The organism is Streptomyces sp. NPDC091209 (genome assembly GCF_044757755.1).
Classification (GTDB): Bacteria; Actinomycetota; Actinomycetes; order Streptomycetales; family Streptomycetaceae; genus Streptomyces.
On the sequence record NZ_JBIVVR010000006.1, the window covers coordinates 182,477 to 239,093 of the forward strand.

49 protein-coding genes are annotated in these 56,617 nt (G+C 70.9%); 23 read left to right on the forward strand and 26 right to left on the reverse strand.

Going from position 1 to position 56,617, the window contains the following annotated elements:
- Window positions 1-285: 285 nt before the first annotated feature.
- Window positions 286-2,451: a restriction endonuclease gene (locus ACIQRL_RS19100; protein WP_401332674.1), complete on the forward strand. Its 2,166-nt coding sequence runs from the start codon at window positions 286-288 to the stop codon at window positions 2,449-2,451.
- 147 nt (window positions 2,452-2,598) lie between these two features.
- On the opposite strand, the gene ACIQRL_RS19105 is transcribed toward ACIQRL_RS19100, so the two are convergent.
- Window positions 2,599-3,828, reverse strand: coding sequence for a serine hydrolase domain-containing protein (locus ACIQRL_RS19105; RefSeq protein ID WP_401332676.1), 1,230 nt, complete (start codon window positions 3,826-3,828; stop codon window positions 2,599-2,601).
- 159 nt (window positions 3,829-3,987) lie between these two features.
- Between ACIQRL_RS19105 and ACIQRL_RS19110 the strand changes: the two genes are divergently transcribed.
- The gene (locus ACIQRL_RS19110; protein WP_401332677.1) at window positions 3,988-4,518 is read left to right on the forward strand and encodes a hypothetical protein; all 531 of its coding nucleotides are present in this window, start codon (window positions 3,988-3,990) and stop codon (window positions 4,516-4,518) included.
- A 55-nt stretch (window positions 4,519-4,573) separates the two neighbouring features.
- Here the strand turns inward: ACIQRL_RS19110 and ACIQRL_RS19115 are convergent, their stop codons facing one another.
- The 4 genes from ACIQRL_RS19115 to ACIQRL_RS19130 all read right to left on the reverse strand — a co-directional run bounded on the left by ACIQRL_RS19115 (window position 4,574) and on the right by ACIQRL_RS19130 (window position 10,165).
- Window positions 4,574-6,994 carry a SpoIIE family protein phosphatase gene (locus ACIQRL_RS19115; protein WP_401332679.1) on the reverse strand — a complete coding sequence of 807 codons (2,421 nt, stop codon included), beginning with the start codon at window positions 6,992-6,994 and terminating at the stop codon, window positions 4,574-4,576.
- 337 nt (window positions 6,995-7,331) lie between these two features.
- Window positions 7,332-8,024 (reverse strand): response regulator, encoded by a 693-nt coding sequence (locus ACIQRL_RS19120; protein WP_401332681.1) that lies wholly within the window; start codon window positions 8,022-8,024, stop codon window positions 7,332-7,334.
- A 4-nt stretch (window positions 8,025-8,028) separates the two neighbouring features.
- Entirely contained in the window at window positions 8,029-9,258 is a 1,230-nt protein-coding gene (locus tag ACIQRL_RS19125; protein WP_401333355.1) for a sensor histidine kinase, read from the reverse strand.
- A 28-nt stretch (window positions 9,259-9,286) separates the two neighbouring features.
- The gene (locus tag ACIQRL_RS19130; protein WP_401332682.1) at window positions 9,287-10,165 is read right to left on the reverse strand and encodes a lysostaphin resistance A-like protein; all 879 of its coding nucleotides are present in this window, start codon (window positions 10,163-10,165) and stop codon (window positions 9,287-9,289) included.
- Between ACIQRL_RS19130 and ACIQRL_RS19135 the strand changes: the two genes are divergently transcribed.
- Complete coding sequence (locus ACIQRL_RS19135) at window positions 10,139-10,756, forward strand: DUF4291 family protein (RefSeq protein WP_401332684.1); 618 nt, start codon at window positions 10,139-10,141, stop codon at window positions 10,754-10,756. The two genes, ACIQRL_RS19130 and ACIQRL_RS19135, sit on opposite strands and share 27 nt — an antisense overlap.
- A gap of 336 nt (window positions 10,757-11,092) precedes the next feature.
- Complete coding sequence (locus tag ACIQRL_RS19140) at window positions 11,093-11,362, forward strand: hypothetical protein (RefSeq protein ID WP_401332686.1); 270 nt, start codon at window positions 11,093-11,095, stop codon at window positions 11,360-11,362.
- A 391-nt stretch (window positions 11,363-11,753) separates the two neighbouring features.
- Here the strand turns inward: ACIQRL_RS19140 and ACIQRL_RS19145 are convergent, their stop codons facing one another.
- The 3 genes from ACIQRL_RS19145 to ACIQRL_RS19155 are packed head-to-tail and all read right to left on the reverse strand — an operon-like array spanning window position 11,754 to window position 13,336.
- Complete coding sequence (locus tag ACIQRL_RS19145; RefSeq protein WP_401332688.1) at window positions 11,754-12,164, reverse strand: arsenate reductase ArsC; 411 nt, start codon at window positions 12,162-12,164, stop codon at window positions 11,754-11,756.
- A 57-nt stretch (window positions 12,165-12,221) separates the two neighbouring features.
- Window positions 12,222-12,962: an MIP/aquaporin family protein gene (locus tag ACIQRL_RS19150; protein WP_401332690.1), complete on the reverse strand. Its 741-nt coding sequence runs from the start codon at window positions 12,960-12,962 to the stop codon at window positions 12,222-12,224.
- Window positions 12,959-13,336 carry an ArsR/SmtB family transcription factor gene (locus tag ACIQRL_RS19155; protein ID WP_401332692.1) on the reverse strand — a complete coding sequence of 126 codons (378 nt, stop codon included), beginning with the start codon at window positions 13,334-13,336 and terminating at the stop codon, window positions 12,959-12,961. The genes ACIQRL_RS19150 and ACIQRL_RS19155 overlap by 4 nt, the downstream gene beginning before the upstream one ends.
- A gap of 104 nt (window positions 13,337-13,440) precedes the next feature.
- On the opposite strand from ACIQRL_RS19155, the gene arsM reads away from it, so the two are divergent.
- A complete protein-coding gene (arsM, locus tag ACIQRL_RS19160; RefSeq protein ID WP_401332694.1) occupies window positions 13,441-14,334 on the forward strand; it encodes an arsenite methyltransferase in 894 nt (297 codons plus the stop codon).
- 192 nt (window positions 14,335-14,526) lie between these two features.
- On the opposite strand, the gene ACIQRL_RS19165 is transcribed toward arsM, so the two are convergent.
- Both ACIQRL_RS19165 and ACIQRL_RS19170 read right to left on the reverse strand, forming a co-directional pair.
- Window positions 14,527-15,633, reverse strand: coding sequence for a serine hydrolase domain-containing protein (locus ACIQRL_RS19165; protein ID WP_401332696.1), 1,107 nt, complete (start codon window positions 15,631-15,633; stop codon window positions 14,527-14,529).
- A gap of 143 nt (window positions 15,634-15,776) precedes the next feature.
- Window positions 15,777-16,895, reverse strand: coding sequence for a hypothetical protein (locus tag ACIQRL_RS19170; RefSeq protein WP_401332698.1), 1,119 nt, complete (start codon window positions 16,893-16,895; stop codon window positions 15,777-15,779).
- 201 nt (window positions 16,896-17,096) lie between these two features.
- Between ACIQRL_RS19170 and ACIQRL_RS19175 the strand changes: the two genes are divergently transcribed.
- Window positions 17,097-18,251 carry a cystathionine gamma-synthase gene (locus ACIQRL_RS19175; protein ID WP_401332700.1) on the forward strand — a complete coding sequence of 385 codons (1,155 nt, stop codon included), beginning with the start codon at window positions 17,097-17,099 and terminating at the stop codon, window positions 18,249-18,251.
- A 56-nt stretch (window positions 18,252-18,307) separates the two neighbouring features.
- Here the strand turns inward: ACIQRL_RS19175 and ACIQRL_RS19180 are convergent, their stop codons facing one another.
- The 3 genes from ACIQRL_RS19180 to ACIQRL_RS19190 form a co-directional block, all read right to left on the reverse strand.
- Window positions 18,308-18,559, reverse strand: coding sequence for a hypothetical protein (locus ACIQRL_RS19180; protein ID WP_401332702.1), 252 nt, complete (start codon window positions 18,557-18,559; stop codon window positions 18,308-18,310).
- Window positions 18,556-19,053, reverse strand: a complete 498-nt coding sequence (locus tag ACIQRL_RS19185) for a sigma factor-like helix-turn-helix DNA-binding protein (protein ID WP_401333358.1) — start codon at window positions 19,051-19,053, stop codon at window positions 18,556-18,558. The genes ACIQRL_RS19180 and ACIQRL_RS19185 overlap by 4 nt, the downstream gene beginning before the upstream one ends.
- Window positions 19,054-19,251: 198 nt before the next feature.
- Complete coding sequence (locus ACIQRL_RS19190) at window positions 19,252-19,758, reverse strand: MarR family winged helix-turn-helix transcriptional regulator (RefSeq protein ID WP_401333360.1); 507 nt, start codon at window positions 19,756-19,758, stop codon at window positions 19,252-19,254.
- Between the two features lie 165 nt (window positions 19,759-19,923).
- Between ACIQRL_RS19190 and ilvA the strand changes: the two genes are divergently transcribed.
- From ilvA to ACIQRL_RS19205, 3 genes are all read left to right on the forward strand, one after another.
- Complete coding sequence (gene ilvA / locus ACIQRL_RS19195; RefSeq protein WP_401332704.1) at window positions 19,924-21,153, forward strand: threonine ammonia-lyase; 1,230 nt, start codon at window positions 19,924-19,926, stop codon at window positions 21,151-21,153.
- 186 nt (window positions 21,154-21,339) lie between these two features.
- Window positions 21,340-22,374: an ATP-binding cassette domain-containing protein gene (locus tag ACIQRL_RS19200; RefSeq protein WP_401332705.1), complete on the forward strand. Its 1,035-nt coding sequence runs from the start codon at window positions 21,340-21,342 to the stop codon at window positions 22,372-22,374.
- The gene (locus ACIQRL_RS19205) at window positions 22,371-23,228 is read left to right on the forward strand and encodes an ABC transporter permease (RefSeq protein WP_401332707.1); all 858 of its coding nucleotides are present in this window, start codon (window positions 22,371-22,373) and stop codon (window positions 23,226-23,228) included. The genes ACIQRL_RS19200 and ACIQRL_RS19205 overlap by 4 nt, the downstream gene beginning before the upstream one ends.
- Window positions 23,229-23,377: 149 nt before the next feature.
- On the opposite strand, the gene greA is transcribed toward ACIQRL_RS19205, so the two are convergent.
- Both greA and ACIQRL_RS19215 read right to left on the reverse strand, forming a co-directional pair.
- Window positions 23,378-23,875 (reverse strand): transcription elongation factor GreA, encoded by a 498-nt coding sequence (greA, locus tag ACIQRL_RS19210; protein ID WP_401332709.1) that lies wholly within the window; start codon window positions 23,873-23,875, stop codon window positions 23,378-23,380.
- Between the two features lie 210 nt (window positions 23,876-24,085).
- Window positions 24,086-24,487, reverse strand: coding sequence for a DUF4307 domain-containing protein (locus ACIQRL_RS19215; RefSeq protein ID WP_401332710.1), 402 nt, complete (start codon window positions 24,485-24,487; stop codon window positions 24,086-24,088).
- Between the two features lie 151 nt (window positions 24,488-24,638).
- On the opposite strand from ACIQRL_RS19215, the gene mca reads away from it, so the two are divergent.
- Both mca and ACIQRL_RS19225 read left to right on the forward strand, forming a co-directional pair.
- Window positions 24,639-25,520 (forward strand): mycothiol conjugate amidase Mca, encoded by an 882-nt coding sequence (mca, locus tag ACIQRL_RS19220; protein WP_401332712.1) that lies wholly within the window; start codon window positions 24,639-24,641, stop codon window positions 25,518-25,520.
- Window positions 25,513-25,791: a hypothetical protein gene (locus ACIQRL_RS19225; protein ID WP_401332714.1), complete on the forward strand. Its 279-nt coding sequence runs from the start codon at window positions 25,513-25,515 to the stop codon at window positions 25,789-25,791. The genes mca and ACIQRL_RS19225 overlap by 8 nt, the downstream gene beginning before the upstream one ends.
- A 225-nt stretch (window positions 25,792-26,016) precedes the next feature.
- Here ACIQRL_RS19225 and ACIQRL_RS19230 read toward each other — a convergent pair whose 3' ends face one another.
- Window positions 26,017-29,211, reverse strand: coding sequence for a tetratricopeptide repeat protein (locus ACIQRL_RS19230; protein ID WP_401332716.1), 3,195 nt, complete (start codon window positions 29,209-29,211; stop codon window positions 26,017-26,019).
- Between the two features lie 250 nt (window positions 29,212-29,461).
- Between ACIQRL_RS19230 and ACIQRL_RS19235 the strand changes: the two genes are divergently transcribed.
- From ACIQRL_RS19235 to ACIQRL_RS19255, 5 genes are all read left to right on the forward strand, one after another.
- Complete coding sequence (locus tag ACIQRL_RS19235; protein WP_401332718.1) at window positions 29,462-31,498, forward strand: thioredoxin domain-containing protein; 2,037 nt, start codon at window positions 29,462-29,464, stop codon at window positions 31,496-31,498.
- Window positions 31,499-31,682: 184 nt separating this feature from the next.
- Window positions 31,683-32,945 carry a glycosyltransferase gene (locus ACIQRL_RS19240; RefSeq protein ID WP_401332720.1) on the forward strand — a complete coding sequence of 421 codons (1,263 nt, stop codon included), beginning with the start codon at window positions 31,683-31,685 and terminating at the stop codon, window positions 32,943-32,945.
- Entirely contained in the window at window positions 32,942-34,627 is a 1,686-nt protein-coding gene (locus tag ACIQRL_RS19245; protein ID WP_401332721.1) for an ArnT family glycosyltransferase, read from the forward strand. Before ACIQRL_RS19240 ends, ACIQRL_RS19245 begins: the two co-directional genes overlap by 4 nt.
- Window positions 34,624-35,829, forward strand: coding sequence for a glycosyltransferase (locus tag ACIQRL_RS19250; protein WP_401332723.1), 1,206 nt, complete (start codon window positions 34,624-34,626; stop codon window positions 35,827-35,829). The genes ACIQRL_RS19245 and ACIQRL_RS19250 overlap by 4 nt, the downstream gene beginning before the upstream one ends.
- A gap of 143 nt (window positions 35,830-35,972) precedes the next feature.
- Entirely contained in the window at window positions 35,973-38,237 is a 2,265-nt protein-coding gene (locus tag ACIQRL_RS19255) for a galactose oxidase-like domain-containing protein (protein WP_401333362.1), read from the forward strand.
- An 89-nt stretch (window positions 38,238-38,326) separates the two neighbouring features.
- Here ACIQRL_RS19255 and ACIQRL_RS19260 read toward each other — a convergent pair whose 3' ends face one another.
- From ACIQRL_RS19260 to ACIQRL_RS19275, 4 genes are all read right to left on the reverse strand, one after another.
- Window positions 38,327-39,052, reverse strand: coding sequence for a Mut7-C RNAse domain-containing protein (locus tag ACIQRL_RS19260; RefSeq protein ID WP_401332725.1), 726 nt, complete (start codon window positions 39,050-39,052; stop codon window positions 38,327-38,329).
- Window positions 39,053-39,056: 4 nt separating this feature from the next.
- Window positions 39,057-39,719: a TetR/AcrR family transcriptional regulator gene (locus tag ACIQRL_RS19265; protein ID WP_401332727.1), complete on the reverse strand. Its 663-nt coding sequence runs from the start codon at window positions 39,717-39,719 to the stop codon at window positions 39,057-39,059.
- Between the two features lie 5 nt (window positions 39,720-39,724).
- Window positions 39,725-41,290, reverse strand: a complete 1,566-nt coding sequence (locus tag ACIQRL_RS19270; RefSeq protein ID WP_401332729.1) for an MFS transporter — start codon at window positions 41,288-41,290, stop codon at window positions 39,725-39,727.
- Window positions 41,291-41,492: 202 nt separating this feature from the next.
- Window positions 41,493-42,206, reverse strand: a complete 714-nt coding sequence (locus ACIQRL_RS19275) for a hemolysin III family protein (protein ID WP_401332731.1) — start codon at window positions 42,204-42,206, stop codon at window positions 41,493-41,495.
- A 322-nt stretch (window positions 42,207-42,528) separates the two neighbouring features.
- Here ACIQRL_RS19275 and ACIQRL_RS19280 point away from each other — a divergent pair, with 322 nt between their 5' ends.
- The 7 genes from ACIQRL_RS19280 to ACIQRL_RS19310 all read left to right on the forward strand — a co-directional run bounded on the left by ACIQRL_RS19280 (window position 42,529) and on the right by ACIQRL_RS19310 (window position 50,083).
- Window positions 42,529-44,346: a phosphoenolpyruvate carboxykinase (GTP) gene (locus tag ACIQRL_RS19280; RefSeq protein ID WP_401332732.1), complete on the forward strand. Its 1,818-nt coding sequence runs from the start codon at window positions 42,529-42,531 to the stop codon at window positions 44,344-44,346.
- Window positions 44,347-44,590: 244 nt separating this feature from the next.
- Window positions 44,591-45,553, forward strand: coding sequence for a serine/threonine-protein kinase (locus ACIQRL_RS19285; protein ID WP_401332734.1), 963 nt, complete (start codon window positions 44,591-44,593; stop codon window positions 45,551-45,553).
- On the forward strand, window positions 45,540-46,004 hold the full coding sequence (locus tag ACIQRL_RS19290; RefSeq protein WP_401332736.1) for a hypothetical protein: 465 nt from the start codon (window positions 45,540-45,542) through the stop codon (window positions 46,002-46,004). Before ACIQRL_RS19285 ends, ACIQRL_RS19290 begins: the two co-directional genes overlap by 14 nt.
- 115 nt (window positions 46,005-46,119) lie before the next feature.
- Window positions 46,120-47,313, forward strand: a complete 1,194-nt coding sequence (locus ACIQRL_RS19295; RefSeq protein ID WP_401332738.1) for a hypothetical protein — start codon at window positions 46,120-46,122, stop codon at window positions 47,311-47,313.
- Between the two features lie 17 nt (window positions 47,314-47,330).
- Window positions 47,331-48,092, forward strand: a complete 762-nt coding sequence (locus ACIQRL_RS19300; protein WP_401332740.1) for a hypothetical protein — start codon at window positions 47,331-47,333, stop codon at window positions 48,090-48,092.
- Between the two features lie 27 nt (window positions 48,093-48,119).
- Complete coding sequence (locus tag ACIQRL_RS19305) at window positions 48,120-48,926, forward strand: PP2C family serine/threonine-protein phosphatase (RefSeq protein ID WP_401332742.1); 807 nt, start codon at window positions 48,120-48,122, stop codon at window positions 48,924-48,926.
- Window positions 48,923-50,083, forward strand: a complete 1,161-nt coding sequence (locus ACIQRL_RS19310) for a hypothetical protein (protein WP_401332744.1) — start codon at window positions 48,923-48,925, stop codon at window positions 50,081-50,083. The genes ACIQRL_RS19305 and ACIQRL_RS19310 overlap by 4 nt, the downstream gene beginning before the upstream one ends.
- Window positions 50,084-50,158: 75 nt before the next feature.
- Here ACIQRL_RS19310 and ACIQRL_RS19315 read toward each other — a convergent pair whose 3' ends face one another.
- From ACIQRL_RS19315 to ACIQRL_RS19340, 6 genes are all read right to left on the reverse strand, one after another.
- Entirely contained in the window at window positions 50,159-50,767 is a 609-nt protein-coding gene (locus tag ACIQRL_RS19315) for a hypothetical protein (protein WP_401332745.1), read from the reverse strand.
- Window positions 50,754-52,298 carry a substrate-binding domain-containing protein gene (locus tag ACIQRL_RS19320; RefSeq protein WP_401332747.1) on the reverse strand — a complete coding sequence of 515 codons (1,545 nt, stop codon included), beginning with the start codon at window positions 52,296-52,298 and terminating at the stop codon, window positions 50,754-50,756. The genes ACIQRL_RS19315 and ACIQRL_RS19320 overlap by 14 nt, the downstream gene beginning before the upstream one ends.
- Window positions 52,295-53,467 (reverse strand): toxic anion resistance protein, encoded by a 1,173-nt coding sequence (locus ACIQRL_RS19325; RefSeq protein ID WP_401332749.1) that lies wholly within the window; start codon window positions 53,465-53,467, stop codon window positions 52,295-52,297. The genes ACIQRL_RS19320 and ACIQRL_RS19325 overlap by 4 nt, the downstream gene beginning before the upstream one ends.
- A gap of 12 nt (window positions 53,468-53,479) precedes the next feature.
- Window positions 53,480-54,553, reverse strand: a complete 1,074-nt coding sequence (locus ACIQRL_RS19330) for a hypothetical protein (protein WP_401332751.1) — start codon at window positions 54,551-54,553, stop codon at window positions 53,480-53,482.
- Between the two features lie 246 nt (window positions 54,554-54,799).
- Entirely contained in the window at window positions 54,800-55,222 is a 423-nt protein-coding gene (locus tag ACIQRL_RS19335; protein ID WP_401332753.1) for a hypothetical protein, read from the reverse strand.
- Window positions 55,223-55,345: 123 nt separating this feature from the next.
- A complete protein-coding gene (locus tag ACIQRL_RS19340) occupies window positions 55,346-56,557 on the reverse strand; it encodes a pyridoxal phosphate-dependent aminotransferase (protein ID WP_401332755.1) in 1,212 nt (403 codons plus the stop codon).
- Window positions 56,558-56,617 lie beyond the last annotated feature (60 nt).

Genomic DNA, 56,617 nt, shown 5'->3' on the forward strand with positions numbered 1-56,617 from the left:
GGGGGCTGGGGGGGGGGGGGGCGCCCCCCCCCCCCCCCCGCTTGTTTACCCCCCCCCCCCCCCAGCCCCGGGGGCCCCGGGGGGCCGTGGCGGGCCCCCCCCCCCCCCCCGCCGCCTTCGTGCTTCCGACAGGATGTGACCTGCGCGAATGCCCCGGGCGGACGACCCTCGCAGAGTGGATGTGCGGGACGGCGATTACTGGATAGAGTCACCCTTTTACACATGGTTGTGGGGACAGCCAAGGGGGCCTGCCGGCTGCCGACATCGGGGGAGGACCTGCAGCACATGAGTCGTCGCTCTACTGGTTTCGTCGGCGTCTGGGCCGAGGCGCAACGGCAGCAGCAGCGCCAGCTGGAGCTGGACGCCAGACGGCGGAGACAGGAAGAACAGCAGGCGCGGGCGCACCAGCGGCGAGCCGCCCAGGAGTACCGCGAGTACCGGCAGGCGGAGGCGCAACGCCGTACCGAGGAACTGGACGCGCAGGTCGCCTCGCTGCAGGGCCTTCTCTCCGAGGGCTGCCGGGCCCCCGCCTTCCGGGCCGCTTCGCTCCTGCGTTCCGAGCAGCTCCAGCCCTTCGCCCCGGGCCCGCTGGCGCAGCCGGTGGTCATGCCGGACATCGGCCGGTACCAGGCGCAGAGCGGCTGGACCGCGAACCGCCGGGCACAGGCGCAGGCCGAGGCGCAGGCGCGCTTCGAGCGGGACTGGCACGCGGCCCAGGCCGCCGAGGCGCACCGGCAGCGGCAACTGGCCTCGTACCAGCGGGAGTACCAGCAGTGGGCCGACGGCCTGCTGGCGGACGTACGCCGGCACAACGCCGGTGTCGCCGAGGTGTCCGAAGGGGTCCGCCGCAGGGATCCCGACTCCGTGATCGAGTACTTCTCCGCCGCTCTCTACTCCTCGTCGGCCTGGCCGGAGGGCTTCCCGCGCCAGATCGCCGCCGCCTATGACGCCGCGGCCGGGCAACTGGTGCTGGACTGGGAGCTGCCCGCGTACGGCGTCGTCCCCGAGGTGAAGTCCGTCCGGTATCTGTCCGGGGCCGATCAGGACAAGGAATCCCCCCGTCCGGTGACCCAGCGCCGGAGCCTGTACCGCGAGGTTCTCGCGCAGTGCGTGCTGCTCGTGCTGCACGAACTCTTCGGAGCCGATGAGCAGGGCGCACTGGAGTCGGTGGTCCTGAACGGCTTCGTGGACGGTCACGACCCCACGACGGGCCGGCCGGGCCACATCGTCCTCGCGACGGTGATGGCCTCCCGTTCCGCGTTCCTCGAACTGCACCTGGCGCAGGTGGACGCGGGAAGCTGCCTGGCCGACGGACTGCGCGGGCAGCTCTCGGCCCGGCCGGACCAACTCACTCCCGTACGGCCGGGCCGACGGCCGCAGGATGTCGGCAACCGCGTGGTCGCCCACGCCGGCGGCGAGGAACCCGATCTGTACGCCATGGATCCGATCGCGTTCGAGGAACTCGTGGCCGACCTCTTCCGGGCCATGGGGATGCAGGCGGTGACGACCCAGCGTTCGAACGACGGCGGCGTGGACGTCGACGCGCTGGACCCGACACCGATCCGGGGCGGCAAGATCGTCGTGCAGGTGAAGCGCTACCGCAACACGGTGCCGCCCACCGCCGTACGCGACCTGTACGGGACGGTCCAGGACGCGGGTGCCAACAAAGGCGTACTCGTGACGACATCGGGGTTCGGCCCCGGCTCGCACACCTTCGCCGACGGCAAGCCGCTGGAGCTCATCGCGGGCCCCGAGCTCGTGGACCTGCTGCATCGCCATGGACTGCGGGGAAGGCTGGGCGAGGGCGGCCGCCCGGCAACGGCCCAGCCGACCCGGCAGGCACCGTCGGCCCAGGCGTCACCCTCGTCGCGTACGGCACAGGCGTCAACGTCGGCGCGTACGGCACAAGCGGTACAGCCGGCGTCGGCGCCCTCGGTGGCGTCGGACCCGGAGCCCCGGCTGCCCGACGACCACAACGTCCTGGGCATGTCGTGGACCGGAAGCGTCGCCCTGGACGTCTGCGCGCTCGTCTGCCGGGGCGGCCGGGTCCTCAGCGACGATCACTTCGTCTTCTACAACAACCCGAGGACACCGGACGGCTCGGTGCGCGCGCTGCCCGCGACCGCGCCCGACAGGGCGGCGATCGGTGTCTCCTTCGACGGACTGCCGACGGAGGCCGACCGGTTCGTCCTCGTGGCCGCCATCGACCCCGAGGTCAACCCGGACGCCGACCTCTCCGGCTTCACGGACGCCGGCATCCAGCTGCGCGATCCGGGTCTCGCCGAACTGGACCGGCTCGACGTCTCCGACGGCCGGCCGGGCGAAACCGCCCTGGTGCTCGGCTCGTTCCGCCGAAGGGCCAACGGGGACTGGAAGTTCGTACTCGGCGGCAAGGGCTACACGGGCGGACTGGAGGAACTCGTAAGGGACTTCGGCATCGCGGTGGAGTAGGGCGGTGGGGTGGAGCGGTGGAGCGAACCGCGGGTGGTCCGGTCCCCACGCCGTAGGCAGGCGGGCCGACGGCGGTCCCCACGCCTGGTGCCGGCCGGGAGTTGCCCGGCAACGGACATGGGGACCGCCTCTCTGGCGGGACAGCCCTTAACCGGAGACCACCGCGCCGTCGTACACGTTGTTCGGCGTGACGATCTGTGTGATGGCCTTGGCGAGCAGTGTGGACGGTTCCTGGCCCTGGTAGGAGGCGTCGGTGTTGATCATGATGACCAGGGTGGCCTTCTTCGCGGGCAGGTACACGGTCACGGTCTCGTATCCCGGCAGGGAGCCGTTGTGCCCGATCCATCCGTTGGCGTCGAAGATGCCGAGCCCGTAGGTCGTTCCCGGGAAACCGGTCGGCAGGGTGTCGAGGCGCTGTGCCTGGCTCTCGGGGCTGAGTAGGGTGCCGGTGGCGACGATCTTGGCCCAGCGGCGCAGATCGTGCAGGTTGGAGATCATCGCCCCGGCGGCCCAGGCCCAACTGGGGTTCCAGTCGGTGGCGTTCGCGATCTCACCGCTCAACGTCTGGTCGGTGTAGCCCTGCGGGTGCGGCTCGGGGAACTCGTTCCCCTTCGGGAACAGGGTGTCGCGCAGATGGGACGGGCGCAGCACCCGACGGTCGATGAAGTCGCGGAGCCGGTGACCGCTGACCTTCTCGATGACCAGGCCGAGCAGGACGAGGTTGGAGTTGGAGTACTGGAACTGGGCGCCGGGCGCGAAGGTGTTCGGGTGCTTGAAGCCGTACGCGAGCAGTTCCCGCGGGGTGAAGGTGCGCTGCGGGTTGCTCAGCAGGTCGTGCTCGAAGTCCGCGTCGGACGTGTAGGGGAACAGGCCGCTGCGCATCTCGGCGAGCTGACGCAGGGTGATGTGGCGGCCGTTCGGAACGCCCTTGATGTAGCGGGAGATCGGGTCGTCCAGCCGGACCCGGCCGTCGTCGACGAGTTCGAGCAGCGCGGTGACGGTGAAGGTCTTGGTCTCGCTGCCGATCCGGACGTAGGAGTCGACGGACATCGGCTTGTGGGTGACGGTGTCGGCGACACCGGTCGCGCGGACGTAGTCCCCCTTGCCCGGCATCCAGAGTCCGACGACGACACCCGGGATGTGGGCCTGCGTGCGGACGTCCTCGATGGCCCTGTCCAGCCGGGCGCTCAGCTCGGGGCCGAGGCCGTGCTGCGGGGCGTCGTCCTCGCCGTATCCGTCGGCGCCGGCCGGGCGGACGCCTGCCGTGCGGGCGCTCGCCGCGTGGTCGGCCGCGGCGGGCGTCGCCGTCATCGGAGCCAGCACGGACGCCACGAGCAGTGCCGCGGCGAACGAACGGCGATAGGAGGTACGTCGCATGTCGGGGCGCCTCTTCCGGGTCAGGGGAACAGACGGCAACATCACCACCCAGACCCGTGCCATGCCCCGCCGTCCGATCCGCGTTCGACGGAGTCCACTCGTTCGGAGCCACGGGGCTGTCTCGGCGGAATCGTTTGGGGCTCGATGAGCGGGGGGCGTATGAACGGTTGGGATCGGATCCGGGGAGGAGCGCGGGCCGCCCGTCCGCTGCTTCTGATCGTCGCTCTGCTCGCCGCGGGCACCGTGGTGACCCGGCTCGCGGTGACCCGTCTCGCCTACGCCACCGGTGTGGCGGGCACGTCCGGCCACCTCCGGGTCGAGGCCTGCGCATGGAGCCACGCCGGAGGCCACCGCTATCCGCACTGCCACGGCACGTTCCGCTCCGACGACGGGACCGTGGTGGACCCCGACGCCACGATCGACACCAGCCTGCCCGTCGGCAGCACGGTCGCGCTGCGGCGAACGGCCTCCGCCGGATACGAGCAGACAGGCGTCGGCGCCTCCTTCGGATGGCTGGCGCTCTCCCTGCTCGGCCTGATGGTGCTGGTCCTGGGAACCCTGCTCGTACGCGGCAGGGCGGGCGCGCGCGGCAGCCCCCGCGCCCTGCGGGTACTGCTCGGCGTGCTGGGCGCTGTGATGCTGCTCAGCGCGTTCATCGGCGGAGTGGCGGGGATGGTCGGGGCGTTCTGAGGCGGCGGCTGTCGCGGTGGGCCGCGGTCGTGGAAGACGTGGGAGTCGTGGGTGGTCAGGAGGGCGGCAGGGGCTGCTCCGTCCAGACTGTCTTGCCGTCGTGGGTGTAGCGGGTGCCCCACCGCTCCGTGAGCTGCGCGACCAGGAAGAGCCCGCGTCCGCCCTCGTCCGTGCTGAGGGCCCTTCGGAGGTGAGGTGACGTGTGGCTGGCGTCGGACACCTCACAGATCAGACTGTGTGTTCGGATGAGGCGCAGGGTGACGGGGCCGTCCGCGTACCGGTAGGCGTTGGTGACGAGCTCGCTGGCGACCAGCTCGGTGGTGAAGGCCATCTCCGAAAGCCCCCATTCGGCCAGTTTCGCCGTGGTCAGCTCCCTGGCGCGGGCAGCGGCGGTCGCTTCCAGAGGCAGGTGCCAGGTGGCGAAGCTCTCCGGCGGCAGTACCCGGGTACGGGCCATGAGCAGCGCGATGTCGTCGGTGGGGCGGCGGTTCGTGGGCAGCAGTGCTTCGACCACCCCGTCGCACGTGCGCTCCAGGGCGTCGGCACTGTGGGCGAGACATTCCTCCAGGTTCTCCAGCGCGGCATCGATGTCGCCGTCGCGCGCCTCCAGGAGGCCGTCGGTGTAGAGCGTGAGCAGGCTGCCCTCAGGGAGGTCCAGGTCGTACATCTCGAACGGCAGTCCGCCCAGGCCGAGCGGTGGACCCGCGGGCAGGTCGAGCACGGTCACCTGGCCGTCCGGCGTGGACACCAAGGGTGCCGGGTGGCCGGCGCGTGCCAGGGAACAGCGACGGGAGACCGGATCGTAGACCGCGTAGACACAGGTGGCACCGATCATCTGTTCGACCGCCGACTGGTTGCCCTCGGCGTTGGTCTCCAGCTCGGCGGCCAGCAGACTGACCAGATCGTCCAGCCGGGCCACCACCTCGTCCGGTTCCAGGTCGAGGCTGGCCAGGGTGCGCACGGCGGCGCGCAGGCGCCCCATCGAGGCCGCGGCGTGGATTCCGTGGCCGACCACGTCTCCCACGACGAGGGCGACTCGGGCCCCTGACAACGGGATCACGTCGAACCAGTCACCACCGATGCCCGCTTCACCGCTCGCCGGCAGGTACCGGCAGGCCACCTCGACGGCCGGCAGGTCGGACACCGTGCCCGGCAGCAGACTGCGCTGAAGAGTCAGAGCGGCGCTCTGTTGCTGGGTGAAGCGGCGCGCGTTGTCGATACAGACGGCCGCACGCGAGGAGAACTCATGGGCCACCGCGGCATCGTCGTCCTCGAAAGGCTCCGAATGGCGCACTCGCCACAGACTCACCACGCCCAGTACCAGGCCGCGTGCCATCAGGGGCACCGCGATCAGGGAATGAACGCCGAGACCCAGGACGACCTCGATCCGCCGCCGGTCCATGGCGTACCACTCGGGGCGGAGGGACAGCACCCGTTCGAGAACCGGGCGACGCTCGGCCAGGCACCGCGCCTGCGGAGACTCCGGAAGGAGCGGGACCACGTCGCCCTCCTGGAACGGGACCCGTGGTTCCGGGGGCGAAAGGGCCACTCGTACCAGTGCGCCTGCCATGTCCGAGGGCAGTTCGTCACCGAGTGCCACCGGCTTCAGGAGGTCCACCGAGCAGTAGTCGGCCAGGCCGGAGACGGCCACCTCGGCCAGTTCCCGGGCCGTCTGCGTCACGTCCAGTGAGGTTCCGATCCGGGCGCTCGCCTCGTTCAGCAGAGTGAGCCTGCGGCGGGCCCGGTAGCGCTGGGTCACGTCCTCGATCGTCTCCGCCACGCCGAGAACCCGGCCCGAGGGGTCTTCCATCCGGAACGCGGAGACGGACACCATCCGTTCCTGGCCCGGAGCATGGCGTGTGCGCGCCGACTGCTCTGTGAAGATCAACGGCTCGCCGGTCTCCAGGACGTGGCGTACCCGCTCGTCGGCCGGACCCGCGTCCTCGTCGATCAGGAACTCACCGGAACGACGGCCCACCGGCGCCTCGGCCGTGATGCCGCTCGCCTTTTCGATCGCACGGTTGATCCGGATCACCTTCCGGTCCGGGCCGTGGATGGCCAGACCGATCGGGGACCGGTGGTACAGGCCGTCCAGGAGCGCACGGTCCCGCTGCCAGGCAACGATCTCCGCGGCGGGGGCACCGACCAGGAACCACTCCTGACGATCTCCGTCGCGGGTGATCGCGCGGGCCCGGAAACCCATCTCCACACGCCGTCCGTCGTGGTGCCGGACGGACAGGGATCCGAACCAGCCCCCCGCTCTCATGGCGTCCACGACGACGGACCGCGCGACAGGCAGGTCACGGGCGTCGACCAGGAGGTCACGCCACGCCCGTCCGATCACTTCCTTGGCGCGGTATCCCAGCAGCTCGTGCGCACGTGCGCTCCAGCCGACCACCGTGCCGTGATCGTCGAGCACGGCCGAAGCGGCATGCTCCAGGGCGAACGGATCTTCCGGACTCTCACTGAAATGCATCGAGGGCGTCCCCATCACCACCACTTCGTCTCCGTGATTCCGATGTTCCTCCAAACGGTCTCCGTCCGCGACTCTCCGGTTCCTCACGGCTCGGCGGTTCGACAGGAGTGCCGTGGCGGCGCTCAGCGTGTGCGGGCAAACGCCTGCGGGGACGGAGGCGGCCACGGCTCGCGACCACCATGGAAGGGCTGTGAACGTGGCTCGGTGATCCAGGTCGCCTACGGGGGACGGAGCCCGCCCCCGCTGCTCACCCGCAATGCTCGAATCTGTCCGGCCGGGCGCCGCCCGAGGGCGTCCGAGGCATGTCCCGGGCCAGGCGCAGCAGAGTCGCCCCCCGTCAGTCGGCCGCCGGGATCAGCCCGACCCGGTAGGCGAGGACGACCGCCTGGACCCGGTCGCGCAGGCCGAGTTTGGCCAGGATCCGCGAAACGTAGGTCTTGACCGTCTCGGGGGTGATGAACAGCGCCGTGGCGATCTCCGCGTTCGACAGCCCCTCGGCGATCTGCCGGAGCACGTCGAGCTCGCGGGGGGTCAGCGCGCGTACGAGGTCTTCCCTGGCCTGCCGGGAGGTGTCGGCCGGCCGCAGGTGTTCGGCGAAGTGACCTATGAGGTGGCGGGTGACGGCGGGCGCCAGCAGGGCCTCGCCCCGGGCGACCGTACGGATCCCGTTCACCAGCTCCGCGGGAGGCGCGTCCTTGAGGAGGAAGCCGCTGGCTCCGGCCCGCAGCGCGTCGTAGACGTAGGCATCGACGTTGAACGTGGTGACGACCAGCACCTTGGGCGGGAACTGGGCGTCGGGACCGGCCAGTTGCCGGGTCGCCTGGATGCCGTCGAGCAGCGGCATCCGAATGTCCATCACCACCACGTCGGGCCGCAGCCGCCGTGCGGCTTCCACCGCCGCGTGCCCGTTCTCGGCCTCCCCGACGACCTCGATGTCGGGCTGCGCGGAGAAGATGGTGACGTAGCCGGTCCGCACCAGTGCCTGGTCGTCGCAGACGAGTACACGGACGGTTTGCGGCGCATCGCTCACGGGGTCACTCCTGAACGGACTTGGACGGAATCGTCGCGCGGACCTCGAACCCGCCCTCGGGCCGGGGTCCGGCCTCCAGTTCACCATCGAGCATCAACACCCGTGCACGCAGCCCGGCCAGGCCTCGTCCGCCCGCCGGGCCAGGCTTCCGCGTGACGGGTACGGTCGCCGGGGAGGCGGCGGGTGCGTCGGTCGTCACCCTGATCTCGACGTGCTCCTCGCGGTGCCGGACCAGGACGTGTGCCGGCTGCCCGGACGCGTGCTTCATCGCGTTGGTGAGCGCTTCCTGCACCACGCGGTACGCGGCCAGCTCCACGTCCACGGACCGCGCCCGCCGCTCGCCCCGCTCGCTGAACTCGACCGGCTGCCCCGACCTGCGGGCCTGTTCGACCAGGTCCACCACCCGTCCCAGGGTCGGGGACCGGTCCGCACGCGCCGGGTCGGCGACCGCGGACTCACCGGTAGCCTCCAACACACCGAGCAGGTACCGCAGTTCCGTCAGCGCCCGACGGCCGGTGTCGCTGACGGCCGTCAGTCCCTCCCCGGCCCGTTCCGGCGCGGACGTGAGCAGGAACTGCGCCGCGTCGGACTGGACCACCATGGCCGTCACGTGATGGGTGACCACGTCGTGCAGTTCGCGGGCGATCCGTGCCCGCTCGGCGGCCGTGGCCACCTCGGCGGCCAGCCGCCGCCGCTCCACCTCTTCCCCTCGCCGCATGCGCACGGCACTCCCCACCAGCCAGATCGCGGCCAGAGTCAGAAAGAACGCGAGATAGTCCGGGATTTCCAACGGTGAGCCGAGGCGGTGCAGGACGACGGCCAGTACGGCGTAGGCCGCACTCGCCGCGACGGTCACGGCGCGGCGGAGGCCGACCTGATAGGCCCCGGCGGAGTACAGGGCGAGATACAGTCCCACACTCCCGAACGTCGTCGCGAAGCCCAGCGACTGGTGCATGGCGAACGCGCCCGCGACGACGGCCAGACAGGCTGCGGGCCACCGGCGGCGGGCTGCCAGCGGCAGGGTCTGAGCCAGGATCAGCCCGATGCCCAGCGCGTTCGCCGGCCGCTCGGGCAGATCGCCGATCTGCCCTCCGATGTTCGACAGGGTCGGCTCGAAGGCCAGCAGGGTGAGCACCAGAGCAAGGACGCCGTCCTTGACGGAGGCGTCCCGCTCGCTCCACCAGTCACGTGGTGCACGGAACAGCGGGGTGCTCCAGAGCGCCTGACGGGACATCACGTCCGTTTCCTCCAGTCGGCCTGGATCAGTGCCGGGCCCGCCGCCGGGGCAGCAGTCGGCCGTTCCGGTGGGCGAGTACGGCCATGGGGACGGTGATCAGTACGCCGAGGACGATGGGCACGATCGACGTCTCCAGGCCGAAGCCGTCGCCGGTCAACAGGGTGGAACCATGGACGTCGACGGTGTACAGACCCTCGGGGGTGTGCCCGGAGACCGGGACGCCGAGCAGTTGCTCGACAGTGTTCCAGGCGAAGTGCAGACCCACGACGAACCAGATGTTACGCCGCCACAGGAACGCGGCTCCGAGCATGACGCCCGCCTCGAGAGCGATCGCCACCAGGCTCCGCCCACTGGCTCCCGGAGCCCCCAGGTGGGCGACGCCGAAGAACAGCGCGGTGATCGCGATGGCGGCCCGGCTGCCCCACAACTGCTCCAGAGCCTGCAGGGCGAGACCGCGGAACAGCAGCTCCTCGGTGACCGAGGCGCCGATCTGCACCATGACCGCGGACCCCACGACCGACACGAAGCCGTTGCCCGCCCAGGAGAACGAGTAGCCCCCGAGAGCCGTGATCAGGAGTGCGGACACGAGGATGAAGCCCAGACCGATCCCGCCGCCGAGCAGTACCTCCCGGCCGGCCCCACGCCGGGCGATCTCCGGCGTGGAGCGTCGTGCGACGAAGCGCATGACCGCCCAGTACACGGCCACCGCGGCAGCCGCTCCGAGGGCCGGCACCGGTCCGGGGCCCGTCGCGGTCAGGCCCGAGACGAGACCGACACCGACCATGCCGGTCAGCATCCAGCCGAGTGGAGATCGAACGATCCGGCCGAAACGGCCGCCCCAGCCATCGCCCTTGTCGTCCAGGCCGGAGCCTGTGTCGTGCGGTGCGGTGGACGTCGTGCCCATCGTGGCCTCCCCTTGTGGCGGTGGTCGCACCGGTGTGGCGACCTGACAACCACGCTAGGGACGGGCCGACGTCCGCGAGTCACCCCCACAGGGACAATCCCTGTAGCTCTCAAAGGGGATGCGCGGCCCCCTCCCGCCCGTCCTGGGCGGGTATCGAGTCGTGGTCAACCAGCCATCGCCTGGGGCACGAAGGAGCGCCAGGAGACTGTTCCGGCCGTCGAGCTCAGCCGTGCCGGCTTCGAGTGGGCGTTGCGGAACGCGTGCCTCTCTCACTACGTGCGCTCGCCGCACGAGAACCAGGCCACCTGGAAGCGGGAGTTGAAGCGGGCGCCCGCGCGGGTGCAGTGGGACCCCGAGCGGGATCCGCGGCTGCGGCCCTTGCCGTGCCGGTCCCTGCGGCTCGGCTTCTCGGGTGAGGCTGCGCGACGCCACGCGGACGAGTGGACGGTCACCATCCGCGACGTCACCCCACTCGTCCACGAGGTCCACGCCCTCGTCAGCGTCGGCGACCTGGCCTCAGCCACCCGGTTGCTGCCCCAGGAAGGTTTCCATACCGGCCAGGCCGAGCCCATCGCCCACCTGCAGGGATGAGGAACGGGCTCACCCGACCTCCCGCCCTCGGGCCGGTCCGGGCGACCGCCGGCAGCGTGGCCTCAAGCGCGCACCGTCCCGCGTCCAGTGGGATCCCGGACGCGACCTGAACCTGTGTCCCTTGCCGTGCGGATCGTGAGCATCGGCCGGCACCGCCTGCCGGCCCGGTGGCCACGGACGGTCCGTTCGCATGCGCTACGGCTTTCGGGTGCTTCTGCCGTGCGGTCAAGAACCCCGGCGCGTCAGTGCCCGTTTTGGCATATTTCGAACTAATCTCCCGAGATTGTAAAAGTCGATCTTCCATAGATCGCACCCACTCACTCCATCGGAGATGACATGCGCAAGCTTCGCAACGTTGCCGTCCTGATCGCGGCGATCGGCAGCATCGGACTCGTCGGCGGCACGGCCCACGCCGGTGGCCAGGGCGACGGGTTCGACATCAAGCAGCACTCCAGCTGCAAGTCGCACGACCTGAACCTGGACGTCCTCGGCCAGGTCGGCCTGCTCAACGGCCTGGGCGGCAACCTGCTGGGCGGCGAGGGCAACCCGGGTGCCCAGGTCACCACCCTCGGTTCCAACGCGGGCTGCAGCAACAGCGCCTTCTGAAGTCCCGGCCGGCGCGGAGTCACCGGCCGATAGATGGTCCCGGCCCCGGGCCTCAGGCCCGGGGCCGGGACCCTGTGCGTGCGTCGGCAGGGCTCCGAGGCGAGCCTGTTCCGCTTTGACGGACACCATCGGTGTGGCGGTCGGGCCGCGATGGGCGCGACGACGTGGCGCTGTCCGGCCGGCATACCGCGCAGCAGGTGGACCGGTTCACCGACGGACTTCACCCCGTGCCGCTGCGCCCCTTCCGGCCGTGTGCCCCCACGCGTTTCCACGTAGCCCCAGGGCTTGTCCCGCACACCTCGGACGAAGGTGACGACAGCTTCGGCCTGTGGGCCGGCGCCACCCGGGAGTTCCGTGGTGGCGGACTTCACCGGTGTACGAGGGGGATCGCTCAGGCGGCCAGTTCGGTCACGAGGGCGCGGATGCGTCGCTCGATCTCGTCGCGGATCGGCCGGACCGCGTCGACGCCCTGTCCGGCCGGGTCGTCGAGCTGCCAGTCGAGGTACCGCTTGCCGGGGAAGACCGGGCAGGTGTCGCCGCACCCCATCGTGATCACGACGTCGGATGCCTGTACGGCGTCCACGGTCAGCATCTTCGGAGTCTCGGCGGAGATGTCGATGCCGACCTCCTTCATCGCGTCGGCGACCGCCGGGTTGACGGAATCGGCGGGAGCGGAGCCCGCCGAGCGGACGTCGACCCGGTCGCCCGCGAGGTGGGCGAGGAACGCGGCGGCCATCTGGGACCGCCCGGCGTTGTGGACGCAGACGAACAGCACGGACGGGCGCGCGGTGGTGGTGCTCATGGCAGGTGTCTCTCCGGGGGAGGCGGTGGGCTGGGGGAGCGTCGTGGCGGAGGTGGGTCAGGGGGCGGTCGGAGCGAGCTCTGGCTCGCTGTCGGGCAGGACGGTGCCCGTCTGGGCGGGCGCGGGCCGGCCGAACACCGCCGCCAGCAGGCCCACGCCGACCGCGGCACCGACGAGTTGCGCGACGACGAACGGGGCGACGGAGGCCGGGGCGATGCCCGCGAACGTGTCGGTGAAGGCCCGGCCGATGGTCACCGCCGGGTTCGCGAACGACGTCGAGCTCGTGAACCAGTACGCGGCCCCGATGTAGGAGGCCACCGCGGCGGACGCGAGGTGGGCGCGATCCGTACGGGTCAGGCCGAAGATCAGCAGGATGAGCCCGGCCGTCGCCACGACCTCGCCCAGCCACAGATGACCCGCGGAGCGGTCGTGCGTGGACCACTTCACGAGCGGTTCGGCGAACATCGCGTCGGCCAGCACCGCGCCGCCGATCGCGCCCACGACCTGGGCGGGGACGTACGCGGCCACTTCGCGTGCGGTCGTTCCGTCGCCGCTCCTCCGCCCGGTGAACCAGGCGGCCAGCGTGACCGCCGGGTTGAAGTGGGCACCCGAGACCGGACCGAGCAGTGTGATCAGCACGGTCAGGCCGAAGACGGTGGCGAGCGAGTTCGCGAGCAACTGCACGCCGACGTCCTGCGACAGCCGCGTCGCCTGGATGCCCGAGCCGACCACCACCGCCACCAGCGCGGCCGTACCCACCAGTTCGGCCACGGCGCGCCGCCCGAGGGATGCGTTCACGCGGTCACCCCGGCGGGCTCGGGAGCGGTCAGGAACGCGCCCAGCCGGTCCAGGGCGCCGGGCAGCACCCAGTAGTAGACCCAGGTGCCACGCCGCTCGCAGTCGATGAGTCCGGCCTGCCGGAGCAGCTTGAGATGGTGGGAGATCGTCGGCTGCGACAGCTCGAACGCGGGCGTCAGCTCACACACGCACACCTCGCCGCCCTCCCGCGAAGCGATCATCGAGAGCAGCCGCAGCCGCACCGGGTCGCCCAGGGCCTTGAACGCCTTCGCCAGTTCGGCGGCCAGGTCCTCGGCCAGCGGCGCGGTGGCCAGCCCCGGGCAGCAGGCGCCGTCCGCCTTCTGCCCGATGATCTCAAGCTCTTGTTTCGACATACCTCTATGTTGACGTTCTTCGATGCAAGGCGCAAGCTTGCATCGAAGAACGTCAATACAAGCCGTTCCGGGGCCTGGCGTGCCCCGTCATCCAGGAGTGAGTCATGAGTGATCAGCCCACTGAACTGCGCGAGACCGTTCGCCGGCGGTATGCCGCCGCGGCCGTGAAGGTGACCGAGGGCGGCACCGCCTGCTGCGGGCCGCAGCCGGTCGAGGTGGACGAGAACTTCGGGTCCACCCGCTACGCGGCCCATGAGCGGGACACCCTGCCCGCCGAAGCCGTCGCCGCCTCACTGGGCTGCGGCAACCCGACCGCGGTGGCCGATCTCCACGAAGGCGAACGCGTCCTCGACCTCGGCTCCGGCGGAGGCATCGACGTCCTGCTCTCGGCCCGTCGCGTCGGCCCCACGGGCAGGGCGTACGGCCTCGACATGACCGACGAGATGCTCGAACTCGCCCTGGCCAACACCAGGAAGGCCGGCGCGACGAACGTCGAGTTCCTCAAGGGCACCATCGAGGCCATCCCGCTCCCCGCCGGCACCGTCGACGTGGTGATCTCCAACTGTGTGATCAACCTGTCGACCGACAAGGCGGCGGTGTTCGCCGAGACGTTCCGTGTTCTGACGCCGGGCGGCCGCATCGGCGTCTCCGATGTCGTCGCCGACGACAATCTGACACCCGGGCAGCGCGCGGAGCGCGGCGACCACGTCGGCTGCATCGCCGGCGCCCTGTCCTTCGCCGAGTACCGCGCGGGCCTTGAGGCGGCGGGTTTCGTGAACGTCGAGATCACCCCCACGCACTCGGTGGCCGACGGCATGCACTCCGCCATCGTGCGCGCGGGCAAACCGCGGACCGAGGCGCGGACATCCCGTACGACCGGGTCGGCCGACGCGTGCTGCGGCGTCAACGCCTGCTGCACGTCCGCCGAGACCCCGGCCGACCCCGGAGTCCCGGTCGCGGAGGCCAAGTCCGCGGCGGGCTGCGGCTGCCAGAACTGAGGGACCTTCGGTTTCGGCACAGTTCGGCGACCCCCGTCTCGCCGAGCTGTGCCCATGGCTGAGCCGGGCTCGGGCGTTGCCCCCGCCCCTGACGGGCTCGGACCCGGGCGCCGACCCTGACCCGGGCTCTGACCCGGCTCTGACCCGGCTCTGACCGTGCCCCGGGCCCTGACGTGGGCCGGGCCCGTCGGATCAGCTCCGTAGGCCCTGGAGCCCGTCGTAGGCGGCCATCACCATCTCCAGGCCCCGGGTGTCGTCCGCGGGCTCGCGCATCTGCTGTGTCACGTAAGCCACCGTCATACGGTGCTCGGGATCGATCACGACCAAGGAACCGCCCCAGCCGCCCCACCCGTAGGTGTTGTCGAACAGCCCGTAGCCCAGGCCCCAGCGCACGGGCATCCCCAGGACGCGGTCCTCGCCGCTGAACTGCTCCTGCCGCGCACGGTCACAGCCGGCCTGCGACAGCAGCCGCGTCCCGCGCACCGCTCCTCCGCAGGCCGGCACCGACTGCGTGAGGGCGATCGAACGGGCGTTGCCGAATCCGTTCGCCGCGGGGATCTCCGCACGACGCCAGGCCACGCTGTTGCCGTCACGGACCCGAATGCGGGTGGCGGCGGTGGGAGCCGCCTTGCCGCCGGGCGCGCTCGCGGCGTAGTCCTCGCTCTGGCCGGACGGCGGGATCGCGCGTGCCACCCGGTGGTCGTGCTCGGCGGGCAGCCCGATGCGGAAGTCGGCGTCCAGCGGTCCGGCCACCTCCTCCGCGAAGAACTCGCCCAGGCTGCGGCCGGTGATCCGGCGTACGACCTCGCCCACGAGGAATCCCTGGGTGAGCGAGTGGTACCCGGCGGCGCTTCCCGGCTCCCATCGGGGAGCCTGCGCCGCCAGACGTGCGGTGGCGGCCGGCCAGTCGTACAGGTCCTCGACCGGCCCGTCCCAGTCGGGCAGGCCCGCGGTGTGCGCGAGCAGGTGCCGCACCAGCACCTTCTCCTTGCCCGCGTCGGCGAATTCGGGCCAGTAGTGGCCGACCGGCGCGTCCAGGTCGAGTTCGCCACGGTCGACCAGGATCAGCGCGCACAGCGCCGTCATCGTCTTGGTGACGGACCAGACGCTGGTGATCGTGTCGCGCTGCCACGGGATCGTGCGGTCCGCGTCGGCGAACCCGCCCCACACGTCCACCACCGGTTCGCCGTCCACGAAAACGGCCACCGAGCCACCGGCGTCGCCCTCGTCCAGCAGCGCGGACAGCGCGTTGGGCACGGCGGTGAAGAGGTCGTCGTACGAGCCCTGGATGTCGGCCATGCCTCGTGTTTAGCCCGCCGCGGTCCGGCGGGGCAACCGAATTCCCGGGCCGCGGTCACCCGGCTCGACCCCCGGATCCGGCGGCCCGGACCGTAGGCTCCCGGGCTCCCGGGCCGCCGAGTCGTCCTCGCCGCGCCTGACGGTCAGAGCGACAGCGTCGCCGGGCTTCCGCCGTTCGCCTCGTATCCCGCCACCGCGAGGGCGCGGTATATCGCGTAGTCCGCGGCCGGGTCGGGGGTCAGGGTCCAGGGCAGGGCGCCGACGTGGCCGTCGACGTGCACCAGTTGGTCCATGGCCTCGGACCAGCGCTCGCCGCGGACCAGGAAGAGGACCAGCAGATGGCGGACGTGGGCGAGCATCGGGTCGTCGGGGCGGGCCGCGTGGACCGCGTACAGCGCGCCGTGGACGGCCTTGGTCACGACCTCGCTCTGGTAGAAGCTGCGGACCAGGTTCACCTCGGGGAGGTGCTCGAAGACCGCGAAGAGCGGCATCGCCGCGAGGAGGGAGCCCTGCGGTGCGCGAGCCGCCGCGGCCTCCGCGAAGGAGTACGCCGTCTCCCGCGAGCCGTGCCACTTCTCGCACCAGTAGTGCAGGGCCGCCAGATGCGCGCCCATGTGGGAGGGCGCGCGGTCCAGGATCTTCAGCCAGAGCTTCTCGAACTCCGGCTGGGAGTAGGCGAGTCCACGGGCCACCGACAACTCGATGATGTACGGGACCGGGTCACCGGGGGACAGCAGCGCCGCCTCGCCGCACGCGGACCGCGCCTCCTCCATGATGATCCGGAAGTCGTCGGTCCCCGGCGTCGAGGTCCGCCATGCCTGCTGCACCAGGAACTCGGCGTGCACCGCCGCGCCGCCCGCGTCCTTGGGGGCCTCGGCGCGCCACACCCGCAGCCACTGCCCGCCGGGTGTCTCGCTGACCCCGCCGGGGCGCTGCAGAAGCTCAAGCGACGCGGCGCCGGCGAAGGCCTGCACCCGCTGCCAGCGCGTCTCGCCCTCCACCTCGGTGCCGGCCAGCAGCTGCGAGGCCGCGCGATAGTCATGGGTCCGCTGCACCACGTCCAGGACGTTCAGCAGATCCGCGTCCGGGCCCGGCATGCGGATGTCCAGCTCCTCCTGGCGCAGGAACCCGTAGTTCGCCGGGTCCGCGGCGTCCGGGTCGCCGGGCGAGACCAGCTGTACACCGGTGCGCCCGCGCCGCAGTACGGGCAGCAGGACCAGGCTGAACATGGCCAGCGCCATCAGGACCCAGAGAATCTCCATGCCTCAAGCGAACCAGACGGGTCCGACAATTGGCCAACCCGGTCCCGGCGCACCTCCCGCGAAGGCCCCGGCACCGGACCCCGTACGGCCGTGTCACCGGCCGTGTCACCGGCCCGGGCGTCGGCCCCGTCCCGGGTCCGGCGTTGCCGGCGGGGGGCGTACGCCGTCATGAACCCCGGAGGAGCACTACGCTCGGGACTCATGAGCGACAGGCACATCAGTCAGCATTTCGAGACGCTCGCGATCCACGCGGGCAACACGGCCGACCCCCTCACCGGAGCGGTCGTCCCGCCGATCTACCAGGTCTCGACCTACAAGCAGGACGGCGTCGGCGGCCTGCGCGGCGGTTATGAGTACAGCCGCAGCGCCAACCCCACCAGGACCGCCCTGGAGGAGAACCTCGCCGCCCTGGAGGGCGGTCGCCGCGGCCTCGCGTTCGCGTCGGGACTGGCGGCCGAGGACTGCCTGTTGCGAACGCTGCTGAGCCCGGGCGATCACGTGGTGATCCCCAACGACGCGTACGGCGGCACCTTCCGGCTCTTCGCGAAGGTCGTCTCCCGGTGGGGCGTGGAATGGTCGGTCGCCGACACCAGTGACCCGGAGTCGGTGCGGGCCGCCCTCACCCCGAAGACCAAGGTCATCTGGGTCGAGACACCCTCCAACCCCCTCCTCGGCATCACCGACATCGCCGTGGTCGCGCAGATCGCGCGCGAGGCGGGCGCCCGCCTGGTCGTCGACAACACCTTCGCGACGCCCTACCTCCAGCAGCCGCTCGCGCTCGGCGCGGACGTCGTCGTGCACTCCCTGACCAAGTACATGGGCGGTCACTCGGACGTCGTGGGCGGCGCCCTGATCACCGGTGACCAGGAGCTCGGCGAGGAGCTGGCGTACCACCAGAACGCGATGGGCGCGGTCGCCGGGCCCTTCGACTCCTGGCTGGTGCTGCGCGGCACCAAGACGCTCTCCGTGCGCATGGACCGGCACAGCGAGAACGCCGGACGGGTCGCCGAGATGCTCACCCGGCACGCGCGCGTGACGAGCGTTCTGTACCCGGGCCTCCCGGAGCACCCCGGTCACGAGATCGCCGCCAAGCAGATGAGGGCGTTCGGCGGCATGGTCTCCTTCCAGGTCGCGGGCGGCGAGGAGGCGGCCGTCGAGGTCTGCAACCGCGCCAAGGTCTTCACGCTCGGTGAGTCGCTGGGCGGGGTGGAGTCCCTGATCGAGCACCCGGGACGCATGACGCACGCCTCGGCGGCCGGTTCGGCGCTGGAGGTCCCCGCCGACCTCGTCCGCATCTCCGTGGGCATCGAGAACATCGACGACCTGCTCGAGGACCTTCAGCAGGCCCTGGGCTAGACGAGAGCCGCCTTCCGGCCGGAGGCCGAGCGGCCCGGCAGCAGTGTGGAGGCAGGTCACCAGCCCGTCAGCGGTGGAGTCGTCTGCGACGGCGGCTCCACCCACGGGCGGGCCGTCGCCGCCCAGACGGCGAAGGCGACGGCCGCGGTGAGCAGCACCAGCCACAGCAGTCGCCGGGCCGCCGTCCTGCGGCGCAGCATGCGCCCTCCCCGGCGTACGACCTCGCCGTACAGGTCGGGCGGCATCGGGGGCGGCGGTGCCTGCTCCAGCATGCGTCGTACGGCGGCCTCGCGCTCCGGCCGGTTCATGACGGCGCCACCTCCACCCGGGCCGGCGCCGGGCCCCGGGGCGGGTGCAGCATCGTGGCCATGGCGCGGGCGCAGATCGCCCGTACACGTTCCGTGGGGAGTCCGAGCAGGGCCGCCGCCTGCTCGTCGGCCACTCCCTCGTACAGCCTGAGCACGAGGATCAGCCGTTCCAAGGGGGTGAGCCGGGCCAGGACGTTGTCCGGTGCGGGGCGCAGCCGCGCGAAGCTCCCGTACTGGTACCAGGCGGCGCGCTGGAAGCGCACGGCCAGTTGCCGTCGGGCACGGTCGTAGGGATCCTCGCCGTGCAGCCGGTCCCAGGAGGCGTACGTATGGGCCAGGGCCAGCGTCAGCAGCCGCCGCGCGCGCGGGTTGGCGTCCCGGGGTTCCGCGGTGAGCAGCGTGGCGGTGTGCAGCAGCCGCCCAGCCGCGCCCGCCACGAACGCCTCGAACTCCCGGGCCCGGCGGACGCCTTGGGACGCACGCCGTTCTCGCACCATGCCTCCCGCCTGAGGGCGACCCTGAGGAAGGGCCCGCGGCCGCGTGCGACCCGCCGCACCGTGTACGGCGAGGACCCGGTCTCATATGAGGCCAGAGGGCGCCTTCCGGTCAAGGGTTCGGCGCACATGCGCGCGCGCGTGGGAGACGATAGGAGACCCGGGAGCCCCGGGCCCGGCGCACTGTCCCCGCGCAGTTCAGGAGGTCTGGTCGGACTCCGCCACCGGCATGCCCTGGGCCGCCTGGCGGGCGGAGAGCGCGGTGTTGAAGCGTGTGAGGAGCGCGCAGAACACCTCACGCTCCTCCGGCGCCCATTCGTGTGTCAGCTCGGCCATCAACTGACGCCGGGACGTGCGTACTTCGTCGAGCCGGGACTGGCCGCGCGGGGAGAGCTGGAGCACCACCGCGCGTCCGTCCTCGGGGTGCGAGGTGCGCTTGACGAGCCCGGTGTCGACCAGTGGGGCGACCTGCCGGGTGACCGTCGAGGAGTCGATCCCCATGCTCGCCGCGAGCGCCTTGACGCCCATCGGCCCTTCCTTGTCGAGACGGTTGAGCAGCAGGTACGCGGCACGGTCCATGGAGTTGCGCACCTGCCCCACCCCGCCGAGCCGGGTCTGTTCCGCACGGCGCGCGAAGACCGCGACCTCGTGCTGCAGGGCTTCGAGAAGACCGGTGTCACCGACGGTCGTCATGTCCATCGACATCTCTGGTGTTGTGGGCATGGCCGGGGGCTCAATTCATGCGTGGGGAGCTGGGTTGGGGGACAGGTTACGCGGCCGGGGCGCGGGCCGTACCGGGGCTGCGCAAACCGAGTCTCGGTGCGTGGTCACGACGGGAGTGCGCCCGCGTGAACTGCGAGACTGGTGGTCATGAGCTACAGCACGGCTGACTCCTTTCCCGGCGTGACCCTCGACGACGTACGCGGCGCGCAGAAGATGCTCACGGGTGTGGCGCGGGTGACCGCGATGGAGGGCAGCAGGTACCTGTCGCGGCTCGTGGGCGCGCCGGTGCAGTTCAAGTGCGAGAACCTCCAGCGGACGGGATCGTTCAAACTGCGCGGCGCGTACGTGCGGATCGCCGGCCTGCTTCCGGAGGAGCGCGCCGCGGGTGTCGTCGCCGCGAGCGCCGGCAACCACGCGCAGGGTGTCGCGCTCGCGTCCTCGCTGCTCGGTGTGCGGTCCACCGTTTTCATGCCGACCGGCGCACCGCTGCCGAAGGTCGCGGCCACCCGTCACTACGGCGCGGAGGTGAGGCTGCACGGGCAGGTGGTCGACGAGACCCTGGCCGCCGCGCAGGAGTACGCGCACGAGACGGGCGCCGTGTTCATCCACCCTTTCGACCACCCCGACATCATCGCGGGCCAGGGCACGGTCGGCCTGGAGATCCTGGAGCAGTGCCCCGAGGTGCGCACGATCGTCCTGGGGATCGGCGGGGGCGGGCTGGCGGCGGGGGTGGCCGTCGCGGTGAAGTCGCTGCGCCCGGACGTACGGATCATCGGGGTGCAGGCGGAGGGCGCGGCGGCGTACCCGCCCTCGCTCGCCGCCGGACGGCCGGTGTCGATCGAGAACCCGGCCACGATGGCCGACGGCATCAAGGTCGGCCGCCCCGGCGACGTACCGTTCCGCCTCGTCGAGGAACTGGTCGACGAGGTCCGTACGGTCTCCGAGAACAATCTGTCCAGCGCCCTGCTGCTCTGCCTGGAGCGCGCCAAGCTGGTCGTCGAACCGGCCGGCGCGAGCTCCGTCGCGGCCCTGCTGCGCGAGCCCGGTGCCTTCGAGGGCCCGGTGGTGGCGCTGCTGTCGGGCGGGAACGTGGACCCGCTGCTGATGCAGCGCATCCTGCGGCACGGCATGGCGGCGGGCGGCCGCTATCTGGCGGTCACACTGCGGCTCACGGACCGGCCCGGCGCTCTGGCCACACTTCTCGGGGTGTTGTCAGTGGCGGACGCTAACGTCCTGGATGTGAGTCATGTACGGACCGACCCGCGGCTCGGGCTCACGGAGGTGGAGGTCGAGCTGCACCTGGAGACGAAGGGGCACGACCACTGCGCCGAGGTGAATCTGGCGCTGCGCGAGGCGGGTTACACCGTCATCGACTGAGGTCGGGGGCAGTCGTGGATCCTGATCGTCCCGCTCCGGAAAAATACATTGAGTAACGCGATACATCGCGTTACGGTGTGTGTCTGGGTCGGCGCCCGGGCGGGGTCGAGCCGGAACCATCCCCATGGCGAACAAGTCCGCATTGCGTGCACATCAAAACAATCCCCAACGACGTGGAGAACTCTCATGCCAGGCGCCATCTACGCCGAAGGCCTGGTGAAGACCTTCGGTGACGTAAGGGCTCTGGACGGTGTCGACCTCGATGTCCCGGAAGGCACCGTGCTCGGCCTGCTCGGGCCGAACGGCGCGGGCAAGACGACCGCGGTCCGCTGTCTCACGACCCTGCTGCGCCCCGACAGCGGCAGGGCCGTCGTCGCGGGCATCGACGTGGTCAAGGACCCCGACGCGGTACGGCGCAGGGTCGGCCTCTCCGGACAGTTCGCGGCGGTCGACGAGTACCTGACCGGCCGCGAGAACCTCCAGATGGTCGGCCGGCTCTACCAGATGAGGGCGAAGGCGGCGAAGGCCCGCGCGGCCGAACTCCTGGAGCAGTTCAACCTCGCCGACGCCGCCGACCGCACCGCGAAGACGTACTCCGGCGGTATGCGCCGCCGTCTCGACCTCGCCGCGGCCCTGGTCGTGTCGCCCCCGGTGATGTTCATGGACGAGCCGACGACCGGCCTCGACCCGCGCAACCGCCAGCAGCTCTGGGACGTCATCAAGCAGCTGGTCCACGGCGGTACGACGCTGCTGCTGACCACCCAGTACCTCGAAGAGGCCGACCACCTCGCGCACGACATCTGCGTGGTCGACCACGGCCGCGTCATCGCCCGCGGCACCGCCGACGAGCTCAAGGCGCAGACCGGCGGCGAGCGCGTGGAGGTCGTCGTGCACGAGCGGGAACACATGGCGACCGCCTCCGAGGTGCTGCGCGGCTTCGGCAAGGGGGAGACCACGGTCGAGGAGCACACCCGCAAGCTCACCGTGCCGGTCACCGGCGGCGCGAAGCTCCTCGCGGAGGTGATCCGCGAGCTGGACACCCGTGGCATCGAGATCGACGACATCGGTCTGCGCCGCCCCACCCTCGACGACGTCTTCCTCTCCCTCACCGGCCACGTGGCCGAGGAGAAGGCCGAGGAGAACGGCGGGTCCGAGGGCGCCCGGGCCGCCCAGGGCAAGGACGCCCGGACCGACAAGAGCAAGAAGGAGGCCGCGAAGTGAGCGCCGTCAGCGAGACCGTGCAGGTCGCGGCACCCTCGAACCCGGTCGTCCAGTCCATCCGGGATTCCCTGGTCATCGCCAGGCGGAACCTGATCAGGATGTCCCGGATCCCCGAGGTGGTCATTTTCGGGCTGATCCAGCCGATCATGTTCGTGGTGCTGTTCACCTACGTCTTCGGCGGGTCGATGAAGATCGGCGGCAGCACCAGCGCCGCCGACTACACCAACTTCCTGATGGCCGGCATCTTCGCCCAGACCGTCACCTTCGCCACCGCGGGCGCCGGAGCGGGCATCGCCGACGACATGCACAAGGGCCTCATCGACCGCTTCCGGTCGTTGCCCATGGCCCGCGGCGCGGTGCTCACCGGCCGCACCCTGGCCGACCTCGTGCAGACCGCGCTGACCCTGCTGGTCCTCGCGATCGTCGCCCTGATGGTCGGCTGGCGGGTCGGCTCGAACGGCAGCACCGACGCGTTCCGCGTCCTCGGGGCCTTCGGGCTGCTGCTCCTGCTGGGGTACGCGTTCACCTGGATCGGCGCGCTCATCGGCCTGTCCGTGCGGACGCCGGAGGCGGCCACCTCCGGCGGGCTGATCTGGCTCTTCCCGGTCACGTTCATCTCGAACGCGTTCGTGGACACCGCCAACATGACGCCCTGGCTGCGGCATGTAGCGGACTGGAACCCGTTCAGCGCCACCGTGCAGGCGTGCCGCGTGCTGTTCGCCAACCCGGGGGTGTCGACGTCCCACGCCTGGCCCATGCGGCACTCGATCTGGGCCTCGGTGATCTACTCCGTGCTGATCGTGCTGATCTTCCGGACGCTCGCGGTCCGCAAGTACCGCTCCGCGACGGCGTGACACGGATCTCGGCCCGGATGCCCACGCGGGCATCGGTCCGGTTGTCGTCTCAGGCGTCGGACCGGATGCCGACATCGACGCAGACTTCGACGCGGATATGACAATGCCCCCGGCGGGCGGCCGGGGGCATCGTCGTCGTCGGTCCGGCCTCAGCCCTGGTAGGGCACGGCCTTGAGGATCTTCACCGAGGCGAGCTTGCCGTTCGGCAGCTCGTACTGGGCGTCCTCGCCGACCTTCTTGCCGTTCACGCCGGAGCCCAGCGGGGACTGCGGCGAGTACGTCTCGATGGCGGAGTTCGCGTACTCGCGCGAGCCGAGCAGGAAGTCCAGGGTGTCGTCCTCGTCGCCGTCGAAGGCGATGGTGACGACCATGCCCGGTGCGACCGCGCCGTCCGCCGCGGGAGCCTCGCCGACCTTGGCGTTCTCCAGGAGCTGGGTCAGCTGGCGCACGCGGAGCTCCTGCTTGCCCTGCTCTTCCTTGGCCGCGTGGTACCCGCCGTTCTCGCGCAGGTCGCCCTCCTCGCGCGCGGCCGCGATCTTGGCGGCGATCTCCGTGCGCGCAGGACCAGACAGGTGATCCAGCTCGGCCCTGAGCTGGTTGTACGCCTCCTGGGTCAGCCAGGTGACGTTCTCGCTGGTCTGGGTCACAGGTGCTCCTCGTAGGTACTGGGATACAAAGCATCGCCCTACCCAGAAGCATGTTCTCTCACGGGTGGGCGAAACCACGAGCCTAACAATTCAGCGGCTCTGAGGGGAGGACATAAGACATCAGAATTGCATCAACGCAGCTCAGCTACCAGTTGCTGAGAGTGATGCCGGTCTGTGTCGATGCCGTCGGGTCCGGGTCGGCGGTGCCGCTCAGCCCGTGTGGCAGCCGAGGAGCTCCGCGGTGGAGCCCCGGGCCGTCGTACGCAGGGTAACCACCTTGTCGAGGCGGGATGTGTCCTGGTCGAAGCGGAAGTCGGCGCGGCCGACCTCGACGCCGTCGGCGCTCTGCGAACGCAGGGTGCAGTAGCCGTGCGTGCCCGCGTCCTTGTGCACCTCCAGATGCACCTCGACCGCGCTGTCCGAGACCGCCGCGAAGGTGATCACCTGGGCGCTGATCTTGGTCCCGGCGATGTAGTCGTAGCCGAACCAGCCGACCAGCACGATCAAGACGGCGCCCAGGACGCTCCCGATGATCTTGAGCTTCCGGTCGGCGCGTTCGTCCGCGGAGCGGCCGTACCGGCCCTCGGGCAGCCGTGCGCTCGCCGTACTCATGATCGTCCTCTCGGCTGGGGTCCGTGATGAGGACCCCGGAATTATTCGCCCCCCGATTCCGTCACTATAGAAGCCGCCCGAAGCGCTGATTCACGCCGGGCGCCGACAGCCGACTTACTCAGGCGACAGCCGACTGACCGAGGATTGAGTCTTGACTGACCAGCTGCGACTGATGGCCGTTCACGCCCACCCCGACGACGAGTCGAGCAAGGGCGCGGCCACCATGGCGAAGTACGTGTCCGAGGGGGTGGACGTGCTGGTCGTGACCTGCACGGGTGGGGAGCGCGGCTCCATCCTCAATCCCAAGCTTCAGGGCGACAAGTACATCGAGGACAACATCCACGAGGTACGCAAGAAGGAGATGGACGAGGCCCGCGAGATCCTCGGCGTCCAGCAGGAGTGGCTCGGCTTCGTGGACTCGGGCCTGCCCGAGGGAGACCCGCTGCCCCCGCTCCCCGAGGGCTGCTTCGCCCTGGAGGACCTCGACAAGGCGGCCGGCGAGCTGGTCAAGCAGATCCGCTCGTTCCGCCCGCAGGTGATCACCACGTACGACGAGAACGGTGGCTACCCGCACCCCGACCACATCATGACCCACAAGATCTCGATGGTGGCGTTCGAGGGCGCGACGGACACCGAGAAGTACCCGGAGTCCGAGTTCGGGCCGGCGTTCCAGCCGCGGAAGCTCTACTACAACCAGGGCTTCAACCGCCCGCGCACCGAGGCGCTGCACAACGCGCTCCTGGACCGCGGACTGGAGTCGCCGTACGGGGACTGGCTGAAGCGCTGGAGCGAGTTCGAGCGCGCCGAGCGCACGCTGACCACGCACGTTCCGTGCGCGGACTTCTTCGAGATCCGTGACAAGGCGCTGATCGCGCACGCCACGCAGATCGACCCCGACGGCGGCTGGTTCAAGGTCCCCATGGACATCCAGCGGGAGGTCTGGCCGACCGAGGAGTACGAGCTCGCCAAGTCCCTCGTCGATACATCCCTCCCCGAGGACGACCTCTTTGCGGGCATCCGCGACAATGCCTGACATGAGCGCAAGCCTGGCACTGACGCACCTCGTCCCCCTCGCCAAGGAGGTCGACCAGAACAAGGTCACCCCCGGCGTCCTCGGCTTCATCGTCTTCGCGGTGATGGCCCTGGCCGTCTGGGGCCTGATGAAGTCCATGAACCGCCACATGGGCAAGGTCACCTTCGAGCAGGACCCCGAGAACAAGGCTGCGGGCCCCGGTGACGCGGAACGGTCCGCCTCCGGCACCGGCTCCGGCTCCGGTGGAAAGGCCGCACCGGCGAAGGGCTGAGCCGCCCCCGGGAGCGGGCCCCAGCCGGTCACCGGCCCCCCGGGAGCGGTCCCTAGCGGGTCACCAGCCCCCGCGGGAGTTCTGGGCCTGTGGGGGCTTCGGTCGGCGTAGGGGCGGAGTCCTGCCGGGTGCCTGCGTCCGGCGTGAGTGTCCCGCCACGCCCACGCCGTCCGGGGTGGGCGGTTCGCCGCGCCCACGCCGTGCGGCGCGGGCGCTTCGCCTCGCTCACGTCACCACCGTCACGCCCATCACGTCGCGGGCGTGCCGTCCCGGCACCATGCCCAGGCGCCAGGCCTGCCAGCCGGCGTCCAGGTCGACTCCGCGCTCCAGCAGCAACTGGTACGCCTCGATGAAGCCGTCGAGCCTGCCGTCCCGGGTGGCGTGGCCGGCCCGCGAGAGCTGCGACAGTTCCTCCTGGGCCACCGCCGCGCCCACCTCGTGGCCGCCCGGGGCCGCGTAGGGGAGCAGGGTGCAGCGCAGGAAGCGCGCCCAGTCCTCCCCGCGATGGTCGCCGTACGAGGCGAACAGGCCGAGGGCCTCCTCGCACAGGGCCAGCGCCTGCTGCGTGCGGGCGTTGCCGGCGTCGACGACGGCGAGCTCCAGGCAGGTCCAGGCCTCGCCGTGGGCCACCCCGATGCGCTGGAAGTCCGCGCGGGCGTCGACGAGGAGCTGGCGGGCGAAGCCCGAGTTCCGCAGCGAGCCCGTCTGCGCGGCGCGCTGGTCGCGGGTCACCCGGGCCGAGTGGTGGCGGGCGCAGGCCAGGCCATAGACGTCCCGCATACGGGAGAACATCGTCCGGGAGCGCTCCAGCTCGCGCACCGCCAGATTCAGGTCGCCGGTCTCCTCCAGGGCCTGGCCCAGGTAGTAGACCGTCCAGGCCTCGCCCCGCGCGTCCTCGTTCTCGCGGTGCCGGGAGGCCGCCTGACGCAGCCCGTCGACCGCGGAGGACGGGTCGCCCTCGACCAGCCGGGCGCGGGCGAGCTGGGTGAGCGCCCAGGCCTCGCCACGGGCGTCGCGCGTACGGTCGTACAGATCGAGCGCCTCGCGCAGCTCGCGCTCGGCGCGCGGCACGTCGCCCATCCGCAGGCCGAGCTGGCCGAGCTGGAAGTGGGCCCAGGCCTCACCGTGCACCGAACCGCTCTCGCGGTGCAGGACCAGGGCCTCGGTGAGGAGGCCGAGGGCCTCGGCGAGCCGGGATCTGTCGCGCTCCACCGCCGCCAGCGCGTGCATCGTCCACGCGCGGTCGGCCGCGAGCTCGGGTGATGCCTGGAGGTCCATGGCCTCCTGGAGCTTGGCCGCCGCCTCGATGAGGTTGCCCTGGTGGTGCAGGGTGATGCCCAGGGAGCACAGCGCCCTGGCGGCCCCGGCGTCGTGGTGGGCCTCGAAATAGAGGTCCACGACCGCGGCCAGGGTCGTCCGCGCCTTGTCCAGCTCGCCGAGCTGGCGGGCCGCGATACCGGTGCGCCACTGCACCGAGCGGACGAGGAGCCCCTGGTCGACGGCCTGGGTCAGCTCGCTGATCTCGCCCAGCCGGTAGAGGTCGCCGCGCAGCAGGCAGTAGTCGCACAGGGCGCCCAGCAGGTTGAGCACCGCCGCCTGGTTCACCCCCTCCGCGTGCCGCAGGGTCGCCGTGATGAAGCTCGACTCGTCGTCCAGCCAGCGGAGCGCGGCGTCCAGGGAGGTGAAACCGTGCGGCCCGAACTGGTCTGCGCGCGTCGACGTCTTGCCGTCGACCAGCCGGATCACCGAGTCGGCGAGCTCCGCGTAGTTCACGATCAGGCGCTCCTGCGCGGCCGTGCGCTCCGAGGGCTCCTCCTCGTCGAGGAGGCGGGCCGCGGCGAAGGTCCGCACGAGATCGTGCAGGCGGTAGCGGCTGCCGCGCACATGGTCGATCAGGCCCGCCCGGGAGAGCGCGGTCAGATGACGGACGGCCTCGGGTTCGTCCGTCGCGAGGAGGGACGCCGCCGCAGCCGCGCCCAGAGAGGCGCGACCGGCCAGGGCGAGCCGGCGCAGCAGCCGGCGCGCCATGTCCGACTGGTCCGTGTAGCGCAGCCACAGCACCCGCTCGACGGGTTCCACGGGTCCGTAGGCCGCCAGGTCGGTGGCGAGTCCGCGCGGGGAGCGCGGGCCGAGCGAGGAGCCCGCCACGCGCAGGGCCAGCGGCAGGCCGCCGCACAACTCCCTTATCCGTTCGGTGGATTCGGCGTCGTACGGACCGGACGCGTCCTGTGCCGCCGCGGTCAGCAGTTCCTCGGAGCCCGCCGCGTCCAGCGCCTCGACGGGGAGCCGGTGCACCCAGGCGGGGAGGTCGGCGGGCAGGTCGAGGGGCTCGCGCGCGGTGACCAGGACCAGGCTGTCCGAGCGCTCGGGGACCAGGGTGCGCACCTGCTCGGCGTCGCTCGCGTCGTCCAGCACGATCGTCACGGGCAGGCCCGTCAGATGCTGGTGATACAGCTCGCTCAGCCGTCTGACCTGCTGGTCCTGCGAGGAGCGCTCACGGAAGAGGAGCTGTTCGCGCGGGGCGCCGAGCCGGTTCAGCAGGTGGAGCAGCGCGTCGCGGGTGGTGAGCGGCGGGTCGTCCGGGCTGTCGCCCCGCAGGTCGACCACGCACGCGCCGCGGAACTGGTCCTTGAGGGCGTGCGCCGCCCGGACCGCGAGCGTGCTGCGGCCCGAGCCGGGCGCGCCGTGCAGGACCACGACCGTCGGTTTCGTCTCCGTGCTGGCCCGGGCCGCGTGCACCCACTGCGCGACCCGTGACAGTTCGGTCCGGCGCCCGGTGAACGGGCCTTCCTGCTCCGGTAGTTGATTGAAGGACTGCTCCAGCACGCTGCGCCGGCGGGCAGCCGCGCTCTTGTCGGTGCGCCGCAACTGGGGCGCACCCTTCTTGGCGCCGGTGGAGGCGTTGAGCACCCGCTGCTGGTCGAGGAACGGGCGGACACCCCGTACCTCCAGGGCCGTCAGCCATTGCAGACGCAGCTGTTCCGGGCCACCGGGCTGTCCCAGGGCTCCGGCCCGGCGGCTCGCGGCGGGCACGTGCGAGGCCGTCACCTTGAGGACCGTGGCGGCGGCGCCGGCCACGGCCACGGTCGCGCCGGTTCCGACGGCCGTGCCCGCGCCGGTGCCGAGGGCCAGGTCGGTGACGACGGCCGCGAGCGCGCCGACGACCGCCACCAGCAGGGGAGTTCCGGATCCCTCGCGCGCGAAGCGCTGCCCGAAGGTCTGCCGTCCCGCCTCCGACTCGTCGAGCGCCCTGGTGTACGCCGTGTACTCCTCGGCGGACGTCTCCGTCATCGCGTCGAGCGCGGCCCGCGCCCGTGACAGCAGCGCACCCCCGTCCACGCGCCCCCCGGAGCGGCGTACCTCCTCCTCCACGGCCCGCACCAACAGCCGCTCGGCCTCCGCCCGATGGCTGTCCCGCATGTGACGTCCCCCTCCGGCAGCAACTCCCTGGCCTATGAGTGTCCTTCGGGGAGGACGCGAACGCGAGAGGGCCGTCGATCAATCCCGCCGATCGCGCCCGCCGACCGGTACGCAGACCGCCCTTCCAGTCGTACGTGAAGACCGCGCGCTCCTCGACCGGTACGGCCACGCTCGTGAAGATGCCCCCGAAGGGCGCCCCCGGTGCAGCTGCGCTTCTACACCGTCCCGGACGCCGTGGGAGAGTGGCAGGGTGAACCGACTGGCCCATGAGACGTCCCCGTATCTGCTCCAGCACGCCGACAACCCCGTCGACTGGTGGCCGTGGTCGGCCGAGGCCTTCGACGAGGCCCGCAGAAGCAACCGGCCCGTTCTGCTGAGCGTCGGGTACAGCAGCTGTCACTGGTGTCATGTCATGGCACACGAATCCTTCGAGGACGACGCCACAGCCGCGTATCTGAACGACCACTTCGTCAGCGTCAAGGTCGACCGCGAGGAGCGGCCCGATGTCGACGCCGTCTACATGGAGGCGGTGCAGGCGGCGACCGGGCAGGGCGGCTGGCCGATGACGGTGTTCCTCACGCCGGACGCCGAGCCCTTCTACTTCGGCACCTACTTCCCGCCCGAGCCCCGCCACGGCATGGCGTCCTTCCGGCAGGTGCTGGAGGGGGTGTCCGGCGCCTGGACCGACCGGCGGGACGAGGTCGCCGAGGTCGCGGGGAAGATCACGCGGGATCTCGCCGAGCGGGAGCTGACCTTCGGGGACAGCGCGGTGCCGGGCGAGGAGGAGCTGGCCGGCGCGCTGCTCGGACTCACCCGGGACTACGACGCCGCGCGCGGCGGATTCGGCGGCGCGCCCAAGTTCCCGCCGTCCATGGTGATCGAGTTCCTGCTGCGCCACCACGCGCGGACCGGCTCCGAGGGCGCTCTCCAGATGGCCGTCGACACCTGCGAGCGGATGGCGCGCGGTGGCCTCTACGACCAGCTCGGCGGCGGCTTCGCCCGCTACTCCGTCGACCGCGAGTGGGTGATCCCGCACTTCGAAAAAATGCTCTACGACAACGCGCTCCTCTGCCGCGTCTACGCACATCTCTGGCGTTCCACCGGATCCGAGCTCGCCCGGCGGGTCGCCCTGGAGACCGCGGACTTCCTGGTGCGTGAACTCCGGACCACCGAGGGCGGGTTCGCCTCGGCGCTCGACGCCGACAGCGACGACGGCACCGGCAGGCACGTCGAGGGCGCGTACTACGTGTGGACGCCCGAGCAACTGCGTGAGGTGCTCGGGGACGCGGACGCCGAACTCGCCGCCCGGTACTACGGGGTAACCGAGGAGGGCACCTTCGAGGAGGGGGCCTCCGTGCTCCAACTTCCCCAGCGGGACGAGGTGTTCGACGCCGGGAAGCTCGCCTCCGTGCGGGAGCGGCTGTTCGCGGCGCGGGCCGGGCGGCCCGCCCCCGGACGCGACGACAAGGTGGTCGCCGCATGGAACGGGCTCGCGGTGGCCGCGCTGGCCGAGACCGGCGCCTACTTCGACCGCCCCGACCTGGTGGAGGCCGCGATCGGCGCCGCCGACCTCCTCGTACGCCTGCACATGGACGACCGGGCGCGGCTGGTCCGTACGAGCAAGGACGGCCGGGCGGGCGCCCACGCGGGGGTGCTGGAGGACTACGCGGATGTCGCCGAGGGCTTCCTCGCGCTGACGTCCGTGACCGGGGAAGGGGTCTGGCTGGAGTTCGCCGGGTTCCTGCTCGACCATGTGCTGGCGCAGTTCACGGACGACGAGTCGGGTGCCCTGTACGACACGGCGGCCGATGCCGAGCGGTTGATCCGCCGTCCGCAGGACCCGACCGACAACGCCACGCCCTCGGGGTGGAGCGCGGCGGCCGGAGCGCTGCTGTCGTATGCCGCGCAGACCGGCGCCGAGCCCCATCGCACCGCCGCCGAGCGGGCGCTCGGTGTCGTGAAGGCGCTCGGGCCGCGGGCGCCCCGTTTCATCGGCTGGGGGCTCGCGGTGGCCGAGGCGCTGCTCGACGGTCCCCGGGAGGTCGCGGTGGTCGGGGAGGGGAACGATCCGGCCACAACCGCCTTGCGGCGCGCGGCACTTCTGGGCACGGCGCCGGGCGCCGTCGTGGCGGTGGGGACGCCGGAGAGTGACGAGCTTCCGCTGCTTTCCGGCCGGTCACTGGTGGACGGCAAGCCGGCCGCGTACGTCTGCCGTAACTTCGCCTGTGACGTTCCGACGACCGATCCCGACCGGCTCCGCACGGCTCTGAACGGCCGAAACGCGTGACTACCAACCGGTTCAAACGCCCCTAGAGCGCTGATTGTTCGGCAAGTCGACCGAGTGTGATGAAACACGACCTTCACCGGAGGAACCTGTGCGCTTCACAGATCACCCATAGTCTCGGGCCGGTGACGCGACAGGTGTAACGCACCGTCGCGACAGGGGGTTTTTGGGGATCTGGGGGGATCTGTTGCTCACGTCTGTCTTCATCGCTGCCGTTTCTCTGGCGCTCTTCTGGATGGCTGCCTTCACTCTGTGGTGGCAGATGCACGCGTGGCGTACGCCCGAAGTGCTGGCCTCCACCCGGTTCAGCAGTCCGGACGGGGGTGAGAGCCTGTCCTTCTCGCTGCTGCTGCCCGCGCGGCACGAGCAGGCCGTGCTCGACCACACCATTCAGCGGCTGCTGGAATCCAGCCACACCGACTTCGAGATCATCGTCATCGTGGGGCACGACGACCCGGAGACCACCGAGGTGGCCCGGAGTGCCGAGGCGCGCGATCCGCGGGTCCGTGTCGTCGTCGACCACCACGAGAAGAAGAACAAGCCGAAGGCCATGAACACGGCCCTGCCGCACTGCCGCGGCGATGTGGTCGGGGTCTTCGACGCCGAGGACCAGGTCCATCCGGAGCTGCTCGCCCATGTCGACCACGCGTTCCGCACGTCGGGGGCGGACGTCGTCCAGGGCGGGGTGCAGCTCATCAACTTCAACTCCAGCTGGTACAGCCTGCGCAACTGCCTGGAGTACTTCTTCTGGTTCCGCTCGCGCCTTCATCTGCACGCGCAGAAAGGGTTCATCCCGCTCGGCGGCAACACCGTCTTCGTACGGACGAAGGTCCTGCGGGAAGCCGACGGCTGGGATCCCAACTGCCTCGCGGAGGACTGCGATCTGGGCGTACGGCTGTCCAGTGTCGGCAAGAAGGTCGTCGTCGCGTACGACTCCGACATGGTGACCAAGGAGGAGACGCCCGGCTCCCTGATGTCGCTGCTCAAGCAGCGCACCCGGTGGAACCAGGGCTTCCTGCAGGTCTACCGCAAGCGCGACTGGAAACAACTGCCCGGATTCGGACAGCGGTTGCTCGCCCGCTACACGCTGATGACGCCGTATCTCCAGGCGGTCTCCGGAGTGATCATCCCGCTCAACGTGGCGGTCGCGCTCTTCCTCGACGTGCCCGTCGGGATCGCCTTCATCACGTTCCTGCCGGCCGTGACCGCCCTGGTCACCTTCGTCTTCGAGCTCGTCGGACTGCACGACTTCGGCAAGCAGTACGGGCTTCGCGTGCGCCCCGTGCACTACCTGAAGCTCGTCGTCGGCGGCCCCTTCTACCAGGTGCTGCTCGCGGGTGCCGCCGTGCGCGCCGTCTGGCGTGAGCAACGGGGGCGCAACGACTGGGAGTTGACCAGTCATGTCGGCGCGCATCTCACCGACGTGATCCGAGAGGACGTTCCTGCGTGACCTCCACACTTCCCGCGGCGACCACACCCACGGTCCCCGCGCAGCGGCCTCGTGCGCCCAAAATCGTCCCGACGTCCCTGCCCGTACCGCGTTTTCGCGGCTCGCGCTCCGATCTCGTCCTGTGCGCGGCGCTGCTCGCGGCGATCCTCGTCGTGCAGGGCTGGAACATCGCCGCCTACCCGACCCTCAGCGACGACGAGGGCACCTACCTCGCCCAGGCCTGGGCCGTCCAGCAGGGCAAGGGCCTGGCCCACTACACCTACTGGTACGACCACCCGCCGCTCGGCTGGATCCAGATAGCCGGTCTGACCTGGATCCCCGCGCACGTCAGACCGTCGCTGATGACGGTCGGTTCGATGCGCTGCGCGATGCTCGTGGTCAGCGCGGTGAGCGCCGTCCTGCTGTACGTCCTCGCGCGCCGGCTGTCGCTGCCGCGGTGGGCGGCCGGCCTCGCGATGGTCCTGTTCGGGCTCTCCCCGCTCTCGGTCGTGCTCCAGCGGGAGATCTTCCTCGACAACATCGCGGTGATGTGGACGCTGCTCGCGTTCTGCCTGGCCGCGTCGCCGAGCCGCCATCTGTGGCACCACTTCGGCGCGGGCCTCGCGGCCGCCACCGCCGTGCTGACCAAGGAGACGATGCTCGTCGTCCTGCCCGCGCTGTTCATCACCATGTGGCGGCACAGCCATCGCGACACCCGCAAGTTCGCGCTCACCGGCGCGGTCACGGCCTGCGTGCTGATCGGTGCCGCGTATCCGCTCTTCGCCCTGCTCAAAGGCGAGTTGCTCCCCGGCGGCGGACACGTCTCGCTCTGGGAGGGCATCACCTACCAGATGAGCCGCCCCGGCTCCGGTTTCATCCTGGAGGCGGGCACCGGCTCGTACGGGGTGCTCCACTCCTGGCTCTACTACGACCGGGTCCTGCCGCTCGGCGGACTCGCGGGGGCCCTGCTGCTCCTGGCCACCCTCCGCTGGTCGGTGACCGCGCGCGCCCTGGCCGGACCCGCGCTCACCGTGGCCATCCTCGCCCTGGTGGCCATGCGCCCGAACGGCTACCTGCCCGCCATGTACGTCATCCAGGCGCTCCCCTTCCTCGCCCTCGTCCTCGCCGGAGGCACCGCGAGCGTCGCCCACGCCGTGCTGCGCAGACGGCGGACCGACGACGAGCGGACCTATGTGACGTGGGGGCGGCGCGGGCTGGCCGCCGTGCTGGTGGTGGCCGCCGGCGCCTATGTCGTGCCCCGCTGGTACGACGGTGACCGAACGGCCGTCACCGCCGACGCCAACGCCCCCTACCGGGCGGCCTCTTCGTGGCTGAGGACCGAGGTGAAGGACCCGCGGGACACCCGTGTCCTGGTCGACGACGCGCTCTGGCTCGACCTCGTGCACGACGGCTACCGGCCGGGCCTCGGCGCCATCTGGTTCTACAAGGCCGATCTCGACCCAGCGGTCACCAGGACGATGCCGCACGGCTGGAAGGACCTCGACTACGTGGTCGCCTCCCCGACGGTCCGGCGCGACGCGGTCGACCTGCCGAACGTGAAGGCCGCGATCGAGCACTCCACGGCCGTCGCCACCTTCGGCACGGGCGAGGACCGCATCGAGATCCGGCGGATCGACGACAGCAACGACAACAACGACAGCAACGACACCATCAACACGGCCCGTTCCGGAGGCAGTCGATGAGCAGCTTCGAGAGCACTGTCCCCGGCGAACTGGGCGACCCGGCGGTACGCGCCGCCGAGGTCCCGGAGCCCGGTGCCGTCACCATCGTCGTCCCGACCTTCAACGAGTCAGCGAACATACGGCAGTTGCTGCGCCAGATCACCGAGTCGGTGCCGGCCCGGCTGCCCTGCGAGGTCGTCTTCGTGGACGACTCCACGGACGACACCCCCGAGGTGATCGCCGAGGCCGCGCGGGACTGCCCGTTCCCGGTGACCGTGCTGCACCGCGAGGTGCCCGAGGGCGGGCTCGGCGGCGCGGTCGTCGAGGGGCTCAAGGCGGCGAGCTCCCAGTGGATCGTGGTGATGGACGGGGACTGCCAGCATCCGCCGTCCCTGATACCGGAGTTGGTCGCGTCCGGGGAGCGCGCGAACGCGGGCCTCGTGGTCGCCAGCCGGTACATCAAGGGCGGCAGCCGGGAAGGACTCGCGGGCGGCTACCGGATCGCGGTGTCGCGCGGCGCGACCTGGCTGACCAAGACGCTCTTCCCGCGCAAGCTGCGGGGCATCAGCGACCCGATGAGCGGGTTCTTCGCGATCCGGCGCAGCGCGGTCACCGCCGAGGTCCTGCGGCCGCTCGGCTACAAGATCCTGCTCGAACTGGCCGTACGCAGCCGCCCCCGGCAGGTCACCGAGGTGCCCTTCGTCTTCCAGGACCGCTTCGCCGGCGAGTCCAAGTCGAGCGCGCAGGAGGGCTTCCGGTTCCTGCGCCATCTCGTCGGGCTGCGCACCGCCTCACCGGTCGCCCGCATGGTGGTCTTCGGGCTGATCGGCGCCACCGGCTTCGTGCCGAACCTGCTCGGCCTGTACGCGCTCACCGCCGCCGGACTGCACTACGTACCCGCGGAGATCCTCGCCAACCAGCTCGGCGTGGCCTGGAACTTCCTGCTCATCGAGCATCTGCTGTTCCGCGAGCGCCGCAAGCACCGCAACCGGTGGGACCGGACGGGCCGGTTCGCGCTGCTCGCCAACGCCGATCTGGTGCTGCGCATCCCGCTGATCGCGTTCTTCGTCCACCAGTTCGGCATGGGTGTCCTGTCCGCCACGGCACTGGCCCTGGTGACGACGTTCGTTCTGCGCTTCGCCGGGACCGAGGCGCTGGTCTATCTGCCCCGCCGCGGCAGCGAGAGCGGGCGAGAGAGCCGTACGGCAAGGAGAGCCGCGTGAAATTCCGGGTGAGACCACGGCGGAGAACCGCCCTGCTGGCCGTGACGGGACTCGCCGCCGGGCTGCTGCTCGTGTCGCCGCAGCCCGCGTCCGCCGTCAACCTCGTCACGAACCCGGGCTTCGAGACCGCCGGTACGGACGGCATGCCGTCCTGCTGGGAGAAGTCCGGCTGGGGCGACAACGACTTCAGCTTCGCGACCGTGACCGACGCCCACTCCGGCTCCAAGGCCATGAAGGTCACGCTGACCCGCCGGGTCGACGGCGACCGCAAGGCGCTGATCACCGAGTCCGCCGCGTGCGCGCCGGTGGTCACCGCGGGCAAGCAGTACGACCTGGGGCTGTACTACAGGACGACGACGCCCGACGCGGCGATCACGCTCTTCCGGCACGACACCACGGCGGGCTGGCAGTACTGGACCGACCTCAAGACCCTGGACATGGCGGCGGCCTGGACGCAGGCGACGGTGCGCACCCCGGCCGTCCCGGCGGGCACCGACCGCATCACCTGGGGTGTCTCGGTGTACGGCACGGGCTCGGCGACCACCGACGACTACACGATGGAACAGGTCTCCGATCCCATTCCGCCGGCCACCTGCACGGGCACGGCCGACGAGTGCGCGAACGGGAAGTGGACGGTCCTGCCCACCCAGAACCCGGTCCGCTCCATGCACTCCGTCGTGCTCAACAACGGCAAGGTGCTGCTGATCGCGGGCTCCGGGAACAGTGAGGAGAACTTCGACGCGGGCACGTTCACGTCGGCGGTGTACGACCCGGCGACCGGCTCGTACAAGGTGATCCCCACGCCCAAGGACATGTTCTGCTCCGGGCACGTCCAGCTCGCCGACGGGCGGGTCCTGGTGCTGAGCGGCAACAAGGCGTTCCCGGTCGTGGGCGGGCACGGGTACGAGGGGTACAAGGACTCGTACATCTTCGACCCGGTCACCGAGACGTACAGCAGGACGAACGACCTGAACGACGGCCACTGGTATCCGTCCGCCACCGAGCTGGGCAACGGCGACATCATCTCGTTCGGCGGGCTGCGCGAGGACTCGTCGGGTTCGGTGACCGCCGAGCGCTGGTCGAGCGCCCAGCAGCAGTGGCTGCCGCTGTGGCAGGTCAACCAGACCTGGTCGTTCTGGGGGCTTTACCCCTCGATGATCCTGATGCAGGACGGCCGGCTCTTCTACTCGGGCAGCCATGTCTTCGGCAACGGCACCCCGGGGACGGGTTCGGCGATCTACGACTACGACGCCAACACCACGACCGCGGTCCCGGGCCTGCAGAACAAGGACCAGCGCGACCAGTCCGCGAGCGTGCTGCTGCCCCCGGCGCAGGACCAGAAGGTGCTGACCATCGGCGGCGGCAACATCGACTCGAACCCGGACGCCAACCGGCTCACCGACATCATCGACCTCAAGGCCGCCAACCCGGCGTACACGGTGGGCCCGCAGATCCCGCAGGGCACGGTGGACCTCGGCAACGGCCAGGTGGCCGAGACCGGCGCCCAGGGCAAGATGTACGTCTCCGCCGTCCTGCTGCCCGACGGCAAGGTCCTGGAGACGGGCGGCGGACTGCACAACCGCGCCAATCCCGTCTACGAGGCGTCGATCTTCGACCCCGCGACCACGACCTTCGACCCGGTGGCCGCCGACCCGGAGGCCCGCGGCTACCACTCCTCCGCGTTCCTGCTGCCCGACGGCCGGGTGATGGCCACCGGCGACAACCCGGGCAACGGCACCTGGAACCACGACGTGTCCATCTACACCCCGCCGTACCTGCTCAAGGGCACCCGCCCGACGATCACTTCGGTGATCGACAGCGAGTGGGTGTACGGGGACACCCAGCGCATCACGGTCGACCGGCCCATCGTGAAGGCGGAGTTGATCCGGCCCGCCGCGGTGACGCACTCCTCCGATCCCAACCAGCGGTTCGTGGACCTGCCGTTGAGCGTGGACGGCAACAACGTCGACCTCAATGTGACGAGCAACCCGAACATGGCGCCGCCCGGCTGGTACATGCTCTTCGCGGTCGACGCCAACGGCGTTCCCTCGGTGGCCAAGTGGGTGCATCTCCAGGGCCCGTCCGCGCTCGCCACCGACACCGCCTCGGCGCACGTCCACTCCTTCGCCGACTCCCTGGCGGGCACCGTCACCGGGGCGGGCAAGAAGCGGACCTCGCAGAAGGTGTCCACCACTATCTCCGGCTGCGACCGCCACTACGGCACGATCAACGTCTGCGTGCCGACGGTCTTCCCGGACGGGGTGCGGAAGACGACGGCCTCCCGCTGCGCCTGGCTGAAGAAGAACGACTACGGACGCCTCAGGATCAACGGCAAGGACGATCCCCTCGGGCTCGACCCCAGCGGGGACGGACTGGCCTGCGGGGCAAGGGATCTGATCAGGCGTTAGGAGACTGGTTCTGAAGGTGGATCCGGTCGGTTGACGGATCCGGTCGGCCCCGGACGCCTTCCGGGGCCGACTCGTCGGCTTCAGGATTCTCAGCTCCCGAACTCCGCCAGGGCGCGCTCCACGACGGTCTCCAGCCGGTCGTGGTGCGCGCCCTTCCAGTAGGCGCGCCCGCAGTCGCCGCACTGGGCGAAGACGTCGTACGACCGCTCGGTGCCGCTCTCCAGTTGGTCCGCGACCTGTTCCTTGGTGGCCTCGCGGAGCAGGCCGTTGCACGCGGTGCAGCGCGTCCAGGGCTTCAGCTCGGGCGCGAACCGGCCGAGGACGTCCCGGAGTTGGTCGTCGGGCTGGGTGCTGTAGACGAAGCCGCCCGCCCACAGTTCGCGGCGCCGCAGCAGGCCGCGGTCGCGGCTGAGGAGCACCCGCCGCTCGGCCGCCGAACGGGCGGCGAGAGCCGGGTCGCCGATGTCGGTGGACTCGTACGCCGTGTCGACGCCGAGCAGGCGCATCCGGCGGGCGAGGGTGCCGAGGTGCACGTCGAGGAGGAAGCGCAGGGGTGCGCCGGGGATCCGCTGCGGGCGTTCGACCGCCCGGACCCGCACGGACTCGTCCGCCGCCGGGATGTGCGAGAAGGGCACCTCGCGCCCGTCCACGACCAGGGCCCCGACCTCCGTCAGCGGGACGCCGAGCGACTCGACGACATGACCGAGGGTGGAGGAGCCGTCGGTGCCGACGGGGGTGACTCTGGCGCGGCGCGCGTGCGGGACGAACAGCCCCAGTTCGGGGGCGAATTCGATGTGGATCTCCGGTCCGTTCACGCGGTCAGGATGTCATGCGGGGTGTGCCCCGGTCCTCCGGGTTTCGCGGCGGCAGACCGTGCTCCAGGACGTTCATGGTGCGCTCGAACAGATCGGTCAGGTCGTCCCGCTGGCCGGTCTCGGCCCAGTACAGGGAGGTCTCCACCAGACCGCCGATGAGCGACATCGCGAAGACCCGGACCTCCAGGCTGTCCGGGTCCAGGCCGGAGCGCTGCCCGATCGCCCGGCTCAGCAGCCGCCCGGTGACGGACAGGCTCTCCAGCATCCGGGAGCGCACCGCGGGGACCTCGGCCATCAGCCGTGTCCGGAGCCGGGAGACCTCGGGGTCCTCGGAGTTGCCGACGCTGACGGCCCTCCTGAGTACATGGCGCAGGGACTCGAACCACGGCTCGTCCGCGGGGCGGTCGCGCAGTTCCTGCTCCAGGAGCGGGTCGTACTCGTCCGTGAGGACGATGTCCTCCTTGGTCGGGAAGTAGCGGAACACCGTGGACGGGGAGACCTCGGCCGCCTCCGCGATCTGCTCGATCGTCGTCGCGTCGTACCCCTGCTCCTCGATCAGCCGGTACGTCGCCTCGCGGATCGCGATGCGGGTCTTCATCTTCTTCCGCTCGCGGAGCCCCGGCTGGGGCTCCGCGGCGGGAGTGGAACTCTGTGCGGTGGCGGCCATGGTTCCTATTGTCCGGCATCCGCCGGGGCCGGGGCCATGGCGGTGTCCTCCTCCGGCACCGGGGCGGGCTGCCGGGGGCTGGGCAGCAGGGCCGCCGCCAGCAGTGCGGTGACCAGCGCCGCGACCCCGCTGACGAGCAGGACCAGGTCCATGCCGTGGATGTACGCGGCGTTCGCGGAGGCGGCGAGCGCGTGGTCGCCGAGCCGGTCGGCGACCACATGCGCGCCGACCACCGAGTCACCGGCGACCCCGGCGGCGGCGCGCGGCAGCGCGGAGGTGTCGAGCCGGTCGGCGTACGTGCTCGCCAGCAGGGAGCCGAGCAGGGCGATGCCGATCGCGCCGCCCACCTGGCGCACCGTCATCAGCAGCCCGGAGCCGCTGCCGGCCCGGTCGCGGGGGAGTGCGCCGAGGGCGGTGGACATCGCGGGCACCACGGCGAAGCCGAAGCCCAGCCCGGCGACCGACAGCCACAGGGCGGTGGCGCCGTACCCGTCGTCGACGCTCGTACGGCTGCCGAGGAACGCGGCGAAGGCGAGGACGACGAGACCCGCGCTGATCACCGCGCGCGCCCCGCAGCGGGTGACCAGCGGCTGAGCGCCCCGGGAGGCGATCAGCAGTCCGCCCATCATCGGCAGCATCCGCACGCCGGTCCCGAGCGCGTCGTGGCCGAGCACCGCCTGGAGGTACTGCGGCAGCACGAACATCAGGCCGGACAGGACGAACATGACGAGTGTCGCGGCGAGCGTGTTGAGCAGGAAGCCGCGCTGGGCGAGCAGGGACAGATCCAGCATCGGGCGGGGGCTGCGGCGTTCGCGGACGACGAGCAGGGCGATCAGGACGGTGGCGGCGGCGAAGCAGCCGAGGACGAGCGGGTCGCCCCAGCCGCGGGCCGGGGCCTCGATGATCGCGTAGACCAGGACGCTGAGGCCGACCGCGGTGAGCGCGGTGGAGACGGCGTCGACCTTGGGCGAGGAGGGGTCCCGGGTCTCGGGGAGCAGGAAGACGCAGGCGGTGATGCCGATGGCGGCCATCGGCACGTTGACCAGGAAGACCGAGCCCCACCAGAAGTGGTTCAGCAGCCAGCCGCCGATGATCGGGCCGAGCGGCAGTCCGAGCGCGGAGGCGGCGGAGACGGCTCCGACCGCCTTGGTGCGCTCGTCGGGTCCGAACAGCGAGGGCAGCACGGCGAGCGCGAGCGGCATCACCAGCGCTCCGCCGACGCCCATCAGGGCGCGGGCGACGATCACCCAGGTGACGTCGTCGACGAGGGAGCCGGCCAGGGAGCCGGCGAGGAAGACGCCGAGACCCGTGATGAGCATCCGGCGCCGGCCGAAGCGGTCGCCGAGCAGGCCCGCCGGGAGCATCAGCGAGGCGAAGACGACGACGTAGGCGTCCGCCATCCACTGCTGCTGACCGGTGGACGCGCCGAGGTCCCGGGCCATCGTCGGCAGCGCCACATTGAGGATCGTCATGTCGAAGCCGAGCACGAGCATGCTCGCGACCAGGGCCCCGAGGGCCCACCAGCGGCGGGGGTCGCGCCGAACAGCGCTGTCTTGCGTGGGAGTCGCCATGAAATGAGAGTAACTCTCAAAAGATGGTTACTGTCAATCCAATGAGGCTCTCAGTCGGTGTTCCGGGTGAGGTTTCCCGGTCGGCGGCGAGGGTGACGTCGTGCCGGAAGGGGGCGGCGGCGGTGGTTCGGGGGCCCGGAAACGCGCAGTGGCCGCGGCTTGGAAGCCGCGGCCACTGAGGAAGGGGGAGTTGGGGGGTGGGTCAGCCGTGCTGGTAGGCCACCAGGGAGATGCCGACGTAGTGCACGATGAACGCGGCGAGGGTCAGGGAGTGGAAGACCTCGTGGAAACCGAACCAGCGCGGTGACGGGTTGGGCCGCTTGATTCCGTAGATCACCCCGCCCGCGCTGTAGAGCAGCCCGCCGACGATGACCAGGACGAGGACGGCGATGCCGCCCGTGCGCATGAAGTCGGGCAGGAAGAAGACGGCCGCCCAGCCCATCGCGATGTAGCAGGGCGTGTAGAGCCAGCGCGGCGCGCCGACCCAGAACACCCGGAAGACGATGCCCGCCGCCGCGGCGGCCCAGATGCTCCACAGGAGCCACTGCCCCTTGGCCCCGGGCAGCAGCAGCATGGTCAGCGGGGTGTAGGTGCCCGCGATGATCAGGAAGATGTTCGCGTGGTCGAGTCTGCGCAGGATGCCGTCCATCCGCGGACTCCAGTCGCCGCGGTGGTAGAGGGCGCTCACCCCGAACAGGAGGCAGGCCGTCAGGGCGAAGACTCCGCAGGCGATACGGCCGCGGGTCGAGTCCGCCAGGGCGGTGAGAACCAGTCCGGAGACGAGGGCGGCCGGGAACATGCCGAGGTGCAGCCAGCCGCGGAGCTTGGGCTTGATCTCTTCCGACAGGGAGTGCGCGACAGAGACATGGCCGGCGGCCGGCGTGTCCGTGGGCGCGTCGGGGACGGACGCAGTCATGCGCGAATCGTACCTACGGAACCGTAAGTTACGTGTCAATCCGACGTAAGCGAACCGCAAGAGTGGCCATGATCTCACGCGGTCGGCGGGGGCCGCCGGGGTACGCGCGGTGAACCCGGAGCGAGCGGGGGGAAACCCTCCGGCAAGTGGCGATGCTCACTCCGCTCAGGTGTGAGGCCCTCTGGACATATGCGCGACTCAGTCGGATCATCAAATGAGTGCGGTCGGCACCGGATGAGCGCCGGGGGTTCCATCACCGTGAAGCATCCGGGTCGCAGCCCCCACGGGGCATGACAACAAAACCCCTCATTTAGGAGCAATCGTGGCGCGCGACATCGCGGCTCCCGTCCCGACCAACCACAAAGAACTGATCTCGTGGGTCAACGAGATCGCCGAACTGACCGAGCCGGACAGTGTGGTCTGGTGTGACGGATCCGAGGCCGAGTACGAGCGACTGAGCGAGGAGCTCGTCCGCAAGGGCACCTTCAAGAAGCTCGACCCGATCAAGCGCCCCAACTCGTACTACGCCGCTTCCGACCCGACCGATGTCGCGCGGGTCGAGGACCGGACGTTCATCTGCTCCGAGAAGGAGGAGGACGCGGGCCCGACCAACCACTGGAAGGCCCCCGCCGAGATGCGGGACATCTTCTCCGGTGAGCAGGGCGTCTTCCGCGGCTCGATGCGCGGCCGGACGATGTACGTCGTCCCGTTCTGCATGGGCCCGCTCGGCTCGGACCTCTCCGCGATCGGTGTCGAGATCACCGACTCCGCCTACGTCGCCGTGTCCATGCGCACCATGACCCGCATGGGACAGCCCGTCCTGGACGAACTCGGCACCGACGGATTCTTCGTGCGTGCAGTGCACACGCTCGGAGCGCCGCTGGCCGAGGGCGAGGCCGACGTGCCGTGGCCGTGCAACTCCACGAAGTACATCTCGCACTTCCCCGAGACCCGCGAGATCTGGTCGTACGGCTCCGGCTACGGCGGCAACGCGCTGCTCGGCAAGAAGTGCTACGCCCTGCGCATAGCTTCCGTGATGGCGCGCGACGAGGGCTGGCTCGCCGAGCACATGCTGATCCTCAAGCTGACCCCGCCGCACGGCGAGTCGAAGTATGTCGCCGCCGCCTTCCCGAGCGCCTGCGGCAAGACCAACCTCGCCATGCTGGAGCCCACGATCTCGGGCTGGACGGTCGAGACCATCGGTGACGACATCGCCTGGATGCGCTTCGGCGAGGACGGCCAGCTGTACGCGATCAACCCCGAGGCCGGCTTCTTCGGTGTCGCGCCCGGTACCGGTGAGCACACCAACGCCAACGCGATGAAGACGCTGTGGGGCAACTCCGTCTTCACCAACGTCGCGCTCACCGACGACAACGACATCTGGTGGGAGGGCATGACGGAGGAGACTCCGGCACACCTGACCGACTGGAAGGGCAACGACTGGACGCCGGAGTCCGCCACGCCCGCCGCGCACCCCAACGCCCGCTTCACGACGCCCGCCTCGCAGTGCCCGATCATCGCGCCCGAGTGGGAGGACCCCAAGGGCGTGCCGATCTCGGCGATCCTCTTCGGCGGCCGCCGCGCCACGGCCGTACCGCTGGTGACGGAGTCCTTCGACTGGAACCACGGTGTCTTCCTCGGCGCGAACGTCGCCTCCGAGAAGACCGCCGCCGCCGAGGGCAAGGTCGGCGAGCTGCGCCGCGACCCCTTCGCCATGCTGCCGTTCTGCGGCTACAACATGGGCGACTACATGGGTCACTGGGTCGACGTCGCCAAGGACAAGGACCAGGCGAAGCTCCCGAAGATCTACTACGTGAACTGGTTCCGCAAGAACGACGCGGGCAAGTTCGTGTGGCCCGGCTTCGGCGAGAACAGCCGCGTCCTGAAGTGGATCGTCGAGCGCCTCGACGGCAAGGCCGAGGGTGTCGAGACTCCGATCGGCGTCCTGCCGACCCGCGAGGCCCTCGACACCGACGGTCTCGGACTGGCCGACGACGACCTCGACTTCCTGCTCACGGTCGACAAGGAGGTCTGGCGCGAGGAGGCCGCCCTGGTCCCCGAGCACCTCAACACCTTCGGCGAGCACACGCCGACGGAGCTGTGGGACGAGTACCGCGCGCTGGTGCAGCGCCTGGGCTGACGCCCCCGGTAACTCCGTGGCCGACCGTGTTGCCCTGACCTGCGACCGTTGTGGCGGTCGGCCGCGGTGACAGCACCCCGCCGGGGCTCCGCGCACATCTGTGCGGAGCCCCGGCTTTTTCGTACTCTCCGCCCCGCCCGTGCCGGAACGGCTGAAAAAGAGCCGATTTCGGGGGACACTCCTGACATCCAGCCGTGGACCCCGAAATGAGGTGGGCGGGGTGCGTACGCCTGTCAGTGACCCCATGAAGATCGGTCCGTACCGCATTGTGGGCCGGCTCGGCTCCGGTGGCATGGGATGGGTGTACCTCGGCCGCTCGCCCGCCGGGCGCGAGGTCGCGGTGAAGGTGGTGCGGCCCGAACTGGCCGCGGAGAGCGAGTTCCGGGAGCGCTTCGCGCGCGAGGTCGCCGCGGCACGCGTGGTCAGCGGCGCGTACACCGCCGCCGTCGTCGACGCCGACACCGAGGCCGAACTCCCTTGGCTGGCCACGCTGTACGTGCCCGGCCCCTCGCTCGCCGAGGCGGTCCACACCGACGGCCCGCTGCCCGAGCCACAGGTACGACGGCTCGGCGCGGGCCTGGTCGAGGCACTCCAGGCCATCCACGCCGCACGCGTGGTGCACCGGGACCTCAAACCGGCGAACGTGCTCCTCGCCTCCGACGGACCGCGCGTCATCGACTTCGGGATCTCCCGGGTGGACGGCGCCCCGGGCCTCACCCAGGTCGGCGTCGTCGTCGGCACCCCGCCCTTCATGTCGCCCGAGCAGATCAAGGGGGCCGCGGTGGGTCCGCCGAGCGATGTCTTCTCCCTCGGCGGGGTCCTGGTGTACGCGCTCACCGGACGGCCGCCGCACGGCAGCGGAGAGGCGGTGCGCTACCGGGTCGTCCTCGCCGAACCCGAACTCGACGGCATCCACGGGCCGATGCGGGAACTCGTCGCGCGCTGTCTGGCGAAGCGGCCCGAGGACCGGCCCCGGCTGGAGGAACTCCTCGCGGGGTTACTGGAGGAGGAGCCCCGGCAGGCCGTCTGGCCGCCGCCCACGGTGGCCCACAGCATCAAGGTGCGCACCCAGGATCTGGTGAAGCGCCGCAAGGAGAGCACCAGCGTGTCCGTACCCTCCTGTCTGCTGTCGCACGCCCAGGCGCTGCTCGACGCCGGACTGACCGACGCGATGGTGGCCGAGGCGGTGGGCCGTGGCGACGCCTGACTCCTTTCCCGGCAGCGGCCAGGAAATTCTCGAAATCGGCACGCACTGGCGTCAGTTGGTGCGGAACTGGGTGGCCGCACGGAATTTCCACACGGCGACCGACACCGTTTCCGTCTCCATGCGATTCGACCTGGAGGAAACGGGCCGGATGGTCACCGTCCGATTCATGACGACCAAGAGACTGCTGGTCGCTTTCGCGACCGACGGGCATTTCCTGCGCCAGGACCAACTGGCCGTCGCGGCGGCCGCGTCGAACGCCTGGAACACCGAACAACTCCATCCCATGCTGTCCGTGTGGGACGTACGGGGGCCGCGTCCCTGTCTCGCGGGTGTGTGCGACCTTCCGCTGACCTGTCGTATGACGCAAACAGATTTCGATGCTTTGGCCAGTGATTGGGTGGAGCGGGCGAGACAGATGTTCACCCGATGCCATCAGGTGTTCGAGTTGTAGAAGTGATGTCCCCCGCGTTTCTCAAAGCCTTTCGGACGCCTGCGGTTTTCCGCCACTATGGGCGAGTGCCTTTCAGGGCCACGGGGGTGTTTTCTTTGGGCCACGGGGGGTCTCCATGCGGCGTTGGCTTTCCTTCATCATGCTGTCCGGACTCCTGGTCGTGCTCGTTCCGGCGGTGCCCGCGGCGGCCGGCGAGCCCTGCGGCGCGACCTTCGAGGATCACCTCCGGTGCTGGTCCCGGTGGATCGGCGAGGGAACGGTTCGCGTCAGCCTCGACCAGGCCCTGAGGTTCGACGGCAGGGCCGAGAGCCGCAAGGGCTTCGAGCAGACCCTGCTGGACCAGCGCGCGAGGCTCGTGGTCGAGGTCCCGCGGGGCACCCACACCGGACCGGGCGGAACGGCCCTTCTCCTGCTGGCGAACCGGACCGCCAGGCTCGTCGCGGACGACGCCACCATCGACCCGCTGAAACCCGAGGCCGTGAACGAGCTGGCCACCCTCGGGGCCTGCGACCCCAAGAACGAGAAGGACCCGTGCGCCCGGCTCGGCAAGGGCCGATCGCTGAGCGGCGGCGACCTCGTCGGCCTGGGCCTGGCCGCCGACCTCTCCCGGCACACCTACGCCGTGGCCGGCTCCGGGGGCGGGTCGTCCGCCACCTCGGCCCCCGCCGGCGAGACCACCTCCGGCAAGGCGGGTCAGGGGCAAGGACAAGGTCAGGGGCAAGGTCAGGGACAAGGCAAGGGACAGAGCCAGGGGCAGGAGACGGGGAACGTCGGCGCCTCCGGCGGTGGAGCCGGCGCCGGTACCGACACGGGCGCCGGTTCCGGCTGGGACACCGCCACCCAGGTGCTCGCCGTCCTCTGCGCCGTGCTCGTCGTCCTCCTCGGCCTGCTGCTCTTCCTGATCCGCCGTTCCGCCCGTGCCGTCGCCGTCGGCACCCTGTCCCGGCGGGCGCTCGCCGCGCCGGGCGTCGGCGCCGTACCGGCCGCCGCCGCGCCCCGCCCGCGCACCCGGACGCCCGACGAGGCCACCACCCGGCTCCGGGTCACCTCGGCGCCCCGCACCTACGGACGCCGGGTGGGCAACGTACCGGGCCCCGCCCGGCCCGCCGTCGTACGCACCGAACTGCACCCGCAGGGCTACGTCGAGATCGACCACGTGCTGTACCGGGCGGTGTGGGCCGAGCCGGGCCGCCCGCCGCCCGCGCCCGGCGGGCTCGTCGATGTCACCGAGGCGAGGGAGCGGGACTCCGACGTCCTCTACGCGTTCCCGCCGACAGCCGGACGGCACGCCAAGGCCGACCGGCCCTGAGACCAGGAGAGATCCCCATGCACAGCGAATACCCGCCCACCTTGCCGGCGGAGTACGCCGACATCGAGTTCGAGAACAACGCGCAGCGGCTGCCGCTCGTGCTCTGCCTCGACATCTCCAGCTCCATGGCGGGTCAGCCGATCCAGACGCTCAACAACGCGCTCGCGGAGTGGACCCGGGAACTGCACGACGACGTCAGCCTCAGCTACAGCGTCGAGGTCGCCGTCGTCACCTTCGGCGGCCAGGGCGTCGCCGCCTGGCGCGGACCCCAACTACTCGCCCCGCGCGCCCCGGTGAGCCCCTTCGTGCCGGCGCACATGTTCCAGCCGCCGCAGCTCGCCGCCGCCGGGGTCACCCTGATGACCGAGGCCCTGGAACTGTCGATGCACATCGTCGCCGCCCGCAAGGCCGAACTGCGCGCTTCCGGACTCCAGTACTACCGGCCGCAGATCTGTCTGGTGACCGACGGACTGCCGACCGACGTCACGGGTCATCTCACCGACTCCTGGCACCGGTTGATCCCGGTGCTCGCCGACGAGCAGCGAGCCCGCCGCTTCCGGCTCTACGCGATCGGCGTCGGAGGCATCACGGACCGGGGCGAGCGGGTGCTCCAGTCGTTCGCGCCGAAGTTCAACGCCCGGCTGCAGGGATTCCCGTTCCGCGAGCTGCTCCAGATGATGTCCGCGAGTGCCAACGCCGAGCAGAAGGGCGCGGGCGACGAGGTCTTCGAGAAGATCTTCAGCCAGTTCAAGACGCAGCGCCCGGCCTGGGAATCGTGACCGACGACCGGATGGGATTCCTGACTGATGACCGCAGTGGACGAGCGGGAGACACCGTGGCGGATCCATGGAATGAGCGTCGAGGGATACCGGCACCGCCGCCAGGGGCTGCCCTGCCAGGACGCCTGCGCGTACATCGTGTCGGAGTCCGTGGCGGTCCTCGCGGTCGCGGACGGCGCGGGCAGCCGGCCGCGCTCCGAGGAGGGTTCACGGCTCGCGGTGGAGCTGGCCGCCGAGCACTTCGCGCGCCGGGCCCGGACGGCGGCGGACCGTCGTCCAGGCGAGGCCGTGCACGAACTGCTGGAGGACGCCTTCCACGACGTCTGCAAGGTGTTCCTGGACCGGACGGGCGCCGACGCGGCGGACTTCGCGACCACGCTCACCGTGGTCGTGCTCGCGCGCGGCTGGCTCGGCCATCTGTCCGTGGGTGACGGCTTCGTCGTCCTGCGGGCCGGTACGGAGGACGGTGAACGGCAGTTCCATCTACTGCCGCAGCCCGCGGCGGTCAGCGAGTACAGCAACGAGACGGTCTTCCTCACCTCGCCGGACGCGGCCCGCTGGGTGCACACCGACTGTGTGTCCGACGACGGGATCGACGGGGTGCTGCTGTCCACCGACGGACTCGCGCAGGCCGCGCTCAACCGGGCCGGCGGCGGCGCGCTGTCCCCGAACACGTCGTTCGCCGAGGCCGTGTTCCGCTCCCTCGACGTTCCCGGTCCGGTGACCGCGAGCGCTCACGACGGCCTCGGGACCCTGCTCCGGTCGGACCGGCTCACCGCGCTGAACGCCGACGACAAGACCCTGCTGCGGGCCGTGCTCAAGGCGCGGCCATGAGCGGCCTCACCGTGTTCCTGGACGGCAAGCCGGTCGTCCTCGCCGAGCTGCCCCTGAAGGGCGGCGGCCAGGCGGCCGTCTTCCCGGTCGTCGGCGACGACGGCATCGTCGTCAAGCTGTACCGCGAACCGCCGGGCCCCGAACAGGAGCGGCGGCTGATGCGGATGCTGACGATGTCCCCGCTCGTGACCCGCCCCACCGACGCCTCCCAGCCGCCCGAGCTGGCCTGGCCGACCGCCCTGGCCCGCGGCGCGCGGGGCGAGTTCCTCGGCTACGCCATGCGCCGCTTCGGCGAGCCCCAGCACGTCCAGCTCATCGGCCTGTTCACCCGCGCCCAGCGCCTCAAGCTCTTCGCCGACCGGGCCGACTGGCGCTTCCTGGTCGGCGTCGCCTGGAACCTCGCCTTCATGACCGCCCGCATGCACTACGACGATCTCGTCATCGGCGACTTCTCCAGCAGCAATGTCGTCGTCGACGCCAACGGCTTCGTCACCTTCCTCGACTGCGACTCCATCGCCTTCAACGACCCGGTGACCGGGGAGCTCTTCCCCTGCCTGATGCACACCACCGACTACTCGTCCCCCGAGCGGCAGGCCGGCGGCCCCGCCACCCGCGCCACCGACGAATTCGCCCTCGCGGTCCTCGTCTACCAGCTCCTGACCGCGGGCAACCACCCCTTCGGCGGGGTCCCGCACGACAGCGCCTCCGAGTCGACCGTCAAGGACAACATCGCCGCGAGCTGCTCCTACGTCGTGCGCCCCGAGCGGGTCGTCATCCCGCGCGGCACCATCGACCCCTCCGTGCTCCCGCCCGAACTCCTCGCGCTGGCCCGCTCCGCCTTCGGCCCCGGGGTGCACGATCCCGCCACCCGGCCCCCGGCGGAGGCCTGGCTGCGCGCCCTGGACAAGGAGCGCGCGCTGGTACGGGTCTGCCCGAGCCGCCCGCTGCACGCGTTCGGCTCGCATCTGACCTCGTGCCCCTGGTGCGCCCGGGCGGCGCTCACCGGGCACGACGTGTTCAACGTACCGGCGCCGTCCCCGGCGCCGGGCGCGCCGCAGCAGCCGCCGACCCCGGGCGAACCGTGGCCCACCGCGCTGAAGGTGGCGCTGCTGATCCTGGTGGTCGTGCTCCTGGTGGTGATCGCGGCGAACGCGTGAGCCGCGGTCACAGCGGGCGGCCCGGAGGGTGAGCGGGCCGGGGGGCCGACGACTCCGGACCGCGAGACCCCCTTGTCAGTGCGAGCGGCCGCGGTCCTCCAGGTAGCGTGTGTGGGACTCCTGGCGGCGGGCCTCCGTCTCCCGCAGTGCCGCCGCGAGCCGGTCCGACTCCTCGTGCAGCAGGGTGAGTTGACGCTCCAGGTGGCGTTCCGGCGGTTCGGTGCCGGGGGCCAGCCGGGTCCACCACCGGGTGCGGACGAAGGTGTCGACCGCCTCGGGGATGTCCTGCCGTACCGCGCGGGAGAGCGCGTGCACGCCTTCCGGGTCCTGGGCGAGGACCTCGGCGACCCAGCCGGGGTCGAGCAGGGCGGTGAGGACCTCGGTCAGCTCGGTGAGCCGGCCGGCGGCCGCCGGGGGCAGCTCGACGCCGTCCAGATACTCCCGCAGCTTGTCGAAGTCGGCCCGCACTTCGGCGAGTTGGGCGGAGGGGTCCGGGAAGTCGGGAGGGGCCGGGCGCTCCGGCGGGGCGATCAGCGCGCCCGCGCCGTACAGACCCGCGACGACGACCGGCCAGTACGGGCCCGCCACCCCGGCGAAGGTCAGCGCGAGTCCGGCGATCCCGCACGCGCTGCCGGTGAGGTTCTTGCGGGACTCCAGGAAGCCGACGAGCCTATTGGTAGCCACGGATCTCCTCGAAGGCGCCGTCGAGCGAGCCCTTCCGGGCGTCGAAGAGACGGCCGCCGGTCAGGTCGGCGATGTGCTGGAGTTCGCCGCGGTCGGAGTCGCCGAACAGGATGGGGAAGACCGGGATCTCCCGCTGTCCGCCGGGCAGCCGGCGGTAGAAGGCGTCGAAGTCGGAGGGGCTCGCGCCCTTGGTGTTCTCGCCGTCCGTCATCAGCACGATGGAGGTGAAGGTGTCGTCGGCGGCGCCCAGATGCTCGTACGCCTTCTCCAGCGAGGTGTAGATCGCGGTGTCGCCGTCGGCGCTCAGCGCGCGGGTGTCCGAGCGGATGGCGTCGAGTCCGGCCTTCGGGTTCTCGGGGCGGACCACATGGGTGCGGACGCTCTTGACCTGGGAACCGAACGGCATCAGCGTCACCTCCTCGCGGTCGCGGAAGTCGCCGGTCAGATCGCCGAGCGACGTCTTCAGCCGGTCGAGGCGGTCGCCGTCCATCGAGCCCGAGGTGTCGAGGACGTATACGGTCCTGGACGGCCGGCGCAGCTTGTTCTCGTAGGAGTCGAGGAGCCGGTCGGCGACGGACCGGCTTCCGGGGAAGGGGAGTTCACGCCGTCGTCCGGTGTCGAGTCCGGCCGCCGGGGCGACGGAGGCGACGACCGGACGGCGGTGCGTCTCCTCGGTGATCCGCTTCTGGGTGGCCGGCGCACGCAGGGCCTCGGCGAGGCGCCGGACGGTCTCGCGGGTGTCCTTGGAGGACGCGGCGAGCGAGGAGAGCGGATAGTCGGCGGTCACCACGCCGTCGCGCGGGCGGATGACCGTCAGACCCTTCACGCCCTTGAGGACGGACTCGTAGTTGAGCAGGGCGTCCACGGTGCCGCGGCGCCGGTAGGCCGTGGCCAGCCAGCCCGACGAGCCCGACGTCAGCTTCTGCCCCTTGAAGAACTCCCGCAGCCGGGGCGTCGCCTTGTCCACGTCGGCGTCCGTGAGCGCCGACTGGGCGCCGGACAGTCCGGAGGCGACCGAGATCAGCGTGGAGAAGCCGGAGTTGGAGCGTGCCGGATCGGTCATGCCGTACGTGAGCTTTCCGTCCGCCACGGCCTGCTCCACCTGCGGCCAGGTGACGTCCTCAGGCTTCCAGCCGAGGCTGCTCACCTTCGCCGGCTTGACGCCGATGGCCACCGGGCTGGACATGACCGGCGTCTCCGAGACGACCTTCTTCGCGGCGTCCGGGCGCAGATGCAGATAGGCGTTGGAGGAGAGCCACAAGGCGTCGTACCTGCCGTCCGCGGTGCCCTTCGCGATCAGGTCCACGGCGGCGAGGGTGCCCATGTACGTGGGCTTGACGGTGATGCCGGTGTCCCGTCCGATCCGGTCGAGGACCGGCTTCATGTCGCTGAGCTCGCTGGAGGCGAGAACGCGCAGGGTGCCGGGCCGCGGGGCGGCGTCGTCCTCGGGCTTCCGCTCTCCCTGAGCCGTGCAGGCCGTGACGGCGAGCAGGGCCGCGGCGGCGCAGGCCGCCCGTCGGACCGCTCTCATCCGTGCCCGCCTTCCAGGGCGCCCTGCGTGCGGCTGCGCTCCAAGTAGGCTCCGGCGTGCTGGAGTTCGGAGGTGAGCGACTCCACGGTCGCGGCCATCGTCTCGGTGGCACGGACCTTGTACGTGTCGATCGCGTCGAGGGTGCGGTAGATCTCCTGGAAGGCGGTGCGCAGGGTCTCGGCGCCGACGGCGGGGTCGGCGGCGATGCGCTGGATCTCCCCGCTCTGGGTGGCGAGCATCTCGGCGTTGCCGCGGATGAGGTCCTCGGTCGTGCCGCGCAGGGCGTTGACCTGCTCGACGACCTTGCGCTGGTTGTCGAGCGCGGAGGCGAGCATCACGGAGATGCGCAGCGCGGAGACCGTGGTGGTGGCCGCGCGGTCGACGCCCTTGATGAGTTCCTCGTTGTTGCGCCGGACCACGTCCATCGCCAGATAGCCCTGGGCGCACACCGCGAGCTGGGTGAGCAGGTCCTGGTGCTTCTGCCGGACCGGGAAGAGCACGTCGGAGCGGAGCGTGTCGGCCTGCGCCGGGTCGGCGGAGTCGACGCCCGCGATGTGGTTCTCGACGGCGCTGTCCAGGGCCTGGGTCAGCACCACGTACTCCTGGAGCTTGCCCATCGTCTCCCAGAGCCGGACGCGCTCGGTCTGCAAGGCCGCGTTGTCCCGGCGCAGTTCGTCCTGGCCGCCGCGCAGCGAACCGACGATCTTGTTCAACGTGCCTTGCGCGGAGGCGTACTTGGCGACGTGGTCGCGCAGCTTGTTGCCGCCCGGCAGCCTGGACAGGAACTTCCTGCCCTTGCTCGCGGACAGGTCGCGCGGATCCAGGTCCTCGACCACGCGCCGGAGTTCGACGAGGGAGCCGGCGACGTGCGACTGCGCGTCCTCGCCCTTGGAGGGCAGGCTGCGGATCGTGCGTTCCAGCATGCGGTTGGACTGGGCGGCGGCGCCGCGCATCTCGCTCGCCCCCAGCCCCGCGATCTCCCCGACCTTGCCCGCGAATTCGGGCGAGCGGGCGTCCAGGGCGGAGAGGCCGTCGATGTACTCGGCGGCCCGGCGCGCCATCTCGTCCTGCACTCCCGGGTCGACCGGGACGAGTCCGCCGGCCTTCTCGCGGGGCACGGGGGCGACCGGCTCGGGCGGCGTGAGGGTGGATGTCTCTTCGGTGGTCATCTGCGCTTCCCCCTAGTTCCCGGCCCGGCGAGCCATCTCGCGCAGCACCTGGTAGGCGGGCACGGGGACCTGCCGGATGCCGGTCAGCTTCTGGTTGAGATACGTGGCACGGGCGGCGGTCGCCGCCGTGAACTCGCCGGTCGCCCCTCGCGGCCGGAATCCGTGCCGGACGGCCAGCTTGCGCAACGTCGGGTCGGTGCTGAGGAGTTCACCCAGCGCGCGGCCCTCGGGCGTGAGCGGTACGACGGTGTGGTCGCTGTTGGCGGTGGTGTCCGGGTAGAGGACCGTGAGGTCGCCGGTGTCCTGGCCCCCGGCGAGCAGCGCGGCGACCTGCGACTCGTAGACGAGGACGAGCGGATTGCCGACGCCGCTGATGAAGTCGCCGAACTCGGCGTCGCTGCTGGGCTGCTGGGCGCCCTGGACGCTGATGAGGCGGTGCAGCAGGGGCGCGGTGCGGCCGACGGCGGCGTTGTCGGTGGCGACGCGCCCGCCGTCGGCGACATAGGAAGCGGCGGCGAGGTAGAGCGCGCCGGAGTTGGAGGTCTCCGGGTCGGTGCTGGCGATGTACAGCGTGCCGGTCAGCTCACCGTGCGCGGTGGCTCCCTTGAGCTGCTGCCAGGTCCGGTCGTGCCGGGCCGCGTCCAGATAGGCGGCCATCTTCAGCGTGCCGGTGTTCTTGTCCAGGGTGGCCAGCCCGTTCGCGGCGAGGACCCGGGCCGCGCTGCGGTGGGCCACCACGACGAGGGGCGAGTAGAAGGGCCGGGGCAGCGGCTGGCGGACGTGGTACTTGTCCGCCAGCTCGTCGGCCGGCGCCTGGCTTGAGGGGAAGGCGAAGTCGTACCCCTTGAGGTCGAGGCCGTCCATGGCCCAGGACCCGGAGGTCTCCGTCTTCACGGTGTAGCCCTTGGCGGCCAGGGCCTTCACCACGTCGGGATCGGCGAAGAAGTCCGCCTTCTCCGAACCGATCACTCCGTGCACGGTCTTCGTTGCCGTGCCCTTGTCCTGACCAGTGCGGCCCGCGACGACGGCTGCTGCCACTCCGCCGATCAACAGGACCGCCAGGACGATTCCCGCGATGCGTCTCACGCCTGGAGCGTGCACCTCGGAATCCAACGTTCCCCGTCTCGGGGGGTGAACACGGGGTGACCACCGGGTCCCGGTACGCAACCGGAGGGGAGAGTGCCGCTACGTGGGCGTGCGGGGCCCTGCGCGCGGTCCTGTGTGCGGCCCTGTGCGGGGCGGACGCGACGGGTGTGTGGCGCCCGGTCCGCGCGTCGCTCGGGAGCGCGCGGACCGGGGCCGTTCGGGGGCCTCGGGCTCGGGGGCCCGGGGTCAGTGGGTGGCCAGCTCGCGGGGTTCGGCGGCCTGCGCGTGGGCGTCCATGCGCTCGGCGGAGAGGATCGCCGCGGCCGTGTCGGCGCGGGAGGCCGCCACGACGAGGGCGCGGCCCGCGAGGGCGTGGGCGCGCCGGTGGAGTGTCACGAGACGGGACGCGCGGGACGCGTCGGCGGCCGGGGCGCGGACCGGGGCGGAGCCGCCGCGCAGCCGCGTCACCTGTTCGGTGAGCCGCTCGGCGCCGGCGTCCAGGTCGGCGGACGGCGCGAGCGCGCGGATCTCGTCCGTGACGGCGAGCAGGGCCGCGAGGTGACCGGCGAGCTGGATGTCCAGCTCCTCCTCGCGCGACCGGTGGGGGAAGTCGGGGGAGGGGGTGCCGGCCATCGTGTGGACCGACTTCGTGCGGATCGGTTCGTACATGGGATGGCCTCCTGTGCCTGACAGGAAGCCATCCTAGCTTGGATTTCGTCTAAAGTTGAGCCGGTTCGCACAATGGGACACGGCGCGTACGCAGGGTGAGCGCACCGCGTGCCCCCGCGGGTGTCACGGCTGGCTGTAGCCGTCCAGGAACGTGCCGATCCGGGTCACCGCGTCCGTCAGGTCCGCGACCGTCGGCAGGGTGACCACCCGGAAGTGGTCCGCCTCGGGCCAGTTGAAGCCCGTCCCCTGGACGACCATGATCTTCTCGCGGCGCAGCAGGTCGAGCACCATCTGCCGGTCGTCCTTGATCTTGAAGACCTTCGGGTCGAGGCGCGGGAAGAGATACAGCGCCCCCTTCGGCTTCACGCAGGTCACACCGGGGATCTGCGTCAGCAGCTCGTGCGCGATGTCCCGCTGCTCCTTCAGGCGTCCGCCCGGCAGGACCAGCTCGTTGATCGTCTGCCGTCCGCTGAGCGCCGCCACCACTCCGTGCTGTCCCGGCATGTTCGCGCACAGCCGCATGTTCGCGAGGATCGTCAGACCCTCGATGTAGGAGGCGGCGTGCGCGCGCGGCCCCGAGACCGACATCCATCCGACGCGGTAGCCCGCCACCCGGTACGCCTTCGACATGCCGTTGAAGGTGAGGGTGAGCAGATCCGGGGCGATCTTGGCGGTCGCGGTGTGCGTGGCGCCGTCGTAGAGGATCTTGTCGTAGATCTCGTCGGAGCAGACCAGCAGGTTGTGCCGCCGGGCGATGTCCGTGAGCCCCCGGAGCATCGCGTCGTCGTAGACGGCGCCGGTCGGGTTGTTCGGGTTGATGATGACGATCGCCTTGGTGCGGTCGGTGACCTTCCGCTCCACGTCCGCGAGATCCGGCATCCAGTCGGACTGCTCGTCGCAGCGGTAGTGCACGGCGGTGCCGCCGGACAGGGAGACCGCGGCGGTCCACAAGGGGTAGTCCGGGGCCGGTACGAGGACCTCGTCCCCGTCGTCCAGCAGTCCCTGCATCGCCATCACGATGAGCTCGGAGACGCCGTTCCCGATGAAGACGTGGTCGACGTCCGTCTCGATCCCGAGGGTCTGGTTGTGCATCACGACCGCGCGGCGGGCGGCGAGCAGGCCCTTGGCGTCGCCGTAGCCGTGCGCCGAGGAGACGTTGCGGAGGATGTCCTCGAGGATCTCGGGCGGACACTCGAACCCGAAGGCGGCCGGGTTGCCCGTGTTGAGCTTGAGGATGCGGTGACCGGCCGCTTCGAGCCGCATCGCCTCCTCAAGAACCGGGCCCCGGATCTCGTAGCAGACGTTGGCGAGCTTCGTGGACTGGATCACCTGCATGTCCGTGAGCTTACGGCCGCGTAACGCGCGTCGGGGCGTGTTTTTCACCACGTGAGACGT

Excerpts from the sequence above, each read along its gene's own strand:
- ACIQRL_RS19255 (WP_401333362.1), top strand. The coding sequence starts at position 35,973 with ATGCCGTCCTGCTGGGAGAAGTCCGGCTGGGGCGACAACGACTTCAGC.
- ACIQRL_RS19215 (WP_401332710.1), bottom strand. The coding sequence starts at position 24,487 with ATGAGTACGGCGAGCGCACGGCTGCCCGAGGGCCGGTACGGCCGCTCC.
- ACIQRL_RS19175 (WP_401332700.1), top strand. The coding sequence starts at position 17,097 with ATGAGCGACAGGCACATCAGTCAGCATTTCGAGACGCTCGCGATCCAC.
- ACIQRL_RS19200 (WP_401332705.1), top strand. The coding sequence starts at position 21,340 with ATGCCAGGCGCCATCTACGCCGAAGGCCTGGTGAAGACCTTCGGTGAC.
- ACIQRL_RS19310 (WP_401332744.1), top strand. The coding sequence starts at position 48,923 with ATGAGCGGCCTCACCGTGTTCCTGGACGGCAAGCCGGTCGTCCTCGCC.
- ACIQRL_RS19140 (WP_401332686.1), top strand. The coding sequence starts at position 11,093 with ATGCGCAAGCTTCGCAACGTTGCCGTCCTGATCGCGGCGATCGGCAGC.
- ACIQRL_RS19165 (WP_401332696.1), bottom strand. The coding sequence starts at position 15,633 with ATGGCCGACATCCAGGGCTCGTACGACGACCTCTTCACCGCCGTGCCC.
- ACIQRL_RS19100 (WP_401332674.1), top strand. The coding sequence starts at position 286 with ATGAGTCGTCGCTCTACTGGTTTCGTCGGCGTCTGGGCCGAGGCGCAA.
- ACIQRL_RS19320 (WP_401332747.1), bottom strand. The coding sequence starts at position 52,298 with ATGAGAGCGGTCCGACGGGCGGCCTGCGCCGCCGCGGCCCTGCTCGCC.
- ACIQRL_RS19180 (WP_401332702.1), bottom strand. The coding sequence starts at position 18,559 with ATGAACCGGCCGGAGCGCGAGGCCGCCGTACGACGCATGCTGGAGCAG.
- ACIQRL_RS19270 (WP_401332729.1), bottom strand. The coding sequence starts at position 41,290 with ATGGCGACTCCCACGCAAGACAGCGCTGTTCGGCGCGACCCCCGCCGC.
- ACIQRL_RS19105 (WP_401332676.1), bottom strand. The coding sequence starts at position 3,828 with ATGCGACGTACCTCCTATCGCCGTTCGTTCGCCGCGGCACTGCTCGTG.
- ACIQRL_RS19130 (WP_401332682.1), bottom strand. The coding sequence starts at position 10,165 with ATGGGCACGACGTCCACCGCACCGCACGACACAGGCTCCGGCCTGGAC.
- ACIQRL_RS19225 (WP_401332714.1), top strand. The coding sequence starts at position 25,513 with ATGCCTGACATGAGCGCAAGCCTGGCACTGACGCACCTCGTCCCCCTC.
- ACIQRL_RS19155 (WP_401332692.1), bottom strand. The coding sequence starts at position 13,336 with ATGTCGAAACAAGAGCTTGAGATCATCGGGCAGAAGGCGGACGGCGCC.
- arsM (WP_401332694.1), top strand. The coding sequence starts at position 13,441 with ATGAGTGATCAGCCCACTGAACTGCGCGAGACCGTTCGCCGGCGGTAT.
- ACIQRL_RS19145 (WP_401332688.1), bottom strand. The coding sequence starts at position 12,164 with ATGAGCACCACCACCGCGCGCCCGTCCGTGCTGTTCGTCTGCGTCCAC.
- ACIQRL_RS19265 (WP_401332727.1), bottom strand. The coding sequence starts at position 39,719 with ATGGCCGCCACCGCACAGAGTTCCACTCCCGCCGCGGAGCCCCAGCCG.
- ACIQRL_RS19335 (WP_401332753.1), bottom strand. The coding sequence starts at position 55,222 with ATGTACGAACCGATCCGCACGAAGTCGGTCCACACGATGGCCGGCACC.
- ACIQRL_RS19275 (WP_401332731.1), bottom strand. The coding sequence starts at position 42,206 with ATGACTGCGTCCGTCCCCGACGCGCCCACGGACACGCCGGCCGCCGGC.
- ACIQRL_RS19325 (WP_401332749.1), bottom strand. The coding sequence starts at position 53,467 with ATGACCACCGAAGAGACATCCACCCTCACGCCGCCCGAGCCGGTCGCC.
- ACIQRL_RS19305 (WP_401332742.1), top strand. The coding sequence starts at position 48,120 with ATGACCGCAGTGGACGAGCGGGAGACACCGTGGCGGATCCATGGAATG.
- ACIQRL_RS19230 (WP_401332716.1), bottom strand. The coding sequence starts at position 29,211 with ATGCGGGACAGCCATCGGGCGGAGGCCGAGCGGCTGTTGGTGCGGGCC.
- ACIQRL_RS19295 (WP_401332738.1), top strand. The coding sequence starts at position 46,120 with ATGCGGCGTTGGCTTTCCTTCATCATGCTGTCCGGACTCCTGGTCGTG.
- ilvA (WP_401332704.1), top strand. The coding sequence starts at position 19,924 with ATGAGCTACAGCACGGCTGACTCCTTTCCCGGCGTGACCCTCGACGAC.
- ACIQRL_RS19340 (WP_401332755.1), bottom strand. The coding sequence starts at position 56,557 with ATGCAGGTGATCCAGTCCACGAAGCTCGCCAACGTCTGCTACGAGATC.
- ACIQRL_RS19250 (WP_401332723.1), top strand. The coding sequence starts at position 34,624 with ATGAGCAGCTTCGAGAGCACTGTCCCCGGCGAACTGGGCGACCCGGCG.
- ACIQRL_RS19110 (WP_401332677.1), top strand. The coding sequence starts at position 3,988 with ATGAACGGTTGGGATCGGATCCGGGGAGGAGCGCGGGCCGCCCGTCCG.
- ACIQRL_RS19170 (WP_401332698.1), bottom strand. The coding sequence starts at position 16,895 with ATGGAGATTCTCTGGGTCCTGATGGCGCTGGCCATGTTCAGCCTGGTC.
- ACIQRL_RS19190 (WP_401333360.1), bottom strand. The coding sequence starts at position 19,758 with ATGTCGATGGACATGACGACCGTCGGTGACACCGGTCTTCTCGAAGCC.
- ACIQRL_RS19300 (WP_401332740.1), top strand. The coding sequence starts at position 47,331 with ATGCACAGCGAATACCCGCCCACCTTGCCGGCGGAGTACGCCGACATC.
- ACIQRL_RS19115 (WP_401332679.1), bottom strand. The coding sequence starts at position 6,994 with ATGCATTTCAGTGAGAGTCCGGAAGATCCGTTCGCCCTGGAGCATGCC.
- ACIQRL_RS19125 (WP_401333355.1), bottom strand. The coding sequence starts at position 9,258 with ATGTCCCGTCAGGCGCTCTGGAGCACCCCGCTGTTCCGTGCACCACGT.
- ACIQRL_RS19285 (WP_401332734.1), top strand. The coding sequence starts at position 44,591 with ATGAAGATCGGTCCGTACCGCATTGTGGGCCGGCTCGGCTCCGGTGGC.